This is a genomic window from Nitrospirota bacterium (genome assembly GCA_016207905.1).
Taxonomy (GTDB): domain Bacteria; phylum Nitrospirota; class Thermodesulfovibrionia; order Thermodesulfovibrionales; family JdFR-86; genus JACQZC01.
Window position 1 is genome coordinate 1 of record JACQZC010000045.1, and the last position, 57671, is coordinate 57671.

The window sequence follows — 57671 nt, forward strand, 5'->3', positions numbered from 1 at the left end:
AAAACCCGTAGAAGGATAGCTTAAGCTATCGCTCTGTAATATGGGAGGTGCATTTTCTTTTTCATGGTATCATTCTGATGCCGATGCTTCGGCAGAAGAATCTCGTATTCCCCTCTATTAAGAGGGGTAGGTGTGTGTTCCCCTTTTTTGTCATTCCGACTTGTTCGGAATCCTTCTCCTTGTTTCTGTCTTATTAACCCCTTGCAATAACCCATTAAAAAGAAATATTATTTAGGAGAATTGGAGGGATGAATTTTATGAAGGAGTGGACACACCCCGGAGGAAAGTTAAGAGAGCTTGGGGCAGACTCTTTGACTGATGCTGAGCTTTTAGCAATACTTATCTCTACAGGCACTAAGGGAAAATCAGCAGAAGACTTAGCTAATGAAATCCTTAAAAGATTTGGTTCATTTAAAGGAATGGCTAATCAGCCACTTGAAAAATTCCTTGAGATTAAAGGAATTGGAGATGTTAAAATCATCAGGGTTGCGTCTGCTTTTGAAATTGCAAAAAGGGTTGTTAAAGAGGTGCTAAGGGATTATAATAAGGAGTGATGAGGTTAGATGAAGAAGACTAAACTTATGGGGAAACCTATAAATATCCCTGATGTCTTACCAAAGAGACCTAAGGAATATACTGTGCAAGTCTTGCAATATAGCATGCTCGGAAATGGGATAAAAAGGTAAGGAAATCTTCTGCTAAAAGGGCAAATGAGCTTGATGGTAATACTTGGCTTCGGTATTCCATTAGTGTTTGGAATGATATTGTAAAAACAACTGAGGAGCTTAAGCTAAAGCATCCAGCAATGTTTCCAAAAGAATTGCCCAAAAGAATTATCAAATCATTTCTCACAAACGATAAGAAAAAAGTTTTAGACCCCCTTATGGGTATCGGCTCAACACTTGTGGCAGCAAAGGAATTGGGCAAGGAAGGCATTGGATTTGAGATATCCGAAGAATATGCAAAGATAGCAAAACAACGGTTAAAAGCTATGAGCCTGTTTAGCGGGGAGCACATTCCAGAAACAATTTATGTTGACGATGCAAGAAATTTAACTAAGTATTTAGAAAAAGAATCCATTGATATTTGTATAACATCTCCACCTTATTGGGATATCCTCTCGCAAAAAAGAACAGCAGACCAGAAAGCAATTAAAGACTATCATAGAAAGGATGGGAATTTAGGAGAGATACATGATTATAACGCTTTTTTAAAAGAGCTTGAACTTATTTTTGAAAAAGTTTTTACCGTCCTTAAGAAAGGTGCTTATTGCATAGTAGAGGTTATGGATATAAGGAAAAAGGATAAGTACTATCCGCTTCATATGGATATTGTGAAATTTATGCAGGAGATAGGTTTTATATTCGACGATGTGATAATTTGGGATAGAAGGAAAGAGTATAATAATCTGCGTCCATTAGGATACCCTTTCGTTTTTAGAATTAATAAGATACACGAATATGTAATGATATTTTTAAAACCCGCTAAATAAATGAGTAAACAACTAAAATGAGCCAAATTTTATCCTGTGTGGATTACATGGATAATGATGTAGCATACCTGCTCGGCATGATTATGGTTAGAGGCTCGTTCCATGTGGAAAGAGATGTAAAACGCCTGCTAATTCATTTTCCGTACCAGTTAATGGAAGTAAAGGGTCTGCCAGACAGCAAGCTTAAATTTAATCAAGAGACAGAGATACGCTTAAACCTTGATGATGTTAGAAAAAGGATTAACGAGTTGTTAGAGGTTAATGAAGGGGGATTACTAATAAATTTAAATTTAAAAAAACTCCGACAGCCTGTTGCACTGAGAAAATTCCCCGTGTCTGTATGAATTATTTTTCTTTCCTTCTTATAAAGAATTTCTCTATCTCAACTACAAAGAAAACAACCGATGAAAGGGCAAGCGTAATCGTCAGCTCGCTTAAGGTTAAAGGATAGGTCTTAAACACAGGGTTTAAAAACGGCACATATATAGTTGCCATCTGAAGGAAAAATGTCAGTATAACAGCACCAAAGAGGTATTTGTTTGAGAACAGTCCGAGCTTAAATAACGACTCTTTTTCGGACCTTATTGCCATAGCATTTCCAAGCTGTAGGAGACAGAGCACGGTAAAGACCATTGTCTGCCAGTGATAGCCTTCTCTGATTGCCCATGCCTGTGCAAAAAGCGCAATACCTGCCATCAGAAGTCCTACCCACAGAGCCTGAATGCCTAAGCCATGTGCAAATATGCTTTCCTTTGGATGTCTTGGAGGTCTTTTCATCACATCTTTCTCTACAGGCTCGGCAGAAAGGGCAAGTGCAGGCAGTCCGTCCGTTACAAGGTTTATCCAGAGTATCTGGATTGGCAAAAGTGGCATTGGAAGACCAATCAGGGGCGCAAGAAAAATTGTCCATATCTCGCCTGAGTTAGTTGTAAGAAGGTATCTTACGAATTTCCTTACATTGTCATAAATCTTTCTTCCTTCCCTTACTGCATTGACAATGGTTGCAAAGTTATCATCGAGAAGTATCATATGGCTTGCCTCTTTCGAGACATCAGTGCCTGTTACACCCATTGCGATTCCGATGTCTGCCCTTTTAAGTGCAGGTGCATCGTTGACCCCATCGCCTGTCATTGCGACAAACTGTCCTTTTGCCTGAAGTGCCTTGACTATCTTTAGTTTCTGCTCAGGCGCAACCCTTGCATAAACCTTAATATGCTCTACCTTCTCCTCGAGCTCCTCAAGCGAGAGCCTTTCAAGCAGTCTTCCTGTTATAACTGCCTTTGAGTCATCATCGAGGATTCCAAGCCTCTTAGCTATTGCCATTGCAGTGATTGGATGGTCCCCTGTAATCATCACAGGCTTTATGCCTGCTGTTTTGCATAATGTAACAGCCCTTTTTGCCTCCTCTCTCGGTGGATCCATCATGCCTACAAGTCCAAGCACAGTAAGCCCTGCCTCTATATTCTCATGGGACATATCCTTTGGAAGTGTCTTCCATCTCCTTTTTGCAATGCAAAGCACCCTTAGCCCATCGCCTGCCATTCGGTCATTTACCCTTCTTAGTTCTTCCCTGTTTATTGGCATCATGCCTTGTTCTGTTAGCACAGTGCTTGCCCTTTCAATCAATGTCTCAAAAGCACCCTTTGTAAAGGAGTAAACCGTGGTGCCATCTCCATGGAATGTGGTCATGCATTTTCTTTCAGAGTCAAATGGCAATTCAGCAAGTCTTGGGAATTCCTTTTCCAGTGTTTTCTTATCGAAGCCACTGTCTTTTGAGATAATATAAAGGGCAATCTCCGTTGGGTCGCCAATGACATTGCCATCTGCATCGACCCCTGCATCGTTACTTAATGCAAGGGCATTCATAAGCAACCCGGAGGAAGTTATATCTTCGATGCCTTCTCGGGTCATGATTAGCCTTCCTGAGGCATAAATCTCCTCCACAGTCATCTTATTCTGGGTGAGTGTGCCTGTTTTGTCAGAGCAGATATATGTCACAGAGCCAAGTGTCTCTACTGCAGGAAGTTTTCTTACGAGGGCATTCTGTTTGACTAATTTTTTTGCGCCCAATGCAAGGGATATGGTTATCACAGCAGGAAGTGCCTCTGGTATTGCGGCAACTGCCAGAGATATGGCAGTCAAAAGCATGAGCAAAGGAGGCTCTCCTCTCAGAAGACCTATTCCAAAGACAATGGCGCATATGGCTAAAACCGAGATGGCAAGTTTCTGTCCAAACACTGCAATCCTTTTCTGAAGAGGGGTTTTTACTTCTTCCTCCTCCTGAAGCATTCCTGCAATCCTGCCAAGCTCGGTATCCATTCCCGTGGCAACAACAACACCTACACCCCTTCCATAAGTAATTGCAGTGCCTCTGAATGCCATATTTTTTCTGTCCCCAAGAGGTAAAAACTCATCGTGAATAGGCTTTGTGTGCTTCTCTACAGGCACTGACTCTCCTGTAAGAGTGGCCTCCTCTACCTTCATATGATGTACCTCGATAAGTCTTATATCAGCAGGCACGATTTTCCCTGAATCCAAAACCACGATGTCCCCTGGCACGACCTGAGAGGCAGGGATGCTTTGTGGCATTCCTTCCCTTAGCACAGTTGCATAATGCCCTGCCATTTTTTTAAGTGCAGACATTGCCTTTTCAGCCCTGTACTCCTGAACAAACCCGATTACCGCATTGAGGACAACGATTACAACTATGGCTAAGGTGTCTGCAAGCTCGCCAATCAGCCCGGATATGACTGCGGCTGCAATCAGAACTGCAATCATGAAGTCCTTGAACTGCTCGAGGAACATGCCTAATGGAGTTTTTTTCTTTTTCTCCCTTAGCTCATTAGGGCCATATTCGCTGAGCCTTCTTCTGGCATCCTCTGAGGAAATGCCTGAAATGGAGGAGTTTAAACTCCGTAATATATCTTCTATGTCTTTCTGATACCAGTGCATTTTTAACCTGAATAAATAAGGCGTAAACGATATTATAAACTTTTATGAAAGGAAAAGTAATCACAGACTTTTCAACCGAATTGATTTGAGGTATTATAGTTTATGGCGGGCAATAATCCATACCCGCCTCCTGAATTTCCTGCTTCTATGAGGGAGTGCCACCAAGAAGCTCATTTGATACATATTCCTTATGCCTTGAGGTTTGTGGTATATTCAAACCGGGTTTTCGTATAGTCATAATTCTGGAGAGAAAATGGATAAGAGAATGTATGTGTTAATTTTAAATTGGGATTTTTCTCAAAAGCCAAGGCAAATCTTTGAACAATTAAGAAAATATATCGCAGGCGAATCGTGGAAAAGATACGAAAATAAAAAAGGGCTTATTCAAAAAATATGGTATTCAAATATTGAAACAGGACAATTCGGAGGTATTTATCTCTGGGAGACAAAGGAGGCAAGGGAAGAAGAAATACGGACAATGTATCGGGTGAAAGCAATGACAGGGATTGATCCAACTATTCATCAATTTGACGTAGAGGCTATACAGGAAGGACTTCATTCAATAGAGAAGTTAACTTCTATGGGATTAGCTTGGATAGAAAATAGAAACACATAACAAATCGCTCAAGAGGGACGTGGCAAAAGCCGGCGCGCCCCTTAGCTGACAAAAAATTCAATCCATTTTCTTTCGCCCCTCCCTCTCAACCCTCCTGATTGCATATTCCACACGGTTCTAAGTTTTTGGACGGGCAAATGTAACCCTTAATCTTATCACCGGGTTTAGAATGCATTACTTAATCCCATATTTTTGATGGGCAATACAATACTCTGACACTCCCGGCACAAAATCTTTAAGGTCAACGCTTTTTACAGTTCCCCTACACGGCGTGCCTCTTTTTGTTGTTGCAGGACAACGATAATCGCCGTCAACATATTTTTCCATCATGTTTTTCCACCCTTTATATCGTTGCAAAGAAACCCTGTGCATTTTTGCTCCGAACATATCAGGGTCTTTCAGATATTCAAGCACCTGATCGGTAGTTAAATCAAAAAATCCATCCACCAAATGAACGGTAAACATAATGCCCTTTCCCGATAATTCTTCAAGAATTCCCTTTTTTACCGTAAATTCGTCCTTCATTCCGGTTTTCCGTACCGGTCGGAGACGTCGAGCATCTCCCTATCAGAGACCTCGGGGAAAAACATAAGGCGTACCTTGAGCAGTTCTTCCTCCAATGCCTCTTTTAAGGACTCTTTGATTATTAACTTAAGCTCATTTTGACTCACCGTGGGCATACCCAAACCTCCTTATGCTTATTAGTATGTGTTGGTATTTTAGCATGGCTCAATAAAAAATAAACCTTTCCCATTTATGCCTTGAAGCATCTCTTCGCCCTCTATGAGTCTGTGAAGGGTCTGTCGCTCAGGAGAGTTTACACCCCTGAGGAAGTCAATCCATACGCTGGTATCCACAAGTATCATATCCTAATGCCACATTGCCTTTTCAGGAACATATTCAAAAACCTTTATTCTTTTCACTGAGTAGCTAAGCCCTGTTGCCTTGATTTCCCTTGAGGATTCATAAAGAAGCCTGAAATGCCTGAGCCCAATGCCACCCTTTAGAAAAAGCCTCGTAGAGATAAGCCTAAAGTATCTTTCCCCTAATCTCCATGAGCCAGTTTTTTCGTCAAGGTTTGCATAATCCCTATGTTTAATGCCCAGGATGCGTGCATATTTATTTAGGCTCGGAGCGAGGTTTGTGATTATCACATAGCGGACTTTGTTTCTACTTAAAACCCTCTGTGCCGATTCCTCGTCCTCGGAGAGCATGAATTCCACGGAGTCCAGAAGTCCATGGGTCTCGGCTCCAAAATTCGTTGCAACCGCAGGCCTTTTAGCTATGTTTTCAATCCAACTGCCTATACTCCATTCGGCAAGAACTCCGTATTCTGGCATTCGGTGTGGCTCGTAGTAGTAACTGGTTTCAGGCGTGTTTTTGCGTAGCCAGTCCATCACCTCTACAAACTCCTTCTGTATCTCCATAACCCTGAGAGGTCCCTTAGAATAACTAAAAGACCTTACGAGGAGAATAGAAACAACAATGAAAAATAAACCCATGAAGACATTTCTCAGAGCCCTTTTCTGCCCGCAGAGTATAGTCCTTTCCATTATCATGCCCGAAAGAAAAGCCACATTCACCGCAAGTAGGTTTTCGAATCTCAGATGAGACAGAGTCGAAAGGAAAAACACAAAGCTTGAGGTCATAAGAAATGCCATTTGAGGACGTTTCTCTCCTACTGTCAATAGCCTTCTTAGAAACCATATAATGCCCAATGGAACTGCCCAAAAAAACAGCGATAGATCCAGAGTAGGTATAATAAAGTTAAACCTTCCGTTAGGGAAAAGTATGGACTGATACTCTATGTTGTCCTCAAGCCAGATGTCGCCATGTGCCATCATTGCCCCTGACCTCAGTATCTCCGTAGAAAAGGCAGGAACTAAAACAGCCACAAGTGCAACTGGAATCAGAAACATAATGGACTCATAAATAAGGACTCTTTTTGAAAATCCAATTTTTCTCACACTGTAAGCAGAAAGAAAACCTGCACTTATGGTCAGGGATAAGATGGCATGAAAGTATGAGACCTCTCTGAAGCTTACATAACTACGAACTGCGAGAATGCCTCCCAAAGCCATCCCTAAAAAAACAATGCCCTTTATGCCAAATACAATTCCTCCCAGTCTGAGTGTCCTGCCATCTTTTGGGTCAACTACATGAAGCACTATAAGCATCATAAGCCCTATAACCCAGAACTGTGTTGCCCCCCGCCAGAGGAGAATGGACATAACCCCTGCACATCCTGCTAAAAAGGCATATAAAGGAGCTCTCCAATCCTTTACCCTAAACATCCTGATAAGAAGATAAAAATAGATTGCACCAATCAGAGGCTCGATAACATTGTTATCAGGCTGTCCAACCGTAGAATAGCAGAGATAGCCCGGCATTATGCCAAAAAACAAGGCACTAAAAATCGCTGCCCTTTTGTCCATAAACTCCCTTGCAAGTATGTATACCATAGCTATAGAAAGCATACCTATAATTGCAGGAAGGAAAACACCTACAAGCTCTACTGTCCTGGTGGATGGGCTTCCAAAGCCCACTAATTTTGCGATGAAGGCTATCATGAAGTCATAAAGTGGCGAAAGCAAATTAGGGCTTCCAACAGGATAACCTTGATAGTAATTGTGTAAAGGGATTTTCGGAAAATCATTCAGTATCAGGAAAACCCTTCTCATGTGGTCATAAGAGTCAGGACCATAAAAATAGACCCTATCAGGTGTTATGAACTCCCTGTAAGGTAGTAGACGAAGAACAAGTGGAACTGAAAAGACTATGAAATAGACAATATGCCTTGCTTTAAACCGCATCCCTTTTAATACCACATTGCCCTGTCAGGCACATGCCAGTGGATAAAGTCATACCATATGCCAATCGGAGCCTTTTCAACCCCTTTGAATCTTTTATGAAGCACAGGAAGGCTATCAGGGACAAAAAGGAATGTGTAGGGCTGTTCATCGGACAAAAGCTCATGAATTCTCCAGTAGATCCTTTTCCTTTTCTCTATGTCAAATGTCTGTCTGCCCTTAATAAGAAGCCTATCGAGCTCTTCGTTTTTATATGAGATAAAATTAAACTCCCCTTCCTTTGTCTTTGATGAATGCCATATGTCATAGAGGTCAGGGTCCCTCGAGAGTGCCCAGCCAAGGATTATAGCCTCAAATCTTTTTTTATCTATGAACTCATGAAGAAGTGCCTGCCACTCTAAGACTTTTATATTCATTTCAATGCCAACTGCCTTGAGGTTTTCCTTGATTATCTGGGCAGTCTTAAGCCTCACATCGTTTCCCTGATTTATAAGCACCGTGAATACAAATGGCTTTCCGTTTTTTTTGAGGACTCCATTATCTACCATTTGCCAGCCTGCCTCTTTAAGAAGTTTTTTTGCCTTATCGGGGTTATATTCAGGGTCTTTAACATTTGGGTTATATGCCCACGACTCAGAAGGAAATGGCCCTGTAGAGACTGTCCCAAAACCAAGGAGAACACCCTTAATAATGTCTTTTTTCTTTATTGCATGTGTTATTGCCCTTCTTACCCTTTTGTCAGAGAATCGCTCATCGAGAAGGTTATATCCAAGATATGTGTATCCGAATGAAGGGTAGAGGAACTTCTGGAAATACCTTTTGAAAAGCACAGTATCAGCCTGTAGTTTATATTGAGGCGGCGTAAGAGCCATGAAATCTATTCCTCCAAACTTAAGCTCAAGGAACATCGTTGCCGTGTCAGGTATAACACGGGCAATGTATTTATCTATCTTTGGCTTTCCCTCGAAATACTCATCAAATGAAGATAGCACAATCTTCTGACCAGTAACCCATTCCTTAAGCCTGTAAGGTCCTGTGCCTATGGGGTTTCTACTGAACTCCTCTGAAGTTATGTCTTTGCCCTCGAGGATGTGCTTTGGGATAATCCCCATTCCCCATGATTCTAAAGCAGGTGCATAGGGCTCCTCGTATATAACCTTAATGGTATATCTGTCAGACGCAGAGACGCTCTTAACGGGCCCATAGATACTGCTATAAGGGGTTGGCACCTCTGGGTTTATGACTGTGTTATATGTAAATAACACATCATCCGAGCTGAATTCAACCCCATCATGCCATTTAACTCCTTTTCTGAGGTGGAATATTATCTCAAGTCCTCCATCTTTGATTTCCCATGACTCTGCAAGGTCTCCTACGACCAATATGTCCTTGTCGTATTTTGTAAGACCATTAAAGAGAAGACCGCTTATATCGCCTGAGGCTGAATCGGATGCGAGAGGTGGAAGAAGGTTTTTTGCATCCGCAAGAAAGCCTATTGTGATAGAATTTGGAGCTTTGATTTCAGGCTCTCTGCTACAGCCTATTGAAATGATGAGTGTAGCAAGCACAAAGACCCTTATGACATTCATGGAGTAATTATAACAGACTTTTTTCATGTCAGTTTCACCCATCACCGTGAAATTGGAGAATTGTCAATGCAGTTTGTTAAAATCTAAGGCATGTTTCTACAGCAGGTAATAAACGGTCTGACATTAGGCGGGGTTTACGCCCTTATAGCTCTGGGCTATACGATGGTGTATGGCATACTTCAGCTTATTAATTTTGCCCATGGAGAAATCTACATGCTTGCCGCATATCTTGGCATCATTGTATTTGGTTTCTTTACATCAGCAGGGTTAACGGCTGTGAGTCTGCCTCTGAGCCTTATCCTTACATTTCTCATTGCCATAATACTGAGCTCGGCATACGGATTCACCGTAGAAAGGGTTGCATACAGACCATTAAGGGGCGCAGGAAGGCTGAGCCCTCTCATATCAGCCATAGGAGTCTCTATATTCCTTCAGAACTATGTGATGCTCACACAGGGTGCAACTGATAGGGTATTTCCTCAGGTCTTCTGGGCAGAGGGTTTTCAAATCCTCAAGGCAAGAATAACTTATCTTCAGACATCGATAATAATAGTATCCTGCATTATCATGATTACCCTTATGTGGTTTATACAGAGGACAAAAACTGGAAAGGCAATGAGGGCAGTTGCAGAAGACAGGACAATGGCATCTTTAGTGGGAATAAATGTTAATGCAGTAATAGCCATAACATTCATCATCGGCTCAGGACTTGCAGGAGTGGCAGGCGTGATGATTGCAATGTATTATGGACTGGTGAATTATTACATAGGTTATGTGGCAGGCATAAAGGCATTTACAGCCGCAGTCTTAGGCGGCATAGGCTCTATTCAAGGTGCAATGGCAGGAGGCATACTGCTTGGAATAGTGGAAAGCATGGGTGCTGCCTACATATCATCCGAATACAAAGATGCCTATGCCTTTATAATGCTCATAATCGTTCTCCTTATAAAACCTTCGGGGCTATTCGGAAAAACCGAAAGGGAAAAGGTATGAGAGCGTCAACCCATTTATCGATACTTATTATTGCACTCTGGGCATCTGTCCTTTTCCTTCCATTTAAAGGGCTTAAGGCATCTCTCATACTCTTTGTATCCGTCCTTATTGCAGGTCTCCTCTTGAAACCACTCAGAGAAGGCTTAAAAGGGCTTAAGTGGAAGATAAAACTGCCACCTATTCCCGTAAAATTTCTTATACCATTCATCATCGCAGGAGCTCTCGTCATCCCTCTTATATTCAGCGACTATGTGATAGATGTGGCAATACTTGCAGGGATATACATAATCCTTGCGCTTGGGCTTAATGTCGTTGTAGGCTTTGCAGGGCTTTTGAACTTGGGCTTTGCCGCATTTTATGCAATAGGAGCATACTCTTTTGCCCTAATAGGTGTGAAGTGGGGTATTGGTTTCTGGTCAGCCCTGCCTTTGTCATTGGCATTGACAACTGCATCTGGCTTTATTATGGGTGCGCCTGGACTTAGGCTAAGGGGTGATTACCTTGCCATAGTTACATTAGGCTTTGGAGAGATAACAAGGCTTGTTCTTAATAACTGGGATTCTTTTACAAATGGGCCAAATGGCATAGCAGGAATTCAAAGGCCTTATCTTATGGACATTCCCCTGACAGGGCTTGCGGGATATTATTATGTTGTCCTCATATCTGTTTTGTTTAGTGTTTTCATTATAAAAAGAGTTCATTCAAGTAGAATCGGCAGGGCATGGATTGCTATAAGAGAGGATGAAATAGCGGCAGGCTCTATGGGGATAAACACGACTGCCTATAAGCTTTATGCATTTGCCTTTGGAGCTTTCTGGGCAGGGCTTGCTGGAGCTCTGTTTTCGGCAAAGATGCAGTTCATCTCACCTGAAAGCTTTACATTTATGGAATCCGTATTCATACTCTGCATGGTCATATTAGGTGGGATGGGAAGCATTCCCGGTGTGATGCTCGGTGCAGTCATACTTGTCGTACTGCCGGAGCTTTTAAGGGAGATTCAAATCTACAGGATGCTTGCCCTCGGTGGAGGACTTGTGCTTTTAATGCTCTTCAGACCGCAGGGGATTCTTGGAGGCAAAGGTGTATCCACTTGAGCTAAGAGGACTGACTAAAAACTTTGGAGGCCTAAAAGCCCTCGAGGATGTTAGCTTTAAGGTCAGAGGCAATTCTATATTAAGCATCATAGGGCCAAATGGTGCAGGAAAGACAACCCTGTTTAACTGCCTCACAGGTCTCATTAAGCCAACCCGTGGAAATATATTCTTTAAAGGCATTGACATCACAGGCAAGCCTTCTCACAGAATCTTGAGCCTTGGCATTGCAAGGACATTCCAGAACATAAGGCTTTTCAAAGAGATGACTGTTATCGAAAATGTCATGGTCTCTGAGCATGCAAGAACAAAACAGGGCATTTTGGGCTCTATCATAAGGGACAGGACATTCAGAGGAGAAGAAAAAGCCATAAGGGAAAAGGCACTTGAGTATCTTGAACTGGTTGGCATAGAGGCTATGAAAGATGTCCCTGCTAAAAGCCTTCCTTATGGAGACCAGAGAAGATTGGAGGTTGCAAGGGCACTTGCCTCTGAGCCTGAAATTCTGCTTTTAGATGAGCCAACCGCAGGAATGAACCCTCAAGAGACAGAGGAAATGATGACCCTTATAAGAAAGCTGAAGGAACTCGGGCATACCATTGTCTTCATAGAGCATGACATGAGGGTTGTTATGGGAATATCCGAAACTATCGTTGTGCTTGACCATGGCTCACGGATTGCAGAAGGCACTCCTTCTCTTGTAAGAGAAGACCCTCTTGTGATAGAGGCATACTTAGGAAAAGAAGTTCATGCTTAGACTTAAGGATATCCATACATTTTATGGACCAATAGAGGCATTAAAGGGCATCAGCCTTGAGGTTGGAAAGGGGCAAATCGTCTGCCTCCTTGGAGGGAATGGCGCAGGGAAATCCACAGCCCTTATGACAATCTCAGGGGTTCTTAAGCCAAAGGCAGGCGAGATTTATTTTGACGAAGCCCCAATACATAAACTTCCTCCACATGAGATAGTGCAGATGGGAATAAGCCATGTGCCAGAAGGAAGGAGAATATTCCCCGGTCTTACTGTAAGGGAAAACCTTGAGATGGGTGCTTACTCTTTAAAGCCAAAGAAAAGCGAATTCACGAGGGTCTTTGAGCTCTTCCCTTTGCTTAAGGAAAGGCAGAAACAATATGGAGGCACCCTTTCAGGCGGTGAACAGCAGATGCTTGCCATAGGAAGGGCACTTATGTCAGGGCCAAGGCTTCTTCTGATGGATGAGCCGAGCCTTGGTCTTTCCCCTATACTTGTAACCCTGATATTTAAGACGATAAAGGAGATAAACAGTCAGGGGGTTACAGTTCTCCTTGTTGAGCAGAATGCAATGTCTGCTCTAAGACTCTCTGAAAAAGGCTATGTGCTGGAAGGTGGAAAGGTCGCACTCACAGGCAGAGGCGAGGAGCTAATTGAAAACGAAGAGGTAAAAAAGGCTTATTTGGGTAATAGATGAGGAGAAAGGAGTCTATATGTGCGAGTTGAATGCATATGTTTACGAAGAAGGCATTGAAAAGCTTTTCTTGGACAATGTGGAAACAGTCAGGCTCGAAGGGGAAAATGTCCTCCTAAGAAACCTCTTTGGCGAGGAAAAGGTCTTTGATGGAGTGCTTGAGGAGCTATCCCTTTCAAGACATAAGATTATCTTAAGAAAAAAATAGTGTCTGAATGGCGGATTATCGATTCAGGAGATGGAGATGCCTTCTATAACATGGCATTGGATGAGGCAATCTCTGCCTCTGTAAGGAAAGGTAATGCACCTCCTACACTCAGGTTTTATGGCTGGGCGAAACCTTCTTTAAGCATAGGATGTTTTCAGGGCACAAAAGACATCGACTCGGATTACTGCAAAGAAAAAGACATCCCAATCGTAAGAAGACCAACAGGAGGAAGGGCAATACTTCATGACAAGGAGCTTACATACAGCTTTTCTTCAAGGTCAGTCGGAGTGTTTTCAGATGGACTCAGGGATACATATAAGAAAATAAGCTCTGCATTGTCAATTGCCATGGAAAGGCTTGGAATCCAATCGGAGATGCAAGATTCTTTCTCAGGCTCCTATGCGAGAAGTCCTCTTTGTTTTCAATCAAGCTCATACGGAGAGCTATCCTTTAATGGAAGAAAGCTCATTGGCTCTGCCCAGAGAAGATGGAACGATGGTTTTCTTCAGCAAGGCTCTATCCCATATAGAATAGATTATGCCAAGATAAAGCGTATATTCCCTAACACTACACTGCACAGAAGACAAGAAATACCTCTCATCCAGTTATACAAGCCCGACAATGTAACTACCCTTAAGGATGCCATAAGGGAATCCTTTGAGATGCTCTTCGATGTAAAATTTATAAGGTCTAATCCTATTCAGAAAGAGGAGGTATCTGCTCAGGAACTTCTTTCGGAGAAGTATCTTGTCCATGAATGGAACTATCAGAGATAGAGAAATAAAATACGCATACAACTCCTAAAACCACAAGGTTCAGATAATCCTGTAGCAGAGATAGAAAAACCCGATAAGGCAGTGTCAGGATAGTGCTGACATTGGGTATAAACTTCAATGACATGCCTATGAGGAAAAACAAAAGGTTTATTAATATATAGCCTGAAAACATTATTGCATAAAACCCAAATGCAGAGGGTCGTTCCTTGAAAAACCTCCATGATGCCTTGAAAGACTGAATTGGCATTAGGGAGTTAATCGCAATCATGGCAGAGCCCTGAAAAGTCATAGCCACCGAAGCAAGTACAAGAGCTAAGCCTAAAATTCCTGTCAGGACTGCAAAAAACACCCTTAAAAAATATCCTACATCGGTTTCATAAAACTTAAAGATAGATAAAATGGCAGTTATACCGCCTCCTATTATTCCCATTACAAATAGCCCAGCTATGAAGAGCGCACTAATTATTGCTGTATAGCCCAGAAGTGGAAAGAATAGCCTTCTTCCTTGCTTGAGAAACTCGGAAAGTTTAAACTCCGTCTGAGGTGTTTTCAATGCCCTAAACATTATGCCGATAGAGCCACCAAAAACATATATCCATACCGAAAATGCAAAGAGTAGATAAATAACTATTGCAATCAGTATTGCAAGACCAATGCCGAGATACCTCCTGATAAGCTCAACCGGGTTTTCGAGAGTTCTCAGAAACTCCCTGAGCCCTGTAAGGTCTGAAATATCAAGTCCTAATGCAGAGATAGCCGCAAAGATTGGTATTCCGACAATGACAAAAAATACTATACAGTTAACCACTGACATTACGACCCGAATGACAATGAGTTGCCAGTTTCTGTGAATCAGCCTGATGCCTTCTCTTATGTATCCTTTATAGGTCATGGAGAGCATTCGTATTTTAGCAGTTTTCATCTGCCTTTGCTATCTTTGACCATGCTGAAATTTTGGGTGTAGGGGCAAAGCCCCTATAACTTAAATTTTGGGCAAGTGGCTGGGATAAAACAGGATATGTTATATTGAAATAGGAGGTATCTGAGGGCTTGAAAAGCAATATACTTCTCGTGGTATCTGCAATCTTGATTATATCCATAATCATCACCCTTAACATCTTCTTTCAAGACAATTATCAGGCCGAGATGGCAGGACAGTTCAACAAGCAACAGACCTTGCTTGCAGAGACCATTGCCAAAAACATTGCCGACACCATAAATCGGCTTAAAGACCAGACCTCTGCTATTGCCCTGCTCATAGGAGACAGACATATTTCCGATGATTCTATAGGAAAAACAATATCTGTAATTAAAGAAGACCTCGGAACCGAATTTAGGGTTTTTGATGAATTGCTCATCTTAAGATACAGTAGCGCCTCTACTTCGGTTTCTCCTTCTGAGTATCAGGCATTGAAGGACTCAAAGAGGAAAACCATAGGGGTCATGCTTATAGAGGACATTAAAGAAGGAAAACTTAAATTCGTTTCGTCGATAAATCGAGGTGGTAGATGGTCAGGTGCGCTCATGCTCGATGTTGACATAGACTCTATCAATAAAAAATTCGTGACTCCAATAACATCTGGCTCAAAGGGTTATGCATGGATGATGGACAGTAGTGGCACCCTTCTTTATCATCCGACACAGCCTGAGATGCAGGGCAAAAACCTCTACAAGGCAGATGCATCGTGTTTTGAATGTCATAAGTCATTTGAGGCTGAAAAAAGGATTCTCGAAAGCAGTGCCTCTGGTGTTCAGAGCTATATAGCGCCCTTTGGAGAGGACAAGATTCTTGCGTTTTCAAGAGTAAACATCTCCCCTGAGTCCTTCTGGATAGCATGCGTCTCCATACCTTATTCAGAGGTTACGCAAAGCATAAGGCATAGCATGAGACTTCATTCTATATTGATACTCGCCATATTCGGTGCAACTGCAATAGGCGCATCTGCAATCGTAGTGATTAATAGAAAAAGAATCAAGGCAGAGGAAAGGGCAAGGCAGGAGGTAGAGCTCGAGAGATATGCAAAGGAGCTCGAAGAGACCCTGAACAAAAAGACGATAGAACTTATAAGGGAAAGGGAAAAGGTTGCACATGCCGAAAAGTTAGCCTCCATAGGCAGACTTACAGCAGGCATTGCCCATGAAATCGGAAACCCCCTAACATCTGTGTTCTCGTTCCTTCAAATCCTTAGGGAAAAAGAAACCGAGGATTTCAAAAAGGAAAGCCTCGACACAGTCCTTTTCCACATAAACAGGATTGCAGATATAGTAAGACAGCTTTCAGGCTTAACGAAATCACCCATCTCAGAATTCAAAGAAGTATCTCTAAACGAGCTTATCACTTCCTCTTTGCATCTTATGCAGTATGACAAAAGGGCAAAGAGCATCACTACCATAAAAGAGCTTTCCCCCTCTCTGCCAGCCATCGTTACAGATGCAAACCAGCTCTCTCAGGTCTTTGTAAACCTCATTCTGAATGCAGTGGATGCAATGCCTCGAGGTGGAACGCTTACAATAAGAAGCAGGTCGGAAAACGACAATATTATAGTGGAGTTTCAAGACACAGGCACAGGCATATTAGAGGAAAACCTCGAGAAGGTCTTTGACCCATTCTTTACGACAAAGGACAAAGGAACAGGTCTTGGTCTTTCGATAAGCTATGGTATCATAAAAAGGCTCGGTGGAGACATATCAGTGGAAAGCCACATGGGAAAAGGCACAAGGTTTATCATAACCATACCGGAGAGGGCATATGGAGAAAACTAAAATCCTCATCGTAGATGACGAAAAAGACATCCTGAGGGCACTTGAGTTTCTTCTTTCAGGAGAAGGATACTCTGTAACAAAGGCACTAAGCGGCGAGGAGGCAGTTGAGCAGATTAAGAAAACAGACTTTGACATCGTGCTTACTGACCTGAAGATGGAAAAGATGGATGGCATACAGGTCCTTGAGGAGGCTAAAAGGATAAACCCGGAGACTACCGTCATACTGATGACTGCATATGCCTCCGTAGAGTCGGCAGTGGATGCAATGAAAAAGGGTGCATCGGAATACATAGTAAAGCCATTTATAAACGAGGAGATTCGGCTCACCATAAAAAGGCAGCTAGAGCAGATGACACTAAAGAGAGAAAACATAGCCCTGAGACAGGAATTGAGCCAGAGAAGAGGAAGGTGCAGGGAGTTTATCTTCAGCAGTGAGTCCATGCAAAAGGTATTTGACCTCCTCGAAAAAGTCATACCTACAAAGAGCAATGTCTTACTCCTCGGTGAGTCAGGCACAGGCAAAGGCCTTATTGCAGAAATCATTCACTGCTCGAGCCAAAGAGGAGATAAGCCTTTTATAACTATCAACTGCTCTGCCATTCCAGAGAACCTTCTTGAGTCAGAGCTTTTCGGCTACAAAAAAGGAGCATTCACAGGTGCGGTCTCGGACAAGAAAGGTCTTATACAAATGGCAGACGAAGGCACCCTGTTTTTAGACGAGATAGGGGATATGCCCCTTTCTCTTCAGGCAAAACTTCTAAAAGTGCTTGACTCAGGCGAGGCCACACCACTTGGGGACACAAAGCCAAGACACTCTGACATAAGGCTTATCTCTGCAACAAACCATGATATAGAAAAACTGGCTAAGGAAGGTAGATTCAGGGAAGACCTATTCTACAGAATCAATGTCGTTGAGATAAAACTGCCTCCTCTTAGAGAAAGGAAAGAAGACATTCCGCTTCTTGCGGATATGTTCGTCAAAAGATTCGCATCGGAAAACCATAAAAACATAAAGGCAATAGAGGAGACCGTTTTAGATGTCCTGTTAGATTACCCATGGCATGGAAATGTGAGGGAGCTTGCAAATGTCATTGAAAGGGCAGTGGTCATAACAAAGGCAAACACTATTGGCATACAAGACCTGCCTGAAAAACTGACATACAAGACAAAGGAAGAGTCCTCTTTACTTCGGGAAAAAATAAATGAGTACGAAAAACAGGTAATCCTCCATGCCTACGAGACAAACAGACACAACAAGGAGGCAACTGCCTCTTCCTTAGGGATTGACCTTGCAACACTTTATAGAAAGATGAAGAAGCTAAGCATAGAGTAATAATTGGTTAGGAAACCATGGCAAGCACACTCATCATTGCCACCGACCATATGATATCCAAAGGAAGATGAATCTCTATCGTGGAATCGAAAAGCAGTGTGGACCTTGAAGGAAATTCATCGTCTTTTATCCAGAGAAGCAGTGTAACAGGCACATTGGGAAGTGGGAGAAGCTCTATGGAGGCATCAGCCATGTTTATCGCCCTTCCGCCTAATTCCATGCCTCTTTCGATAAATGCCTGCTTTTTGGTTTCATAATTTTTAGTTAGAGTTTCAAGCGGGATATGGTGAGTGCCCCTAAAAAAGTGCTGTCCTCCTTTTAGATTCTCGGGCTTTACGAGCCTCCCTGAAACAGGGATATCTTTTGAATTTATGAGATACCATAGAAAGGAATGGCTTATGAAATATCCAAGCCCATTAAGAAGTCTCTCTCCATGCCCCTCAATCGGTCTTATCTCCTCCTTCTTAGGGTTTATGGAAAACTCCATGCCAAATGATTTTAGTATGTAAAAAGACCCTGTCTTATTGTAAGAGGCACCTGCCCTTTTGCAGACATCATCGGGATTAAGCTCAGAAAGCATTCTCCATGCCTTTTCATGTCCTGTCATGGCTTATGATAACACAGGTTCTTAGAGGGGAGGAGGGAGGGGCCTCCGGGGGAAGAGGCCCCGTTTTGGGGGGAGAAACCTATAATTCCATTTGCCGATGCGTTTTTCTAAGGAAGGTCGGCACATCGAGAGGCTCTTCAAATGGCATCGAATCAACTGGCATCTCTATGGGGAAATCAGTTAGTGTTTTAGCCAGAACCCTATCTGAGCCCTTGAGATTGATATTAGGGACAGTCCATTTCCTTGCCTCTAACTCAGGCTTCTTTTTCTCGCCCTCTGAGTCAAAGCCAGCTGCAATAATAGTGACCCTTATCTCATCTCGAATGTCCGGGTCAATGACTGCACCGAATATGATATTTGCCTCCTTGTCTGCTGAGTCATATATGATGGAAGCGGCCTCCTCTGCGTCACCGAGTGTAAGGTCAAGCCCTCCAGTTACATTTATGAGGATTCTCTTAGCTCCCTCGATGGATGAGCTTTCGAGCAGGGGGTTTGAAATGGCTTTCTTTGAGGCTTCCCGTGCCCTGCCCTCGCCCTTTCCTATGCCCATGCCCATAACAGACCTGCCTCCTTTATCCATAATCGTCTTTACATCCGCAAAATCCACATTTATGAGTCCAGTGACGACTATCAGGTCTGCTATGCCCTGAACTGCATATTTGAGGACATTGTTTGCTATGGAGAAAGATTCAAGAAGGGGTGTGCCCATTTCCACAACAAGCCTTATCCTATCGTTTGGGATAACGATGAGGGTATCCACATTCTTTGCAAGCTCCTTAATACCTTCTTCTGCATTGAGCATCCTCTGTCTGCCTTCGTAGAAAAACGGCTTAGTGACAACTCCTACTACGAGGGCACCAAGCTCTCTCGCAATGCCTGCTACAACAGGAGATGCTCCTGTGCCTGTGCCGCCACCCATGCCTGCTGTAACGAAGACCATGTCTGCGCCCTCGAGTGCCTCGGCAATCTGAAGTCTGTCTTCGATTGCAGACTGCCTGCCGATTTCTGGCTTTGAGCCTGCACCCAGCCCTCTCGTCACAGAAACACCTATCTGCACCTTCTGTGTGGCAAGAGATGTCTCAAGCACCTGTGCATCGGTATTGATTGCTATCAAATCCACTGCGCTTATATTGGAGGCAATCATGTTATTGACGACATTACCTCCTCCGCCTCCAACACCCACAACCTTGATATTTGCCTTTTTGCCTCTAACATCCTCTAACTCAAACATAAACACCTCCTCCTTAAAAAATTTTACTTGTCAACACCTTTAAAGATTCTTTTATTCCAAACATATCCCAGCCCCTCCAGATGCCTGATACCCTGTGGATCAGGCTCTCATGGATAGATGTCTTTGACTCCATGTCGATGCCATAAAGCATAAGTCCAATGGCAGTGGAATACATAGGAGAGGCAACACCCGCAGAATTGGCAGAGGGCATATTTACATCTGGCGCCGCAGAGCCCCTTACAGCAAGCCCTACGATTGCCTCTGCAACCCTGTCTATACCCGGAAGAAGGGAGGTCCCGCCTGTCAACACCGAGGAGTAAAGCATATGCTCTTTAGCCTGATGCCTGCCAGTGTCATCTGAATTTAGCGCCTCTCCTATTTCGGTCTTTATTAACGAAAACAGCTCTTCGCATCTGGGCTTTATAATCTCAGCTATATATTTTCTTGGGAGGTTTTTCCTTTGCTCTCCATTCATCCCAAATATCTCCATCTCATCTCTAAAAAGCTCTACCAATGCAGTGCCATATGTCTTTTTCAGCCTTTCTGCTTCTTTCTGCGAGACCCTCAAGCCAATGGCAATATCATTCGTAATGTGGTTTCCTCCGATAGGTATAACCGATGTATGCCTCAGCCTTTTGTCTTTGTAAATCGCAATGTCCGTTGTTCCACCGCCCATGTCTATAAGGGCAACCCCTGATTGCATCTCCTCTTCTTTAAGGACAGCCATTGAAGATGCGATTGGCTCAAGCACGATATCCACAGGTCTTATGCCTGCTTTCTCACAGCACTTCATGAGGTTTTCGATTATCGGCAGGGATGTCGTAACTATGCTAACCTTTGCCTCGAGCCTCACCCCTGACATCGAAACCGGCTGAACGATTCCCTCCTGACCATCTATGATGAAATCCGAAGGCAGGATATGAAGGACCTCTCTGTCCAAAGGCACATACACAGAAGCCGCAGAATCGATAACCTTCTGCACATCCTGCCTTGTCACTTCATTACCCTTTATGCCAACTGCACCGTAACTTTCGATACACTTTATATGACTGCCTGCAATCCCCACATATGCAGTCCTGATACTCAAACCCGAAGAGGACTCTGCCTCACTGACTGCCTTCTTTATAGAGTCCACCGTGGCATTGATATCCACCACAACACCCTTTCGGATGCCTCCTGATGGAGAAAGCCCCAGTCCGATTATCTCTGTTTGTCCGGATAAGACCCTACCTGCCACTACGCAGACCTTTGTTGTGCCTATGTCAAGACCAACTATGTATTTGCCTTTCACTCGATAACCTCTTTCAAAGGCTTAACCACAACCCTGTTTGCAAACCTAAGGTCTATGTAGGCAACGGTTTCCCATCTTTTCTTAATCTCGGATTCAAGCTCAAGAAACCTCGTCAGTTTTTCGTCATACTGACCATCGCCTATCCTGACGACTGTGCCGTCAAGCTCCATCACAAGGTTGTCCTTCATAGAGTCAACACCTGTTATCTTTAACTGTTTGCCGGACATGCCGATATCTGCAACTGCCTTTATAAGGGACACTGCCTCAGAAAATGTAGATGGGTTAATGCTACCTGTGTGAGAGATGACAGGCAGAAACTGGGCAGACTCTCCCTTAAGCTTATCGAGCTTTCTCCCTTCCTCATCTATAATGAAAACCTTATCTCCTGTCTCAAGAAGTGCAAATGGCTCTGCCTCTATGATTTTTATAATCAGCCTGTGGGGATATTGTTTCCTTATCTTTACCGACTTTATCCATGGAGACCTCAAGAGTCTCCCTGCAAGCACATTGCACTCTATATGCATAAGGTCCTCATTGCCCCTGAGACCCATAAGCCCCTTCATCTCTTCTTCGGAAAGATGTTTATTGCCGTAAAAGACAACCTCTTTAATTGGGAAAAACGACTGCCTATATAAAAGAAATGTGCCTACTATCAGGATGCACGATGCAGTAAGGAGACAGGATAACCTCAGTCTCAATCTCCTTCTCTGGCTGTTACGCCTTATGCTCATCCTCATGTTACTGGAGCGTCTCATCTTTTCACCTTTGATTTCTCTATAGCAGACCTCAGAATCTCCTCAACGAGCATGGGAAACGAAAGACCCCTATGGCTTGCAATCTTTGGGAGAAGACTTGTCTCTGTCATTCCGGGGATTGTGTTTACCTCAAGGACATAGGGCTTCCCAGCTCTGTCAAGCCTGAGGTCAACCCTCGTTGCGCCTTCTGAGCCCAATGCCTGATGTGCAGAAAGTGCAGTGTCCTTTGCCTTCTCGTATGAGGCATCGTCGATCTCAGGCGGGATGATATACTCTGTCATGCCTTCTGTGTATTTTGCCTCATAGCTATAAAACTCAACTAATGGTCTTACCTCAACTCCGCCAAGAACAATGTTATTCAGGATGCCTATATGAATCTCTTTTCCATCTATATATTCTTCTGCTATAGCCACACCATTAAACGAAAGTGCTGTTTCAACTGCCTCCCTGAGCTTAGTCTCATCCCTGACAATGCTAACTCCAACACTCGAACCTTCTTTCTGAGGTTTTACGACGATTGGCAGAGGTATCTCCGGGATTTTAAATGAGGTCAGTTTCTCGAATTTAGGAACTGCGAGTCCTTCCGAGATAAACATCACCTTCGATGAAAGTTTGTCCATTGCTAACGAAGAGGCTAAGACACCTGAGCCTGTATAGGGGATTTCCATAACCTCAAGGAGTCCCTGAATACAGCCATCCTCTCCAAAGCCTCCATGAAGGGCAAGAAAGGCAATCTCGATTTTTTCTCTTCCGAGAACTTTACAGATATCCCTTCCAACATCTATGGCAGATACATCATAGCCCAGATTCCTCAGGGCATTAAAGATGGCTTTGCCGCTTCTAAGAGACACCTCTCTTTCTGCCGAGATGCCTCCCATAAGAACGCCTATTCGTTTTTTAGTCAGCAGTTTCCCCTCCAATGATTTTTATCTCCGGTTTAAGGATTACACCGAATTTTTTCTTTACCTTTGATGAGACCATCTCCATGAGCCTGAGAAAATCCTCTGCATTACCGTTTCCTTTATTGATGAAGAAATTTGCATGTTTTTCGCTCACCTCGATATCTCCAGCCCTCATGCCTTTACATCCAGCCGAATCTATAAGTTTTCCAGCAGAGACACCTCGTGGATTCTTAAACACGCATCCTGCAGACCGTTTACCAATGGGTTGAATACTTTTTCTTTCTTTAAGAAAACCGTCTATCCTCTTTGAGACATCCATAGGGTCATCAGGGAGTAACCTTAGCGTAGCCCTTGTAATAAAAAAACCATGAGGCAGTTTTACGCTTCTATATCCAAATACTACATCCCTTACATCATAAAGGCTGATATTTCCTAAGGCATCCATCATCGAGATATCGATAATGACATCCTTTATCTCATAGCCGAATGCACCTGAATTGCCTGCAATTGCACCACCGAGTGTGCCTGGAATGCCCGAAAGCCCCTCGATGCCTTTGAGTCCTGTTTTCCTCGATAAAGCTACAATCTCCTGAAGCAAAAGCCCTGAATCAGCGATTATCGTAAATCTTTCGTCCTCAACCCTTAGTTCATTAAACATGCATAACGAGACGACTATGCCACGGATACCTTTGTCTTTTACAAGCACATTCGTGCCTTTCCCTATTGGAGTAATGGGTGTATCCGCATCCCTTGCAAGTCGTAGCACATGCCTGAGCGAGACGATATTTTCTGGAAATGCTAAGACATCGGCAGGACCTCCGATTCTTAAAGATGTATGTCTTTTCATTGGCTCACCAAACAAAACCCTGCCCTTAAACACATCCCTTGAAAATATCTCTTTCACTAAAGTCTCTTCCTTCTTTAAGACATTCATCTTTCCATTAGCCTCTTAAGTATCTCCTCGCCTACTTTGTAGACATCGCCTGCCCCGAGGGTTAAAAGTGTCTCTCCTAACTTAAGATGTCCTGATATATGTTCAATCATTTCCTGTCTGTCAGAGATAAATATGACGCCTTTGTGCCTTTTTTTAATCTTCTTAGAAAGTGCCTCTGATGTTATGCCCTTTATGGGTTTTTCTCCTGCAGGATAGATATCCATAAGGAAAAGTGTGTCTGCATCGTCAAAGGATTTCAGAAACTCCTCAAACAGGCTTTTTGTCCTTGTATATCTATGAGGCTGGAATATAACGGAAAGGCTTCCTTTTTTAATGGACTGTCTAAGTGCCCTTAGGGTTGCCTTTATCTCAGAGGGGTGATGCCCGTAGTCGTCATAGAGCTTAATGCCTTTAGTTTCACCTTTGAATTCAAGTCTTCTCTCGATGCCCTTAAAACCTTCTAAAGCCTCTTTTATCTTTTTAATATCTATCTGAAGCTCTAATGCCACTCCTATAGCGGCAAGGCTGTTAAGGGCATTGTGAGTGCCTGCAAGCGGAACCTGAAACCTTCCAAGATTTTTGCCCCTTAGGTGGACATTAAAGCTCACAGCCATCCCATGTATTTTTAAGGCATCTGCCCTAAGCCCTGCATCATCCGAAAAGCCGTATGTAAGTGTGCGCCTGCTCACGGATGGAATAAGCTCCCTTATATACTCGTTGTCTATGCATAAGATGGAAATGCCATAAAACGGAACCTTATCCATAAAAGAAAGGAATGCCGATTTAAGACGGTCCATTGTCTTAAAAAACTCCATATGCTCTCTGTCTATGTTTGTGACCACCGAGATAGTGGGGCTTAGCTTAAGAAACGAGCCGTCGGATTCATCAGCCTCAGCAACTATGAAGTTACCCCTGCCCAATCTTGCATTAGTTCCTAATGCATTGAGTTTTCCGCCGATAACCACAGTCGGGTCAAGCCCTGCATGGGCAAGGATGGTCGATATAAGGGATGTGGTTGTTGTCTTTCCATGTGCTCCTGCAACTAATACGGAATATTTAAGTCTTCCAATCTCAGCGAGCATCTCAGCTCTCGGTATTACGGGTATTGCCCTTTTGTTTGCCTCGATGACCTCGACATTTTCCTTTGACACAGCAGATGAGATGACAACCACATGAGCAGTCTTTATGTTTTCTTCCCTGTGCCCGATATAAATCTTTGCACCAAGTTTTCTCAGCCTCTTTGTGTTGTCGGAGTCTTTTAAATCCGAGCCAGTTACCTCATAGCCTAAGTTCAGAAGCACCTCTGCTATGCCGCTCATGCCGATTCCGCCTATTCCTATGAAATGTATCACTCTGTAGCGCTCAAACATATTCAGGACTTCTTCTTCAGGTTTATAAGGCTTAAGGCGATGTTAACGACCTTCTCTCCTGAATCCGGCATCCCCATGGCAAGGCTCTGTTTTTTCATCCCAGCCCTCAGGTCCTCGGACATATATATCTCCTTTATGTTTTGGGCAAGGACTTCGCCCCTTAACTCAACCTCCAATATCAGTCTTGAAGCCCCTGCCTCGGCGAGTTTCCTTGCATTGAACTCCTGATGTCCCCGAGCATAAGGATAGGGAATTAATATGGCAGGCTTTCCTAATGCCGTAATCTCTGCAAGCGTCGTTGCACCTGCCCTCGATATAACAAGGTCAGCAACCGAGTATGCCTCTGCCATCTGATATATGAAAGGCGTAACCATTGCAAATATGCCGCTTTTCCTGTACGCATTTCTTATACTTTCATAATCGGCATCTCCTGTCTGATGCAAAAACTGCACATTGCCCTTTATGTCAAAAAGGTAATTAAGACAGTTGACGACTGCATTGTTTATGCTTCTTGAGCCTGAGCTTCCGCCTGAGACGAATACCGTAAACATATCCTCCTTTAAAGAGAAAATCTCATATGCGGATTTCCTGTCTAAGTGAGGAGAAAGCATCTTACGCCTGATTGGGTTTCCAGTAAGACGGGTCTTTGAGATTGGAAAAAATGTAATGCTTTCGTGATAGGTGACTGCTATGGCATCCACAAACCTTCCAAGCACCCTATTAGCCATGCCTGGCACAAGGTTCTGCTCCATGATAAGGGTTGGAATGCCCAAAAGGCATGCCATTCCTACAGGCACAAAAGAGGCATATCCGCCTGTACCTATCACTATATCGGGCTTGATAGCCTTAAGAAGATCCCTCGAATAAAAAACCGCACTACACATCTTTATCAAGGACTTTATCTTTTTAACAGGCGATTTCCCCACAAAGCCCTCGGCAGGTATAAACCTGACTGGATAGCCCTCCTTGGGTATCAGCCTTGACTCTATGCCATGCTCTGTGCCTATGAAAATCACCTCTGCCTTTTCATTTCTATGTTTAAACTCCTCTGCCACTGCTATGCCGGGCAATACATGTCCGCCTGTGCCTCCGCCTGCAATCACGATTTTCACTGCACATTCCCATAGACTTTTCTTCTTGCCCGCTTAAGCTTCATAATGTCCTCTATCCCATCGAGCCTGTTGACCATTGCCTTTTCATGTCCTGCCTTCGAGACATTAAGCAGTATGCCTATTCCTGTCATGTTTACAAGCAAAGATGAGCCTCCATAACTTATAAATGGAAGGGGCAAGCCCTTTGTCGGTGCAAGCCCGGTCACTACAAAAAAGTTCATGAGTGCCTGAACCGCTATCATTATCGTCAGACCAAACGAAAGATAATATATAAACGGCTGGGTGCTGTTTTTATCCGCAATCAACACACCCCTTATAAAGAGAAATGCAAAGAGAAAAACGACGAATGCGGCAATTATGAACCCTAATTCCTCGCCCACTATAGAAAAAATGAAATCCGTATGCACCTCGGGCAAAAAGGAAAGTTTCTGTCTTCCGTTTCCAAGACCAACTCCTGTAAGACCTCCACTTCCAAGGGCAATAAAAGACTGAACGAGCTGAAATCCACTTCCCTGTGCATCCTGCCATGGGTTAAGAAAGGCAGTTATCCTTTTCAGCCTGTAAGGCTCCATGAGAAGCTTTAATACTACAGGCACTGCCATTGCAAGCAAAGCCAAAAGGTATCTCAGCCTGATGCCTGAGATGAAAAGCATAGAGACAGTCAGGATGCCGAGAGTAACGGTTGCCCCGAAATCAGGCTGTAAAAGGAACATTACCTGAAATACTGCCATTACCGAAAGAGGCACTGCAATAGAGTAAAACCTTTCTGCCTTGAACCCCGAAGAAGACATATAACTTGCAATGAAGATTACCATCGAGAGCTTAGCAAGCTCCGAGGGCTGAAAGGTCATTACTCCAAGCCTTATCCATCTGGTTGCCCTGCCTGCAGTAACACCAATGCCCGGGACAAAAACAAGGATTAAAAGAACGAAAGAAAGAACGAGAAGGGGTATGGAGAGCTTCATAAGAAGCCTTGGCTTTACCCTATATGCAAAGACCATCATAACGAGGCTCACTGCCATTGTAAGGAGATACCTCAGAAAATAGTAAAACGGTGTAAGGTTCTTTTTCTCAGGCGTTATAACGGATGTCGAGCTATACACCATAAGTGCACCAAAACCCATAAGGGCAAAGACAATAATAAGAAGCCATCTATCGAATGTCCTAAATGGTGCTATAGTCTCCACACTGCCTCCTTGAACCTCTCCCCTCTGTCCTCGAAATCCCTGAACATGTCAAAGCTTGTGCAGGCAGGCGAAAGAAGAACTACATCACCCCTGTCAGCAATCTCTTTTGAGAGCTTGACCGCAGAGCTCATGTCATTTTCAAGCATGCATGGAACAATGTCTCCTAATGCAGACCTTATCTTTTCTTTAGCCTCTCCTATGAGAACTAAAGCCTTCACCCTTTCCCTTACGAGGTCTCTCAGGGTTGTGAAATCCCCTGCCTTATCCCTTCCGCCTGCAATAAGGACGATGGGGTTCGAGAAACTCTCGAGGGATTTAAGCACAGCACCTACATTCGTGCCTTTTGAGTCATTTACGAATGTCACGCCATTTAGCTCTCTTACGAATTCAAGCCTGTGTGGAAGTCCTCGGAATTCCCTGAGTGCCTGCCTGATTGCATCGGCGTGACAGCCTGCAAGGAGAGCCATGGCAGAGCCTGCCATGGCATTCTCCAGGTTATGAACCCCTTTAATGGCGATGTCATCCAAAGACATAAGAAAACCTTTTCCAATGGGCATATCGTAGTAAATCCCGTTGCCTTTTAAGTAAACACCCTTTACTTCATGAAGCCTCGAGAAGAAAAAAACCTTTGACCTTATATCTCCTTTGAGTGCCTTCAGTGTCTCAGGGTCATCGTGCTCTCCTGTTATTGCATTTCCAATATTTCCGCCAAGGATTGTGTTTTTGCCTGCCTTTTGGAGCATAAGGTTAAGAAGCGAAGTGGTAGTGGATTTTCCATTAGTGCCTGTGACCGCATAAAACGGAATCCTCTCTCCTACAACCCGATATGCAAGCTCAAGCTCGCCTATTGTCTTTATGCCCTTTGCCCTTGCCTTCCCAAGAGGCTCTATACCCATTGGCACACCAGGGCTTACTACAATCAGGTCTATGTCATGCATATCCTCAGGATGACCACCGAGCATCTGCTTGGCAGAAGGCGAAAGCATTTTTATAAATTCCATAAGCTCTTCTTTGGATTTCTTGTCGGTAACAGTTACATCTGCACCGAGACTCAAAAGCAGGTTAGTCGCACAAACACCGCTTTTTTGAAGTCCAAAGACAAGCACCTTTTTGCCCTTCATGGTAACTCCTACATCCACCTCCATATCATCCTCACCTCACCTTTAGTGTTGCAAGACTTAAAAGGGCAAGCATAATGCCTGCTATCCAAAACCTTACTATTACCTTTGGCTCGGGCCATCCTTTAAGCTCAAAGTGGTGATGTATCGGAGCCATCTTGAAGAGCCTTTTGCCTGTTAGCTTAAAGGATGCTACCTGAAGCAAAACCGAGATGGTCTCTGCAACGAATATCCCGCCCACAAGGGCAAGCACTATCTCATGTTTTGTAATGACTGCCAGTGTGCCTAATGCACCTCCAAGCCCTAAAGAGCCTACATCGCCCATGAATATGTCAGCAGGGTATGAGTTATACCAGAGGAATCCCAATGCCGCTCCAAACATCGCACCGCAAAACACCGTTAGCTCTCCTGTGGCAGGCAGATAAAGCACCTGTAGGTAGTCTGCAAGCCCTCTATGTCCTGATATATAAACGAGCACACTGGTTGCAAGGGTTGCAATTCCCACAAGACCTATGGCAAGCCCGTCTATGCCGTCTGTAAGGTTCACTGCATTGGATGCACCAACCATAACGAACATTGCAAACGGTATGTAAAACACCCCTAAGTCGAAAAGCCATCTCTTAAAGAAAGGCACACTTAAAACAGCAGGGAACGGGTCATCGGGGTTTATATATAAGAAGATGGTTATAGCCAGAGAAAGCACTATCTGAAAGCCAAACTTATAGCATGGCCTTAACCCCTTTGGGTTTTTCTTTGCTACCTTTAGGTAATCGTCTGCAAACCCGATTGCACCGAATCCTATAAGGCTCATGAGCATCATAAGGACATAGATGTTTTCGAGATTCCCCCATAAAAGCATAGAGGTCATTATAGAGGCGATTATGACTATTCCGCCCATCGTGGGCGTGCCTGCCTTGCCCATATGAATACTTGGTCCATCGTCCCTTATCTGCTGGGTAATCTGAAGTCTCCTTAATGCCCTTACAAGCAAAGGGCAAAGGACATATGTAAGGAAAGTCGCTGTAAGGATTGCCAGTGCAGTCCTGAATGTTATGTACCTGAATACATTAAATGGAGAGTATATCTCATGAAGACTATAAAGGAGTTTATAAAGCATCTTCTATCACCCTTTCCATCTTCATTCCTCTTGAGCCTTTAACGAGAACTATGTCTTCATCCCTCATCTCGTTAAGGAGAAGGCTTTTAGCTGACTCGGAATCTTCTGCCTTTACCGAGACTCCAGAGAAACTATCCGCAGAAAGACTCATAAGAGGACCAACTGCTATTAACAAATCCACAGGCAGTCCAGACATCCATGAGCCTAATTTTCTATGGGCAGTCTCTCCATAAGGACCTAACTCAAGCATATCTCCAAGAACAGCAATCGCCCTGCCACTCCTACCCTCTTTAAGCCTTATCATCTCCTTTATTGCCTCTTCCATGGATGCAGGGTTTGCATTATATACATCGCTAAGCAGGGTTACATTAGCCATCCTCTTTATCTCAAACCTCATTGGTACTCCCTTAAAGTCCTGAAGCCCACTCTTTATATCCTCAGTGCCGATGCCAAAGATATAGCCTATAGATGAGCCTGCAAGTGCATTGTAGATATTGAAGAGCCCTCCAACCTTGAGATTCACCATAACCGAGTCTTTACCTATGTGAAGAAGAAACTTCGAGCCCCTGTCAGAGACCTCTATATCGTCTGCATATACATCCAATTCTTTGCCATGTATGCCATATCTTATGATTCTACCCTTATAGCCATTTATTCCTTCAAGGAGGAAACTGTCATCTGCATTCACCGAAACAGTGTGAACCGTCTCGAGCAGTTCACACTTTGTCTTTCTCAGTGTGTGAATATCTCCAAAGCCCTCAAGGTGTGCATGCCCTATGTTTGTGACAACCCCATAGCCGGGCGAGGCTATAGCACAAAGCTCTTTTATGTCACCCGGTGCACTTGCACCCATCTCGAGGACAACTGCATCGTGCTCAGGCTCGATGCTCGAAAGGCTAAGCGGAAGCCCAATCTGGTTATTAAGGTTTCCTGAGTTTTTAAGGACCCTGAATTTTGAGCCGAGTATTCCTGCGACAAGCTCCTTTGTGGTTGTCTTTCCATTCGTTCCAGTTATAGCAATAACAGGTATGTCCTTTTTGATTCTTAGAAAATGGGCTATGTCCTGAAGAGCCCTCAAGGTATTTCCTACGCATATCAGGGTCTTTTTCCTCTTAAAACCATTTGGAGGCTCAGAAGGCGGAATGCTTACCAGAGCACCATCTCCTTTTTTTAATGCCTCATGGAGAAAGTCATGCCCATCGAAATTATAGCCCTTCAGTGCTATGAAGAGCTCTCCATCTTTGATTGTCCTCGAATCAATGGATATGGCAGGGAACTCTTCCATTTCGCCATAAATGCGTTTGCCTCTGGTTGCCTCTAATATATCCTTAAGTATAAGTGTTGCCATCATTTCATCTTTTCCCTTATTGCCTTTTCTGCCTCCTGCCTGTCTGAAAATGGTAGCCTCTTACCTTTTGTTTCCTGATAATCCTCATGCCCTTTGCCTGCAATGATAACCGAGTCTTCTGTGCCTGCCTCCATGACTGCCTGCCGAATTGCAGAGCTTCTATCAGGAACGATGTGGTAGTTTTCTTTTGTAATCCCTGAGAGTATGTCTTTTATAATCTCCATTGGCTCTTCTGCCCTTGGGTTGTCGGATGTTATATAGACTATGTCGCTTAGCTCAGTGGCAGAGCTTCCCATAAGAGGCCTTTTGCCCCTGTCCCTTTGTCCTCCACAGCCAAACACTGTTATGACCCTTCCCCTCTGCTTCGGGGTTACATCACGGGCAGTAAGGATAAGCATCCTTAGTGCATCTTCTGTGTGGGCATAATCTACCACGCAAAGGAAATCCTGTCCCAAAGAGACTTTTTCGAACCTTCCCTTTACATTTCCCGTTTCTTTTATAGCAGTCTTTATCACATCCCATTTAATGCCCATGGATAGGGACACGGCAGTCGAGGAAAGGATGTTATACACATTCGGAATGCCAACCATTGGAGAGTTAACCCTGAAATTGCTTTCACCATGCCTTATGACAAAGGAAATGCCATCAACCGAGTTTTCGATATCCACTGCCTTCAATTCAGCAGCCTTTTGGATGCCATATGTTATTACCTTTGCCTTTGTATGCCTTATAAGCTCCTTTCCATATGGGTCATCGATATTTATTACTGCAGTTCCGTTTTTATCGAGAAGCTCTACGAAAAGTCTTTTCTTTGCCTCAAAGTACTCCTTCATTGTCCCATGGAAGTCCAGATGGTCTCTTGTGAGATTCGTAAACACAGCAACACTGAATCTCGTATAATCCACCCTTTTTAAAGATAGGGCATGCGAGGAGACCTCTGAGACCGTATGACTTAATCCAGCCTTAAGCATCTCAAAGAGGAGCGACTGAAACTCCAATGCCTCTGGTGTGGTATGGGGCGCAGGGAAAGACCTATCGCCTATGACATAATTTATTGTGCCGATAAGTCCTGTCTTTTTACCGCTCTTCTCAAGTATGGATTTAATAAGATACGAGGTAGTCGTCTTTCCATTAGTGCCTGTAATGCCTATAACAGAAAGCCTTTCTGAGGGCCTTTCGTAAAAATTATTAGAGACAAAGGCAAGTGAAGACCTTGTGTCAGGAACTTGGATAAATGGGATTGCAGACTGTTTGTTCTCGCAAATGACTGTAGATGCACCTCTTTTAATGGCATCCGGGATAAAGTCATGTCCATCGAGGTTAAGCCCTTTCAAAGCAACAAAGAGGTCTCCGGGCATGACCTTTCTTGAGTCATAGTTAATCTGCCTGATGTCTATATCGGTGTCTGCACTGATGTTAAGTGTTTCCATATCCTCGATAAGCCTTTTCAATGTCATTTCCTTATACCCTTTACGCCAACTATAAGGGTGTTTTCCTCATCTGTGTTATCAAACGGAACATTCAGATACGAAAGAGCCTTCTCAGAGATAGCCTTAAACACAGGTGCGGCAACAGTGCCTCCATAGTAGGCTCCCTTTGGCTCGAATACAACGACTATGAGTGCAATCTTGGGGTTGTCCGCAGGAACAAAGCCTACAAACGAGCTTGCATATTTTTCCCTCGAATATTTCTTCAGCTCGGTATTTAGCATCTGGGTTGTGCCTGTCTTGCCTGCAACACGGTTACCCTCTACGGTTGCAGTTACTGCAGTGCCTTCCTCTGTCACAGAGATAAGGATTTCTTTTAAAATGCTTGCAGTCTTTCTGGATATTGCCCTCTTTTCATTTTTAGATTTAGCCGAATTAAATGTATAGATAACATATCCTTCGGGGGTCCTTATCTCTGATACCACATGAGGGGTAACGAGTATGCCTCCATTGGCAATTGCCGAATAAGCCCTGAGAATCTGAATAGGCGTAGCAGAAACACCGTAGCCTATGGATACAGTGGCAGTGGAGGCATCGTCTGTGCCCTGTGTCATCCATCCTTGAGCTTCCCCAGGAAGGTCAATGCCTGTTTTTTCTCCAAAACCAAATCGTCTTGCATATTTAAGAAGTCTCTCATTGCCAAGCTTAAGACCAATCATCACAGAGCCTACATTGGAGGATTCCTGAATGACCTCCTTGAATGTAAGCACACTGTTTCTATGGACATCGCTTATAAGCCATTTGCCTACCTTTATGGAGCCATTTGAGCAGTCAAATGTAGTATTCATGGTTACAATGCCTTCATCTAATCCTGCAACTGCGGTTATGAGCTTAAATGTCGAGCCCGGCTCATAGAGGTCTGTTATTGCCCTGTTTCGCCTTTCAGAGGTGGTTGCCATCTGAGGATTGTTTGGGTCATAAGTGGGCCTGCTTGCCATGGCAAATATCTCTCCTGTGTAGGGGTCCATCATTATTGCAACTGCGTGTGAGGCGCTCCATTTCTTCACTGCAAGGTCAATCTCTTCTTCCATTATATGCTGAAGCACCTCGTCTATGGTGACAACTATGCTATTGCCCCTCACATAAGGCGGTGTGCCCTCTGAGAGTTGCCAGCCATCGGCATCCCTTAAGACCGAAATCTTGCCACCTGGCTTTTTCAATTCCTCGTCGTATTTGACCTCTATTCCCTCAAGTGCCTGATTGTCTATTCCAACCGAGCCAATGACATGGCTCAAGAGCCTGCCCCTCGGATAAAACCTCTTAAGCTCTGACATAAAGCCAATTCCCTCTATCTTGAGTGCCTTTATATTTTCTACAATCTCAGGGTCAAGTTTTCTTTTAATCCAGAGAAAACTTCTGTTGGATGCATTTGCCTTAAGCAAATCCTCATACCGTGCAGATGTAAGAACGGAAACCCTGTGTGCCTGCTCTGTAGAGAAGCATACTGCTTTGGGGTTACAGTAAAGAGAGTCTGTCTCTATGTTGACTGCAAGCTCCCTTCCACGCCTGTCGTATATGGTTCCTCTTGCTACCTCTATGTCTTTTTTCAGGGTCTGCTGTTGCCTTGCCTTCTTAGAAAGCCTTCCATGATTAATAAGCATAATGTCAGAAAGCCGTAGGACAACCAGAAAAAAGCCAAATACTATTGCTGTACTAAGGATTACCGCCCTTTTGTTCATCTAACACTTCATCCCCCCTATGTGATGCATCAGTAGTTCCCCATGTCTGCCTTTTTACATGAATAACCTTTTTCCTGTCAGGATAACCGAGCCCTGCTACTTCTATTCCCCTTACCTGTAGCACTTCCATCGAAAGGGCAGATGCCCTTTTTGCAATAAGTGTCTTAATCTCTTTCAAGGCAGACGCCCTTTCTGCTTCAAGCACTCCTATCTGATATTCGATTTGTGTGATGCTTGAACGAAGCCAGACCAATCCAAAGATGCCTGTTAAGATGAAGATAACAAGAAGGGATTTAATTAGATATGATAACATGCTTTTTTGGGCAGTGTAAATCATACCCTTTCACCTGCCCTCAGCTTTGCACTCCTTGCCGATGGATTTGCCCTTTGCTCTGTCTCATCAGGCGTAACAGGCTTTTTAGTAAGCACGCTGAGTGTCCCCTGCTCTTTGGCTGTCCTCATAAAGTTCTTAACGAGTCTGTCTTCGAGTGAGTGATAGGATATAGCAACAAGCCTTCCTTGCCTTTTAAGTATCTTAAGGCTGGCATGAAGTCCATCTTGAATCTCATTTAGTTCATTGTTGACTGCAATCCTAAGTGCCTGAAATGTCCTTGTTGCAGGATGAATCCTTCCCCTTCCATGGAAAACCTCCTCTATAATCTTAGAAAGCTCCATTGTGCTCCTAATCGGTCTTTTAAGTAGAATCCTTCTTGCTATCCTCGAGGAGAACCTTTCTTCGCCATACTCTCTAAGGATTCTCTCGATGTCCCTCTCAGGATAGGAATTCACTATATCCTCTGCCTTAAGGGATTGTGCCCTATCCATCCTCATGTCGAGGGGCTCATCCTTAAGAAAACTGAATCCCCTTCCTGAGCCTTTAATCTGAAGCATGGAGAGCCCGAAATCAAAGAGTATGCCATCTGCCAAAATGTCTCCCAAAACATCCTCAAGCTCTGAAAACCTTGCCTTTCTGAGACTGCATCTTTTGTCCATGAGCCTTTGGGATGCCACTTTTAGTGCCTCCTCGTCTCTGTCGGTTGCAATGACTCTGCCATGTGTGCCAATGTGCTTAAGAATCTCGCTTGAATGTCCTCCTCCTCCAACTGTTGCATCCACATACACACCACCCTCATAGATGTTAAGAAAATCAATCACCTGCCTGAGCATAACAGGCAGATGAACCGTTAATTTATCTTTAGAGCCCAAAATCGCTTAAGGTTGCTTCAAGGGCTTTTCTGTCAATCAGGGATGGGTCCGTGACTCCTTCCCATAACTTCTTATCCCATATCTCTATTTTTTCGATCTGTCCGACTATGACAACTTCACTGTTTACCTCTGCATCCTGTCTGTGTGCAGAAGGTATTAAAACCCTTCCCTGCTTGTCCATCTCTATCTCGACTGCCGATGCAATAACCCTTCTCATAAAAAACCTTACATGTTCGTTCATCTTAGGAAGTGCCCTTACCTTTTCCTCGAGCCTGCTCCATTCCTCAAGCGGATATATATGAAGACACTTCTCAGATGGAGAATTCGTGATATAAAGCCTTGGAGAGTAGTTGGCTGAAATTATCTCCCTAAAAGAAGAAGGCACTATGAGCCTTCCCTTTGAATCTAGAGTATAATAATACTTTCCTGAAAAAGCAGGCATCTCTTTATTTCACTCCACTTTCTACCACTTTTTACCACATAATATTATGCATCCTTGGGCTTCTTGTCAAGAGAAAAATGGGGAAATCCTTATATCCCTATATTTTGTGATTAATAATTCAAATGACTACTATCTGTAGTGTTGCCTCTTAGAAGGTATATTCCTCGCTAAGAGCGATTAATCGCATAGGACATTTCTACTTTGGCAAGAATAGGACATTTCTACTTTGGCTTGAGATTAACACAAAAAAGGATTTCCCTTGACAATCTTCTATCTACTTAATATAATTAAGAAAATTCCCATGACAAAAGCAGACATCGTAGAGATTATATTTGATAAGGTAGGGCTCTCGAAAAAAGAGGCACAGGATATTTTAGAGGTAATATTCGAGACGATAAAAAATGCTGTTACAGAGGGAGAATCAGTCAAGGTATCTAAGTTCGGAACATTCAATGTAAGGAAGAAGCAGTCAAGGAGGGGCAGGAATCCTCAGACAGGCGAGGAACTGGAAATAACCCCAAGAAGGGTGCTTACATTTAAGGCAAGTAACCAGCTAAAGGAGATTATAGGAAAATAATATGCAGAAGCCTCATGCTAAAACCATCGCACCGAACAATCCTCTGCCTGATAAGCTGTTTTATAAGATAGGCGAGGTATCGAGGATTACGGCGGTTGAGCCTTATGTGCTTAGATACTGGGAGTCCGAGTTTCCTTTTTTGAGACCAAGGAAAAGCAAATCAGGTCAAAGGGTATATATAAAGAAAGACCTCGAGACAATCCTCGAGATAAAGAAACTTCTTTATTCCGAAAGGTATACAATCGAGGGTGTAAGGAAAAGATTTAGAGATTTAACCCCTGAACTCACGGCTCTGCCCCAGGTGACTTCATTGGCTTCGGTAGTGTTAGAAGGCTCAGTGAGTGCCTCTTTAGATGCCATCGAACAGATAAAGCAGAAGCTCAGAAACATCATCAGTCATCTCGTTTAGCTCGGGGCGTAGCGCAGCCTGGTAGCGCACTCGCTTGGGGTGCGAGTGGTCGGCAGTTCAAATCTGCTCGCCCCGATGAGCTAACTAACCGGATGAGTCAGATGTAGTCAAAAAGAACCATTGTCTTTCGGTCTACTTAGGAGGCAATTTTGCAGGCTCTACAGGTGCTGTCTTTTCCTTGACAGCAGGTGACTCTTTTATGATGGTTTCTTTTCTCACGGATGCAATTGCCAAAAACAAGGATGTCAGCATGAAAACAACTGCAACGATTGTGGTCAGCTTACTGAGGAATGTAGCCGCTCCTCTTCCTCCAAAAAGCGTCTGGCTTGAGCCTCCAAATGCAGCGCCAAGCTCTGCGCCCTTTCCACCTTGTATCAGCACTACGAATATCAGAAAGAAACTTACAAGGACATGTATTATCAAAAGCAGGGTTACCATTTATCCTCCTTTAACTATTTTAGCAAAACTCTCTGCCTTTAGGCTTGCACCGCCAACCAGTGCTCCATCGACATCAGGGCATGACATAAGTGCATTTATATTCTCAGGAGTCACGCTTCCTCCATAAAGTATTCTCAACTTATCTGCCACAGAGCCATACATATCCTTTATCTCGGACCTTATATATTTATGAGCCTCCTCTGCCTGCTCTTCAGTTGCTGTAACCCCGGTTCCTATAGCCCATACAGGCTCATAGGCAATAACTATGTCTTTAATCTCACTTATGCCCTTAAGCCCTCCATGAACCTGTGACCTGAGAACATCAAATGTCCTGCCTGCATTTCTTTCACTTAGGCTTTCTCCTATGCAGAAAATAACTCCAAGACCTTCTTTTAACGAAGCCTTTATCTTCTTATTGACCGTCTCATCGGTTTCATTAAAATACTGTCTTCTTTCCGAATGCCCGATTATCACAAACCTGCACCCTACATCCCTGAGCATAAGAGGTGAGACCTCGCCTGTGTATGCACCTTTTTCCTCATAAAAGACATCCTGAGCCGAAAGCATCACGACTGTGCCCTTTAGCCTTTCGGAAACCCTCTCAAGGGCTGTAAAAGGAGGGGCTATTACAATATCCCTGTTGCCGACTTTCTCGATTGACCGAAGGAATTCGTTTAAGAACTCCATGGCATCAGGGAGAGTCTTATTCATTTTCCAGTTAGCCGCAATAAAAGGTCTTCGCATTTGAGTTTTAATTATACCCGAAAATGAAGCCAGAGGGCAAATCGAAAATATAATGGGTAGAGCTTATGTCCTACCAAGCCGAGCCAACTACTATATAAATAAATTTATGACGCTATTTGATAAAGTTCTAAAACTTAGCGAATTAGTGAGATAGAACAACTGTTGTTCTATTTTTAGCATCCATCTCTTTCTTTAACCCGTAAAGCAAAAACATTAGACCCTGAAAGGATGGAGGAAATACTTGAGAGAGGATATGGGATTAAAAGAAGATAATAGAATGAATTTACACAAAATGATTGGCACTACCTTCTTCCCCTTTTCTAAGGGGGATTACTGGATTTTATGATATACTTACACAATGACTCCTGAAACCATATACCTTGACAACAATGCAACTACATGCATCTCTTTAGAGGTTATCTCGGAGATGATGCCTTATATCAAGACCCTTTATGGAAATCCATCGAGCATGCACACATTTGGCTCCTCTATAAGGGAAAAGATTGAGGAGGCAAGGGAAAGGGTTGCCTATTTAATAGGCGCAGAGCCAGAAGAGATAGTCTTTACGAGCTGTGGCACTGAAAGCGACAACACAGCACTTATGAGCGCAGTGGATGCATATCCTCATAAAAAACATATAATCACCACCTCTGTAGAGCATCCTGCTGTTCTTAACTTCGTAAGCCATCTCCAGAAGACAAAAGGCTTCAGAGTGACTTACTTACCTGTTGACGGTAAGGGAAATCTGGACATGGATGAGTTCCTTAATGCCATTTCCGAAGAAACCTCGATAGTCTCTGTGATGTATGCAAACAACGAGACAGGTGTGATCTTCCCTCTCAAGGAGATAGCCGGAATAATAAGGGAGAAGTCCATGGAATATGGAAGAAAAATCCTCTTTCACACAGATGCTGTTCAGGCAGTAGGAAAGATTCCTATAAATGTAAAAGAGCTGTCTTCTCTGGACATGCTATCCATCTCCGGGCATAAGCTTCATGCACCAAAAGGTATAGGCGCACTTTATGTAAGAAAGGGCATGCGGTTTCATCCATATATAATCGGAGGACATCAGGAAAATGGAATGAGGGCAGGGACCGAAAACACTGCCTCTATAATCGGTCTTGGAAAGGCATGCGAGCTTGCAAGCGAAAGGCTTCCAGATGATGACTCCTATATCGGAAGGCTCAGGGACAAGCTTGAGTCGAGCCTTCTTGAAAGGTGCTCGCCAGCGAGGATAAATGGAGATAAGGAGAGGCGTCTGGCAAACACGACGAATATAAGCTTTGATTATGTCTCAGGCGAGGCAATACTCGTTAAGCTCAACGAGCATGGTATATGCGTGTCAACTGGCTCTGCATGCGCATCGGGCTCTGGAGAGCCAAGCCATGTGCTTAAGGCAATGTCTGTGCCTCCAGAGGCAATACACGGCTCTATAAGGTTTTCCCTCGGAAGATATAATAAAGAGGCAGAGATCGATAAGGTGGTTAAAATCCTGCCTGCAATCGTAAATGAGCTGAGGGAGATTTCGCCTCTTAGCAAATGCTGAAAGGTATCCCCGTAGCAAGCTACAGGGAATAGTCCAGTTTAAAAATAGTTTACATTTATACATGATTTCCTGTATCTTTTTATTATGATTGACCTTCACACGCATAGCATCCTTAGCGATGGAGAGCTTCTTCCATTTGAGCTTGTGGTTAGGGCAATGAATGCGGGCTATAAGGCAATTGCCATCACAGACCATGTAGATGCCTCCAATATCGATTTTTCGGTTCCAAGATTGGTTAAGGCGGTTATGAAACTAAAAGGGCTTTTCCCAATAGAGGTTATAGCAGGCGCCGAGATAACTCATGTGCCTCCACAGTTGATTAGAGAGCTTGTGAAGGAGGCGAGGGAGCTTGGTGCAGAGCTTGTAGTGGTTCACGGAGAGACCATTGTAGAGCCAGTTATACCCGGCACGAACAGGGCCGCCATAGAGGCAGGTGCTGACATAATCGCACACCCAGGGCTTATCCTTACAGAGGACATCCTATTTGCAAAGGAAAAAAAAGTCGTTCTCGAGATTACGGCAAGAAAAGGACATTGCCTTTCAAATGGGTATGTTGCAAAAGAGGCAAATAGATTCGGAGCACCTCTCGTCATAAACACGGATGCACATAGCCCCTCTGACCTCATCTCAAAGGAGACGGCAAGAAAAATCCTTCTTTCCTCTGGCATCGAAGACAACCGCATAGAGTCTGTCTTTGAGACCTCCTCTGCCCTTGTCCAAAAGGCATTAAGGAGAGGCAATGCCTAAGGCTATTAAGAAAAAGATAGAGCCTATAAAGAAAAAAGAGGACATACAAACGGTTCTCACAAAGGCAAGGGCATTTTTTACCATGGAGAAAAAATACAGGCTGATTGCCTTTTCGGTTGTTTCTCTTATAGTCCTTGTCCTTGTAGGTTTCCTCTATCTAAGGAATAAGGAGAGAAATGCAGAGGAGCTTTTCTACGAAGGGTATAAGCTTTACTATGGGCTTTATCAGAGACAACCTCAGTCTCAGGTAGAAAGACTCTCAAAGGCATTAGATAGCTTTAAGTCTGCTTATAAGGCAAAAGGCTCTGCCCTATCCCTTTATTACATAGCAAACTGCTATTACGGCCTCCAAAAATATGACGATGCCATTTCATCCCTAAGGGAGCTGAACCAGAGATTCCCTGATGACGAAAGGTTTGTGCCACTGACTTATTATAAGATGTCAATGGCAAGCTTAAAGAAAGGCAATAAGGAAGAGGCATTGAAATATTTAGAGATACTCTATAACTACAAAGGCATTGCCTATGACGACATTGCACTCATGGAGTCAGCAAATATCCTCGATGAGATGGGCAAGACTAAAGAGGCAAAGGAAAAATACGAGCAGGTCATCAAGGATTTCTCATGGTCTCCTTTATCCGAGCAAGCAAAGGCAAGGCTGAAAAAGGGTTAGTGCATTACCTGCCTGATGGCATATAGATTATCCGTCCAATCCTCAAACGGGAGCTTTTCTTAATGCCGCGGTTAAGATAAAGGATTGTGTTTATGGACACGCCTGTCTTTTTAGAGATTCCCGAAAGCGTGTCGCCCCTTTTTATTTTATAGATAGCAACCAGACACCTTTTGGATTTTTGCACATCCATGCAGTCTTTAAGAAATGCCTCTTTCGTTCCAACAGGGATTCTTAAGGTATATTCCTTTGCATCAGGAGGCGTGCAGTCTCTTACGAGTTCTGGATTAAGCTCATCCAACTCATCCAGAGATGTGTTTGTGCATCTTGCAACATCCAAAAGCTCCAAGGCGCCTCTGACAGTGACCTCCTCATAAATAAAAGGCTCCTCGTAGCTTACATCTTCGAACCCATATTCTTCGGGGTTTTCCGCAATGGTTTTTGCCGCAATAAACTTTGGCACATAGTGTTTTGTCTCGGGCTTTATGTATTTTGTTGGAAGGAGCATCCAGTAATCGTCCGCATTTGTTCTTCTGAGCGCTCTTTGGATTTTTCCCTCGCCTGCATTGTATGCGGCCATGGCAAGACTCCATGAGCCGAACCTTTCGTAGAGGTCGCTCAGGTAGTCTGCGGCTGCCTCTGTAGATTTCACAGGGTCTCTTCTTTCGTCCACCCACCAGTTTATCTTAAGCCCATAGAGTCTTGCAGTGGACTCTATGAACTGCCATGGCCCAACTGCCTTCATTCTGGATTTTGCACGCAGGTTAAAACCACTCTCTACAAGTGGAAGAAAGGCAAGTTCCTCAGGCATGTCTTTTCCCTTGAGAATCTCGCGCATCAAACCTATATATCTGCCTGACCTCTGAAGATATAAATGAAATCTCTGTTTTATGGTCTCTGAAAAATGTGTTAGCTCCCTCTGCACTACCTCAAGCTCAAGTGCGTTTAGACCATAAGAGACGAGATTTAAAGGGTCAACGATGTCTGCCTGGACCTGCTCTGTGGTCTCAACGGACTCAGCTACGACCTCAACAGAGATCTGCTCCTCTGAAAAAGAAACCGAGTAAGAGGAAATTATATAAATGGCTAAGATGAAGATTATAAAAAAAAGCCTTCTTTGAAAGTTCAAATTCAACCTCCCTAACCTAAAGTTTTTTCATTATTTGTGCCATCTCTATTGCAGTGAGTGCAGAATCCCAGCCCTTATTTCCGCTTTTTGTGCCTGCCCTTTCAACTGCCTGCTCTATGGTGTCAGATGTTATGATTCCAAATGCAATTGGCACACCAGTCTCTATCGAGGCAGAGGCAATGCCCTTTGAGACCTCCGAGGCAATGTATTCAAAATGAGGTGTGGCACCCCTTATCACAGTGCCAAGACAGATGATGGAGTTATAACTGCCTTTTTCAGCCATCTTCTTTGCTATAAGCGGTATCTCAAACGACCCTGGCACCTTGACAACATCTATGTCTTCTTCCTTTGCACCATGCCTCAAAAGGGCATCTACTGCTCCATCGAGGAGTTTAGAAGTGATGAACTCATTGAACCTGCTTACAACTATTCCAAACCTAAGGCCCTTTGCAATCAGCTCACCCTGTAGTGTCTTCATAAGACCTCCATGTTTTAATAGCACTTAAATTTTATACGATTTCATTTTAAAAAACAAGAAAAATCTGAGATTGTTTTATCAGCCTATCTTTTCCTATCCCTTCCTCTCAAAGAACCTTGCACCTAAAAGCACAAATGCGGTGGATAAAAAGGCTATGACCGAAATATCGGCAATAAGAGGGAAATCAGGTCCCATAGGGCCTGTCTCAAGAGGGCTCACTATATGCTTCAGTGCATCTATGCCATAGGTAAGAGGGTTGACCATTGCCACAAGCCTTAAAACCTCTGGCAGAAGCTTTATAGGATACATTGCTCCTGAAAGGAAAAACATAGGCATTACTATGAAGTTCATTATAACGCTAAAACTCTCATAGGACTCATAAAAAGTAGCAAGCACGATTCCAAATGCCGAGATGCAAAAAGAAACCATCACACATATAAGAGCCACCTCTACGACCTCGAATATCCCAAGCCTTAAGCCGATAAGGGGGAAAAATAAAAGTATGATTAATGCCTGAATGGATGAGACAATCGTTCCAGATAATGCCTTGCCCAAGACTATCGAGAGTCTTGAGATTGGTGCTACTAAAATCTCCTTCATGAAACCAAATTCCTTGTCCCATATGATTGATATGGAGGAGAATATAGAGGCAAAAAGCATTGTCATGCCCAGGATTCCAGGAAACATGAACTGGGTGTAAGAGACACCCTCGACTGGTCTTACAAGCCTGCTTAAGCCTGCTCCAACGAGGAAAAGCCACACAAGGGGTCTTGCCAATGTCGAGATGAGCCTGCTTCTTTCCCTTATGAATTTCTTGAATTCCCTTGCAACTATCACATAGACTGCATTAAATTTCATATCTCAGTGCCTTCTCCTATATGCCCTTACCTCTTCCTTTATAGTGCTTGCCTCTGTTACCTCCTCCTCCCTTATTGCCCTTCCTGTGAGCTTAAGGAAAACATCATTCAGCGTTGGCCTTTCGAGCCTGACCGAAATAACCATATCCGAAAGCCCCCTTATAAGCTCAGGGATGCAGGAATCTCCTCTAAGCGTTGTGATATAAAGCTCTCCGCCTTTTATCGCTGCATCGAGGTCAAATAGCCTTTTAATCTCTTCCTTAGCCTTCTCGTTATCGGTTGTCCTTAGATATATAACATCTCCTGAGACCATTTTTTTTAGCTCATCAGGCGAGCCACTTGCAATGATTTTCCCGTTGTCGATTATTGCGATTCTCCGACAGACCTCTGCCTCCTCCATGTAATGGGTTGTCATGAATACAGTAACATTATGTTTCATTGGAAGCTCAACTATATACTCCCAGAGATTAGCCCTGCTTTGAGGGTCTAAGCCCAGTGTTGGCTCATCGAGGAATAAGACCTTTGGCTTGTGTATAAGGCTTCTGGCAACCTCGAGCCTTCTTTTCATACCACCTGAGTATTTCTTAACGAGGTCGTCTTTTCTATCGTAAAGCCCGACAAAACTTAATGCATCGTAAACCCTTCCTTTAATCTCGGTTTTTTTTACATCATAAAGATACGCATGAAAAGAAAGGTTCTCATAAGCAGTGAGGTCTTTATCCAGCGTTGTGTCCTGAAACACGATGCCTATGGATTTTCTAACCTCTGCAGGCTCTTTCATACAGTCATGACCATTTATGGATGCCCTGCCCAAGGTAGGCGAAAGGAGTGTGCAAAGGACATTTATAGTAGTTGTTTTACCTGCTCCATTTGGTCCAAGAAAACCAAATATTGTGCCCTCTTCTACATCAAAGGATATATCGTTTACCGCAGTGATATTTCCGAATTTTTTGGTAAGCCTTTCTACGCTGATGATTGCCATTAGCTCCTATTTATCGGGGGTTATAGAGACTTTATTGTCCGGGCTTGCAACTGGCTGTCCATAATAAAAACTATACCTGCGGAGGACTTTAACCTTTGGAATCACTGCCCTATTAAGTTCATAGGCATCAGGCAAAAGTAGGTTTATTGCTGCCTCCTTTATCCTTATCCTTCCATTTTTTGAAAGCAGGTATCTGCCCCATTTATTATTTAGATTTTCAGGGGACACCTGAGTTATCTCAGCTACATAATATACATTATCATAGTCAAAAGACATTATTAAGTCTCCATAGAACTGGTCAAGACACTTGCCAACATATCCGCCTCCAAGAAGAACCGTCTTTATCTCAAGCTCCTTGAGAAATTCCATAAGCATTCCCATATCATCCTTTGATATACGACCCGCCTCATACGACACGGATTCCAGATAAATCACCGATTCCGACATGTTCGTTATCTCGTTTATATACCTTGAATATTCATCCCTGCCCTCTACATATCCGTAAGAGAGATGCTCCCTATATCCGCCGGGTATGATTAAAAGGATTAGCCTTTTCTCTGTTGAGAAAAGCTCAAGAAAATCCCTGAGCATCCTTTCCTGCTCCTTGAGTATTTCGAGGCTCATGTCATAGATGGTAAACCTGTCATAAAACCTTTCGACGATGTTTTTCTCTGGATATGACTTTTTATCCCAGAAAGAGGAGAGTTTCATATCCGTGTGAAAAAATGTATAGAAGGCAGGATGAACGATAATATAAATTCCACTGCCATTAAGGAATCTCTTATAAGATTTATACTCTTCCTTTGGTATGTCATTGAGCCTTTTTATCTTGAGAGAGTCATATGCCTCCTTAAGCCATTCAGGGGACTTCTCGATGGTCTTATTCCTTCTGTTAATCTCTGCTACTACCTGGCTGACCCTCAGGACCTCCTTTTTATTTTTTACAAACTTTGGGTTCAGGGAAATCCACAGGTCATCCATACGCTTTTGAGCGCACCCCAATGACAAAGCCATAGCGGCTGTCAAACACATATTTATAAATCTCGGATTTAAAATTTTAAATCTCACCTATTACCTCGAATAACTTCAGTCTGTAAGAATCCTGAGAATCTCCCTGTATCGCTCTCTTGTCTTTTCGATTATATGTTCTGGAAGAGGAGGACCTGGAGGCATCTGGTTCCAGTCGAGGGTAAGAAGATAATCCCTTATAATCTGCTTGTCAAAACTGTCCTGCCCCCTGCCTATCCGATAATCCTTCATCGACCAAAACCTCGATGAATCAGGCGTAAGAAGCTCGTCAATAAGTATGACTTTTCCATCGATGGTGCCAAACTCCATTTTTGTGTCGGCAATTATTATACCTTTTTGTTCTGCTATATCGCATGCCCTTTTATATACCCTGCGGCTTATGTCCATCAGGGTTTCTGCTATGTCAGTGCCAACGATTTCCTTTGTTTTCTCAAATGATATATTTATATCATGCCCCTCCTCTGCCTTTGTGCTTGGAGTAAAAAGAGACATTGGAAGCCTCGAGGACTCAAGAAGCCCTTGAGGAAGTTTTATTCCGCATAGAGTTCCATCGGACTTATAGGACCTCCAGCCCGAACCCGAAAGATAGCCCCTTACAATGCACTCGATAGGTATGACCTTTGCCTTTTTGACGAGGAGGCTTCTGCCTTCGAGCATATGCCTGTATTTATGAAGCTCCTCTGGAAACTCGGAAATCTCGGTAGAGACAATATGGTTTTGGGCAATGTCTTCCATCTGTCTAAACCAGAAGACCGATATTGCGGTAAGAACCCTTCCTTTGTCAGGGATTCCATTTGGCAAAACCACATCGAATGCAGAGACCCTGTCTGTGACAACAAGGAGGAGGTTTTCTCCGAGGTCGTAGATGTCCCTTACCTTTCCTCTCCGTGGCTCACCGATGTCAGGCATCTCTGTCTTAAGGATGACTTCAGACATAATGTTCTATTATAACAAAAGGCAATAAGCAATCAGGCTTAAAATGTATGTCCTATGCTGAAATGAATCTCGGAAGTGCTCTCTCCTGGCTCTCTATCAATCTTATATCCATAGTCTAATCTTAGTGGTCCAACAGGCGTAATGTATCTCAAGCCAATGCCTGTTGTGTATTTGAGCTTGTCTAACTGCACATCATCCAGTTCGGGCCACACGTTTCCTGCGTCGAGGAAACCCACGAAGCTCCAGCCTCTTCCAACATACGCCCTGAGTTCGAGGTTTCCTAATGTAAAGGCACTGCCTCCTGTTGGAGTGCCAACTGTGCTTTTTGGTCCCAGGTCATCCTGAGCGTATCCCCTTACAGTGCTTCTTCCACCTAAAAAGAATCTTTCTATGAGAGGAAGCTCCTTTGTCCTTCCAAAGCCCTTTGCAGTTCCACCCTTTAGAGACACTGCCGATACAAGCCATTTTGTCAGCCTCTTATAGGTGCTTACATGCACAATCAGCTTTACAAAGTCGGTCTCGGAAAACAGAAACTCCGAAGATGCTATCTTCAGGGACACGCCTGCAAACATGCCTCTTCTTGGGTCAAAGGCATTGTCCCTTGTGTCGTAAACCACACCTGGCATTATACTGCTTATAGATAAAGTGCCTGTGTCTTCTTTTGTGAGGATTACATCAGGCAGGACATCGAATGTCTTGGCTATGGAAAACTCATAGAATATATCAGCCTTTGCCCATCTGCCAATTCTCTTTTCGGTGCCTACGCTTACTGCATGCCTTTTGATTCTGTATCGGGTCTGTCCTGTATCTATATTTTTTTCCTTTTTTTGTTCCGTGAGAAACAATGCCCTCAGGGGAATTCGCCTGCCTAAAAACCATGGCTCATAATAATTCAGTATATGTCTGCTTTCGAGTGTGCTGAGTTCGGCCCTCAAGCTGACCTGTCTGTTCATTCCAAAAAGGTTCCTGTAGCTTATATCCACAAACCCTCTGTACCTTTCGTATTCTCCGTATCCCAGACCAAACTCCACTGCGCCTGCCTTGCCTTCTTGGACCTTTATGGCAATATCAGCCTTGTCTCCATATCTGTCCTGCACCTCTATCTTGGCATCGGTAAAGATTCCAAGCCTGTAAAGTCTCTGCCTCGATGTTCCAAACTGAGAGAAATTAAGGGGCATGCCCTCGCTATAATCCAGCTCCCTTCTTATCACCACTGTTTTGCTCCTACGGTTACCTTGAATTATGGTTTTCCCAATGAATACCTTACTGCCCTCTTCTATAGAGAATACGACCTCTGCGGTATTTTCAACAATGTTTCTTTGTATCTCGACCTTTGCATCGACAAAGCCTTCTTTGCCGTAGAGGTCTATAATCCTGAGCCTTGCATCTGCTATGTCAATCTCATTGTAAGGATCCCCCTCGCTTATAGGAATGACATCTTCAAGCTCAGCCTCCGAGAAATGTTTCACACCCATCAGTCTGACAGAAGAAACCGTGACCCTGCTACCTTCGGTTATTTTTATATTAATGCTTGCAGAAGAATCCCTGATATCTACCTCAGGCTCTGCGACTTCTACATTTAGATACCCCAATGCCATATAGAACTCCTTGATTACAGCAATATCTGTTTCGAGGGCATTGGGGTTGAATAATCCTTTTTCTTTTAAGGTCATAATCTCTTTTAGCCTCTCTTTCGCGATGCTTACTGCCTCAAATCTTATCGAGCCAACCTTAACCTTTCTGCCCTCGAAAATGAAAAGATTAAGGCTTATCTCATCGTCATATCTGCTTATAACCGGTGCAACTTTTGCAAAAGGATAGCCATTTTCGTGGTAAAGCGAAAGTGTCTTTGAGACAGCCTCTTCTACAAGCTCATCCCTGAAATCTCCTGTCTCGAAAAACGGAAGGACAGCCTGAATCGCCCTCGCCTTTACTTTCTCGTTGCCCTGAATATTAACCATGAGCCTTTTGCCTCTGAGGATTGTTAGATGAAGCGTGGTATCTTCAAAGGAATACTCAACCACAGGGTCAAGATAGCCTGATTTCCTGAGACGCAGACTCAGTGCTTCGATATCGGTCTTTAGCTTAAATTGGTCATATACATCGCCTTCTTTCAGCTCCATTAAAGACCGCATTTTTTTTTGTTCTTTTTCATTTTTTGGCATGTCTGAGATAACGATTTTTTTAATCCTAATCGGGGTTCCTTCTTTTATGCTGAGGACAAGATTAATGCTGTTTGGCTTAGCCCTTTTAATCTCCAGCAAAACCTCTACATTGGGAAACCCGGAAAATGCATATAGAGCCTTAAGTCTTTTTTGGGCTTCCTCGACCATGTCGTATCTCATGGGCATTTCTTCTTTCAGGAGAAAGTGCTTCTTTATAAATTTATCCTTGAGATATGAATTCCCCCTGACCTTTATACCCTCTATAAAATCCCTCTCTTTTACCTTTACCCTTAAAACGCCCTCCGAAGAAAGCTCGATTAAGATGTCCTCGAATATTCCCTTAAGGAACGCCCTTTTGATACCTCTTTCTAACCTTTCGGGGTCAATGACCTCTCCTTCTTTAAGGTCTAAAAGATAGACAATCTCCTCTTTCTCTATAGAGTAAATTCCCTCTACCTCTATTTGTCTTATTGGAGTTTGCGTTTCCGCAAGAAGGTTCTTTGCAGACAGTAATAGGGCAGAGACTGAAAGCAGTAAAGAGAGGGCTATCTTTGTCATTTGAACTGAAACCTGAATTTTATATCTCCTCCGACACTGCCCCTTTCATCCCTCAGCCCTACTAAAGAGACATTGCCTGCAAGGAAATACTCTAATTTGAGCACCTGCTCTTGAGCACCAACTGCAGTGGAGTAAGTGGCAAAGAGCCGCTCTCCTAAAAGTTTTTTTGTAACAGTAACCCTCGGCACAATAGAGCCTGATGATTTGGATATGTAGGGGTCTATCGTAGCCCTGTCTATGCCTGTGATGTCCTTTAACCTCTCCTCTATCACATCCTGATATTTGCCTGTAAGGAAAGATGCAGCTTCGGCTGCACCAATACTGCCTTCGAGTCCCTTCAGGTTTTCTCCAAAGTCTCCGACTGTCAACAGGCTTAAGATTTCAATCTCTCCAAGCGGTGGGTCAGAATAAAGGGACATGTGAAAGCGGTCTACCTGTCCTTCGAGGCTTAATCGGATATGGTATCCCTTTGAGAATGTCTCGGCTATTATTCCGAAAAATGGTCCTGCCCTCAGGTGCTCTGCATAATCGGCAGTTGCAGTGAGTATCTGAAATTCACTATTTCTGAAATAAACCCTTCCATCTTTAGCCTCTATCCTTCCAAATAAAAGCGGACTGCCCACTGTGCCTTTTAAAACCATATCTACTTTAAGGGATGCCCTTGCTATGTTGTTGTCAACTGTAATATTGTCCGAGCCAGAAACCCTTACGCTCAGATTCATTCTGTCAAGGTAAGGGCTTGGTTTGCCTGCCTGTTTTGTTTTTTTAGATGATATAAGCCAGCTTTTCCACTCAAAGCTCTCTCTGTACCTTGCCCTGTTTATCGTCAACTCTCCTGTAATGTCCTGTGATTGTGCCGTGCCTTTTAAAACGAGATTTCCTCCTAAGTTCACCGAAAAGTCCTTTGAGATGGAGGCAGTAATATCTTTTATCTCTGTGTCCAGATAAAGCCTTTCTATCTCAAAACCGCTTAGACTAATCATACCTTTAAGTCCAATCTCTCCTCCGCCAAACCTTGCGTGTGCCCTCTGAAAAACAATCCTTCTACCTTCTACTGTAAGATAAGCATTTATTGCAGTAAGATGTTGTGGAATGCCTTTCAAGGCAACCGTTCCGTCAGAGACAGAAAGACTGCCATTTATCACTGGATTTTCCCAGTCTCCTTCAAGCGTAAGCATAAAGTCGGAAGTGCCTCTCAGTATCGAAATCCTATTTGAAACACCCTTCAGGATCGAAAGTGGAGATTTGCCTTCAATGGAGATGTCATAGTTTCTGCCAACCTCAACTGCCCCGGCTATACTAAAAGAGGCATCTCCACTTCTCATTACGGTCTTTAAGAGAGAGACCTTTCTGTCAAAGACCTTGAGCCTTACCTCAGAGTCATTGATAATCTCTTGACCAAACATAGCCACATTCAGATACGAGAGCCCTGCATCTGCCTCGATATGGTTCTTTGTGCCTTTAAGATAAACAGAGCCCTTCATGGTTAATGCAGAATCCGCAGGCACATCCCTTAGAAATGAAAAAAGCAGAAAATCATATCTTCCGCTTCCTATATCTACCTCTGCGCTCCATGGCAGTTCCTCTGCAAGGGTTGCATTTGCCTTGATGCCGAGCATTCCATCGAGCACTTTAGCATCTAAAAAGACATCCCTTCCTTTTAGCTCTGCCTTTAGGATGCCGTCTCCTATAGCTTTCCCCTTAAAAATTCCTTCTGAAAGCCATCCCTTAAGAGACACCTGAGGGTTATCGAAGGACCCCCTGCCCTCCATGAGAAAGTTTAATGCATAGTTGACAATGATTGGCTTTCGGAGTAAATCCTTCAGATGAAGTCGGGTTGAAGATGCGGTGAAGCTAAAATCCTTGTTCCTCGAAAACCTACCCTTCAGGGATAAGGAGGACTCAGCCTGCCTGAATATTGCATTATCCACATTGAAGTCATTTAAGTCATAGCAATAACGAAATGACGCAGTGGAAATCGGAATATCGTATAGCTCTACATCTTTTAGTTGGGCAGAGCCTGAAATCAGGGGTGCTGTGCCCTTTATAGTTAAATCGGAGCTAAGACTGCCCTTTGAAGGTATATCTGTCTTTAAGACCTTTATTAGTCCTCCGAGGTCAGCCTTTTGGACTGAGACCGAAAGGTCATAGTCTGGCTCTTTTAAGTCAAACACCTTTAGGGCAGAAGGAAACATTACCTTGCCCTTTGCCGAAATCTCTCCTCCTTCGCCCAGACCAATTAATTGTCTTATCTCAAGGAGGCTTTTCCTATAAGAAAATGAGCTTACGACATTGCCTATCGCATAGTCATCCAATCTTGCCCCTGACGATATAACATCCATCTCTACGAGAGGGTCATCGAATGTTCCAGTCACCTTGCCTCCTATCTCGGCTTGACCTGTGAGTCTCTTAAAATAAGGAGACATAAGGTCAAATACATCCGAGGTTATGCCTGTGCCTGACATCTCGATAGTCTTTGAGTTTAAATTTAGTGTGCCACTGATAAGGGCATCCGACTCAGCAGTCTTGATGCTTATCTCGGAAAGGCTGAGCACTCGGTCTGTCATCTGAAAACTTCCATCCGCATACTTTATTCTGCCCAGAGGATGATTAAGGGTCTCAACCGAGACAAATGAAAACCTGCCTTTTGGATTAAAGGCATAACCCGAAGAATAAAGCTCGCCTGTCACCTTTCCAGATGGAAGCCTTAATCTGGAAACCTTGATTAATTCAATCAAAGGAGGGCTATCAACATCCCTGACCCTAACCATGACAGAGTAGGGCTTTCCTTTCGGGATGCTCATGGATGCCTCAAGTGTGCCTTTGCCATTATAAAGTCTTGCTATTCCGTTTTTAAACTTCATGCTCCCGTCTTCGTAAGAGACACTGCACTTAAGGTCATCCACCTTAACGCCAAAAAGCGTGCCTTTTTTCAATCTTGCATCTGCATTGCCTTTAATGTCATTTATATTGCCTGTGAGGTTTCCCCTAAAGCTTATTAAGCCGTCAAGAGGCTTTTTTGGTTTTTTTGCCCTTAAAAGCTCCATTAGAGTCTCAAGATAAAAATCCCCTTTCAGAGCCATATCTACAAACGGCATGGTGATGTCCTTTTGAAGTTTTATAGTGCCATTTGCGTATATCCTTCCCTCGCCTCTTCTTTTTAGTCCGAATATCTTTTTGATTGAATCCACAAGGACATTTAGCGTTACAGAGAAACTGCCTGTTTCGTCCGTATAAAAACCCGTGCTATTCATCAAAGAGCCATAAGAGGTTATCTTAAGTGCCTTGAGGTCAACGCCATCCTTTCTGAGGATGGCGTTTCCATTAGCCTCGGCTTTTATCTCAGGCCAGTTCTTAAATGTCCCTGAAAGCTCCGAGGCAGAAAAGCTCACATCAGGTGCCTCCCTTATATTTATATCTGCATTTACTCCCTTTCCTGAGGCAGTGAGCAGGTTTGCCTCATCATAAAAAGAAAACCCCGAGTCTTTAATCTCAACTGTCTTTACCCTGACCTTGACTATTCTTTTTCTGTTTGCATAGCTCTTAAGGTTTTTCAATACATCTTCTGCATCTGCCCTTGTTGTGGATACCTGAGCAGTGCCAATATAAAGCCTGCTTATCTCGAATTCGCCCCTTAGGATTCCAGAAAGCCCTATGTATGATTTTATAGTGTCTGCACTAAAAAGCCTTTTGCCCTGCTCGTTAAACATCTTTATATCCGTTACGCCGATAAAAAAAGGGAATATGTTTATATACATCTTCTGAGCAATCACCTGATTGCCTGTTGCGGTTTGAAGCTGTCGCTGGATGACCTTCTTAAGGAAATTAGAAGTATAAGGGCCCCTTAGGGCAAATGTAACCGTTCCTGCAAGGAAGAGTAAAAGCAGGATGCATATCGACTTCTTAAGTCCTAACCTTTTAAATATGCCCACCCATAGCCTCCACCATAATAGTATACATATATGAGTAAGCTAAGGGTATAAATGTCAATTATTTCTTATTCCTGAGCTTTGCCCCAAACCCCAGTTGCTTTAGGTGAAGCGCATCTGCGATGTCCTTCATGCCCAAGAAAAGTAACCAAAAGAATCGCACCCATGAAAATTTCGGTCTCTGACCACTGAAATTTTCTAAAGGGGGCTATCAAGCCAATTTAGAAATGTTGCCTTTTCTTCCTTACGGCTGTTCAATTAGCTTGAGGATGGATTCCTTAACCTTTGCAAAAATTTCGTGCTTTACCCTACCAAATGTCTTCAGGACTATTAACTTATTCAGGGCATATATCTTGTCAGCCCTTATCATGCTTGTGACCTTTAAGTTGCCTTCCTCTAAATCATCTGCAGTCAATATGACGGTAAAATCTCGAGGCTCAACATTTGAAGTAAGGGCAACTACTACAATATCTTCGTTAGCTTCATTGTATTTATCTGAGGAGATTATAACAGCAGGTCGTTTTTTCTGAGATGTCAGATTTGTAAACGGTATAGGGATAAGGACTATATCCCTTTGTTTAAGCATTGTTCCAGATAGCGTCGTCTATTGGATTGTCCCAGAATTTAAGGCTGCTTTCTGCTGCCTGCATCATCTCAAAGGATTCCTCATCAGGCAGTATGATAACCTCAACCTTTGCTCCTTCAGGAAATGGTAGCTTTGGTAAATCTATCGTGCCGTTTTCCTTAATAACAGAATGATATTTATATGCCTTCATCCTTGCCTCCTCTGTCTCTATTTTACCTTAATCCTTCTTTAAAATCACCGGGCATGCTAAAAAAAGTTAGTGCCCTCAAAAATGTACTTGTCCCTATTGTTCTCTACTATTGTTCTATTGTTCGGCTTCCATCTGCAACAAAAGAAAAATTAGAAGTGATGCTGGCATAAAAAGTTAGGGGGGAGGGAAGAACAAGTGAGCCGTTTTTTTCTTTTTTTTACCATTTCGTCCCTATTTACCATTTATTTTTACCTAACCTGTAATCTTGGGCCTTTCTTTTGCATCTATTTTGTCTTTGCGTTTACTGGTTAATTTCTTTATTGATTCTTCGGCTGGCAAATCTTCTGGCATTGTTCCACCGAGTTTTTTAATAGTGGCACGGACTTCCGCGCCTACTTTCTGATGTGTATTAATAGCACCCCTTTCATTATTTATGCTATCTCGGATAAGCTTTTCTTCGGTCTGTGTGATTCTAAACTCATTTGCAGCCAATTCGGTTCTTCCTGCACAATCAAGCAGGTCTTCCTTAGAAGGTATATTCTTTTTCTGCTTTATTTCAGCTAACCCCATTTCATAGAGACCTCTATAACCAGCACTATGAAATAAAGCGTATTTTTGAACACCAGCGTTTTGAGCGGTGCTTGTTAAACTAAGATTTGCATTTTTGACTCGTTCTCTAAGCTGAAGACGCCGTTCATCTGCTGTAAGTTTGTCATATTTTTCCTGTCGCCGAGTTTGGATAGCAAAATAGGTTTGTGCTATGCCTATTTCCGGCTTACTACTATCACCATTCATTGCAATTAGATAGCAAGCATATCTCGTGAGAAAATAGTCTCCTTTTTTTCGTTGAGCGCCACTCCCTATTAAGACCATTTTCATGGTATCAAGAAAATGGTCATTAGGGTCAATTCCTGTGCTTTCACATGCCATACGGGCTTTTTGGATTACCTTCTGAAAATTTTCCCATGAGGAGTATCCAAGAATTTGTTGAATATCACGCCCCATCCAGTATTCCCCACCGTTTTTTGTAGACTTCCTTGCATTGTCTAACTGCCTGATTATCTTATCTAAATCTTCTTCCATAACAAACCTCCAAAATTAAAGTATGGGGTAATATAGCATGCTTCAATAATTAAATGCAACATATTTTTTACTTGACACCATATTTTCCTGTATGGTATCATTTTCTAAAAAAAGAGAGGGGAATATGGGTATAAGAGCAAAGTTTGAGGAAAAGATTAAACGGAAAGAACAGGAAATACAAGAGTATGAGGGTAAAATTAGGGAAGCTAAAGCCTATCTTCAAGCTCTGCAAGATTCATTAAAACTCCTACCAAGAGAGGGGAAAAATGTTTCTATTGAAAGCATACTACGACCCGGAAGTAATATTGCCAAAACATATGAATTTCTCAAGAAAATAGGTAAGCCTCTGCATATTACTGAGATTCTAAAGGGAATTGGGAAAAGCACATCTAAGAAAGATAGAATAGCTCTTAGTGGTTCTTTGGGTTGGTATGTAAGAAGAAAAGAAATTTTTACTCGTCCTGCCCCTAATACTTTTGGATTAATAGAAAGCGGAGAAGAACCTCCCGAAGACTTTGGATTAGATAAAAAAGAAGAAAAAGAAAGTAATGTTGATATAGAACCTTTCTGAGATAAATATTATAGGAAGAAAAAATTCTTGAATAAAAAGTATGTTATTTTCTGTAGCTTCTCCGCAGATTAAAACTCCAGCACTTCACTCACAGGTTTTACACCCTGAGCCTGCTTATAGGGAGATATACTAAACTGGATGGGTATATTAACTCGCTTGGCATCTAAGATGTCCTTTATCGTATAAATCTGTATCTTGGGATAATTCTTTTTTGTTAAATTTGATTTATAAAACCCTTCTGTTGTAGCCTCTCTTATCATTGGTGTAGTAGGGTCTTCCAAAGTCAGAAGTATCCCTAAAACCGCAGATTCTCTTTTTATCACCTGGCCTAACTCTCTTATATCCTTGACAGAGACCTTTCCACTTTTAACAGATACTATAGCCTTCTTGACTTCCTTCTTATCATCCATGAAAAAGATATAACCATCTATGCCTGTATCAGCACCTTTTTTCTTATCACCATATGGTCTTGCACTAATCAATGACAAAGCCCACCACTGAAACTGATAACGGTTCTGAGAGGCAAGCTCCATTGCTCCTGAGAGGTCTTCAGGCTCACCAATGACTTTGTAGTCTTTTTTAGGTTTTAATCCGAACATATCTTTTAATCGCCACTTTATAAGGTTTATTGCAAGATGGGTTATATCAATGCCGAGCCATTTGCGGTTAAGTTTTTGTGCAACTGCATTGGCAGTTCCACAGCCACAGAATGGGTCAAGAACAATATCACCCTTATTTGAGGAAGCCTTGATGATTTTTTCTAAAAGTGCTTCTGGTTTTTGAGTCGGATAACCGAGACGCTCTTTAGCCATTGCATTTATTGTCGGTATTTTCCAAACATCGGAAGGATGTCTATGCTGTCCAGTTGACCTTGTAGCGGTGAGACTCCCAGTAGCAATTCTTCTTAAAACTTCATCACTTCTCTTTTCCATAACTTCTTTTGGTCTAAAGATATATTTATCACTTTTTGAATATCTAAATATAATGTCGTGCTTTCGGGAAAAGTCCTTTTTAGGGATGCCTCCCGTTTCATACCACCATATAACTTCATTTCTAAAATTCTTTTTCCCGAATATTGTATCCATTAATATTTTTAAATAATGGCTTGCAGTGGGGTCGCAATGTAGATAAATTGAGCCAGTATTTTTAAGAACCCTTTTTAGCTCTAAAAGGCGTATGCACATCATTGTGAGATATGCCATTACATCATTAGGCTTTATGAACTGTCTGAATGCCTTCATCATTTCAACCACACTGGTAGGTGCGGTGTCAACTATCTCCTGAAATGTCCTTTCTGTTTCCTCTGTCCAGTGCCATGTATCTTCAAAGGCTGTAATTTGAGCTTTTGATGGCTCACCTGCTGGCTCTGCAAAAAGGATGTTGTAATATGTCTTTGAATTAAAAGGAGGGTCTAAGTAAATCAGGTCAATGGAATTGTCAGGGATATGGGTTCTCAGGACATTAAGGTTGTCGCCATAGTAAAGGGTATTTTCCATCCCAAATCAATTATATAAAATTTTGAAATTTTTTTGTAAGTTACTTTGTATGAGTAAAGGGGGAAAGAGGGGGATTTAGAGAAAGGGGACTAATGTCAAAATGAGATTCTGAAATAAATTCAGAATGACAGGCTGAGATTGCTTCGGCAAGCCTCGCAATGACAAGGAAGAGGATGGATTCTGGACAAGCCAGAATGACGCGATGTGGAAATGGACATAGTGAAACATTTCATATGAAATACTTCAGGTGAAACATTTCAAGTGAAACATTTCATATTGACTGCTTCATCCCCTTTTGATTTAAGCTATGACAGGGCGACATATGAATAAAAAAATCTCAAAAGAAAAAAGGCTGAGTGCAAGGCTGATGCTTTTAGAGGGAAGGTCCTATAGAGAAATTGCCTCTGAACTTCAGGTAAGCGTTGGAAGCATCCATAACATCGTAAAAGAAACGCCTGAAAATTTAAGCCCTCTTATAAGTGAGATTAAAAAAAGAACTGCCATAAAATACTGGCTCCTTTCAGACCACATCCTAAGCAGAATAAGTGAGCTGAACCTGACATATGCCACACTTAAAGACAAGGTCATTGCCTCTGCAATACTCATGGACAAGGCAAGGCTTATAGAGGGTGAGAAAGTAAAGGATGACAACAGAGTTGATTTGAACAATTTGAACATGATTGAACGCTCTAACGAT

The 57671-nt window shown here is 43.1% G+C and carries 57 protein-coding genes and 1 tRNA gene (1 of these 58 running past the window's edge); 20 read left to right on the forward strand and 38 right to left on the reverse strand.

Features of this window, described 5'->3' with window-relative positions:
- The first annotated feature begins 257 nt into the window (after positions 1–257).
- The 3 genes from HY805_05205 (at position 258) to HY805_05215 (ending at position 1836) form a co-directional block, all read left to right on the forward strand.
- Positions 258–554, forward strand: a complete 297-nt coding sequence (locus HY805_05205; protein ID MBI4823609.1) for a hypothetical protein — start codon at positions 258–260, stop codon at positions 552–554.
- Between the two features lie 191 nt (positions 555–745).
- Positions 746–1492, forward strand: a complete 747-nt coding sequence (locus HY805_05210) for a site-specific DNA-methyltransferase (GenBank protein MBI4823610.1) — start codon at positions 746–748, stop codon at positions 1490–1492.
- Positions 1493–1530: 38 nt separating this feature from the next.
- Positions 1531–1836 carry a hypothetical protein gene (locus HY805_05215; GenBank protein MBI4823611.1) on the forward strand — a complete coding sequence of 102 codons (306 nt, stop codon included), beginning with the start codon at positions 1531–1533 and terminating at the stop codon, positions 1834–1836.
- A 1-nt stretch (position 1837) separates the two neighbouring features.
- Here the strand turns inward: HY805_05215 and HY805_05220 are convergent, their stop codons facing one another.
- A complete protein-coding gene (locus tag HY805_05220; GenBank protein MBI4823612.1) occupies positions 1838–4444 on the reverse strand; it encodes a calcium-translocating P-type ATPase, PMCA-type in 2607 nt (868 codons plus the stop codon).
- A gap of 253 nt (positions 4445–4697) precedes the next feature.
- Between HY805_05220 and HY805_05225 the strand changes: the two genes are divergently transcribed.
- Positions 4698–5060, forward strand: a complete 363-nt coding sequence (locus HY805_05225; GenBank protein MBI4823613.1) for a YdhR family protein — start codon at positions 4698–4700, stop codon at positions 5058–5060.
- Between the two features lie 174 nt (positions 5061–5234).
- Here the strand turns inward: HY805_05225 and HY805_05230 are convergent, their stop codons facing one another.
- The 5 genes from HY805_05230 to HY805_05250 are packed head-to-tail and all read right to left on the reverse strand — an operon-like array spanning position 5235 to position 9459.
- Complete coding sequence (locus HY805_05230; protein ID MBI4823614.1) at positions 5235–5585, reverse strand: hypothetical protein; 351 nt, start codon at positions 5583–5585, stop codon at positions 5235–5237.
- A complete protein-coding gene (locus tag HY805_05235) occupies positions 5582–5740 on the reverse strand; it encodes a hypothetical protein (protein MBI4823615.1) in 159 nt (52 codons plus the stop codon). Before HY805_05235 ends, HY805_05230 begins: the two co-directional genes overlap by 4 nt.
- Positions 5741–5779: 39 nt before the next feature.
- Positions 5780–5926: a hypothetical protein gene (locus tag HY805_05240; protein MBI4823616.1), complete on the reverse strand. Its 147-nt coding sequence runs from the start codon at positions 5924–5926 to the stop codon at positions 5780–5782.
- Positions 5927–5929: 3 nt separating this feature from the next.
- Entirely contained in the window at positions 5930–7873 is a 1944-nt protein-coding gene (locus HY805_05245) for a glycosyltransferase family 39 protein (protein MBI4823617.1), read from the reverse strand.
- 5 nt (positions 7874–7878) lie between these two features.
- A complete protein-coding gene (locus HY805_05250; protein MBI4823618.1) occupies positions 7879–9459 on the reverse strand; it encodes a peptide-binding protein in 1581 nt (526 codons plus the stop codon).
- Positions 9460–9549: 90 nt separating this feature from the next.
- On the opposite strand from HY805_05250, the gene HY805_05255 reads away from it, so the two are divergent.
- From HY805_05255 to HY805_05280, 6 genes are read left to right on the forward strand one after another with little or no spacing between them, the layout of a single operon-like run.
- Positions 9550–10452, forward strand: coding sequence for a branched-chain amino acid ABC transporter permease (locus tag HY805_05255; GenBank protein ID MBI4823619.1), 903 nt, complete (start codon positions 9550–9552; stop codon positions 10450–10452).
- Entirely contained in the window at positions 10449–11546 is a 1098-nt protein-coding gene (locus tag HY805_05260; protein MBI4823620.1) for a branched-chain amino acid ABC transporter permease, read from the forward strand. Before HY805_05255 ends, HY805_05260 begins: the two co-directional genes overlap by 4 nt.
- The gene (locus HY805_05265) at positions 11533–12300 is read left to right on the forward strand and encodes an ABC transporter ATP-binding protein (protein ID MBI4823621.1); all 768 of its coding nucleotides are present in this window, start codon (positions 11533–11535) and stop codon (positions 12298–12300) included. The genes HY805_05260 and HY805_05265 overlap by 14 nt, the downstream gene beginning before the upstream one ends.
- Entirely contained in the window at positions 12293–12991 is a 699-nt protein-coding gene (locus tag HY805_05270; GenBank protein MBI4823622.1) for an ABC transporter ATP-binding protein, read from the forward strand. The genes HY805_05265 and HY805_05270 overlap by 8 nt, the downstream gene beginning before the upstream one ends.
- A gap of 16 nt (positions 12992–13007) precedes the next feature.
- Positions 13008–13196 carry a CooT family nickel-binding protein gene (locus HY805_05275; GenBank protein ID MBI4823623.1) on the forward strand — a complete coding sequence of 63 codons (189 nt, stop codon included), beginning with the start codon at positions 13008–13010 and terminating at the stop codon, positions 13194–13196.
- Positions 13196–13972 carry a lipoate--protein ligase family protein gene (locus HY805_05280; protein ID MBI4823624.1) on the forward strand — a complete coding sequence of 259 codons (777 nt, stop codon included), beginning with the start codon at positions 13196–13198 and terminating at the stop codon, positions 13970–13972. Before HY805_05275 ends, HY805_05280 begins: the two co-directional genes overlap by 1 nt.
- Here the strand turns inward: HY805_05280 and HY805_05285 are convergent.
- Positions 13893–14894, reverse strand: a complete 1002-nt coding sequence (locus tag HY805_05285) for a hypothetical protein (GenBank protein ID MBI4823625.1) — start codon at positions 14892–14894, stop codon at positions 13893–13895. The genes HY805_05280 and HY805_05285 overlap by 80 nt on opposite strands.
- Positions 14895–15022: 128 nt before the next feature.
- Here HY805_05285 and HY805_05290 point away from each other — a divergent pair, with 128 nt between their 5' ends.
- The gene (locus tag HY805_05290) at positions 15023–16735 is read left to right on the forward strand and encodes a hypothetical protein (GenBank protein ID MBI4823626.1); all 1713 of its coding nucleotides are present in this window, start codon (positions 15023–15025) and stop codon (positions 16733–16735) included.
- Positions 16722–18068 (forward strand): sigma-54-dependent Fis family transcriptional regulator, encoded by a 1347-nt coding sequence (locus HY805_05295; protein MBI4823627.1) that lies wholly within the window; start codon positions 16722–16724, stop codon positions 18066–18068. The genes HY805_05290 and HY805_05295 overlap by 14 nt, the downstream gene beginning before the upstream one ends.
- A gap of 7 nt (positions 18069–18075) precedes the next feature.
- Here HY805_05295 and HY805_05300 read toward each other — a convergent pair whose 3' ends face one another.
- The 17 genes from HY805_05300 to mraZ all read right to left on the reverse strand — a co-directional run bounded on the left by HY805_05300 (position 18076) and on the right by mraZ (position 35854).
- A complete protein-coding gene (locus HY805_05300; GenBank protein MBI4823628.1) occupies positions 18076–18675 on the reverse strand; it encodes a DUF3786 domain-containing protein in 600 nt (199 codons plus the stop codon).
- A 79-nt stretch (positions 18676–18754) separates the two neighbouring features.
- Positions 18755–19906 carry a cell division protein FtsZ gene (gene ftsZ, locus HY805_05305; protein ID MBI4823629.1) on the reverse strand — a complete coding sequence of 384 codons (1152 nt, stop codon included), beginning with the start codon at positions 19904–19906 and terminating at the stop codon, positions 18755–18757.
- Between the two features lie 13 nt (positions 19907–19919).
- On the reverse strand, positions 19920–21197 hold the full coding sequence (gene ftsA, locus HY805_05310; GenBank protein MBI4823630.1) for a cell division protein FtsA: 1278 nt from the start codon (positions 21195–21197) through the stop codon (positions 19920–19922).
- Positions 21194–21952 carry an FtsQ-type POTRA domain-containing protein gene (locus tag HY805_05315; protein ID MBI4823631.1) on the reverse strand — a complete coding sequence of 253 codons (759 nt, stop codon included), beginning with the start codon at positions 21950–21952 and terminating at the stop codon, positions 21194–21196. The genes ftsA and HY805_05315 overlap by 4 nt, the downstream gene beginning before the upstream one ends.
- Positions 21949–22872: a D-alanine--D-alanine ligase gene (locus HY805_05320; GenBank protein ID MBI4823632.1), complete on the reverse strand. Its 924-nt coding sequence runs from the start codon at positions 22870–22872 to the stop codon at positions 21949–21951. The genes HY805_05315 and HY805_05320 overlap by 4 nt, the downstream gene beginning before the upstream one ends.
- Positions 22850–23788, reverse strand: coding sequence for a UDP-N-acetylmuramate dehydrogenase (murB, locus tag HY805_05325; GenBank protein ID MBI4823633.1), 939 nt, complete (start codon positions 23786–23788; stop codon positions 22850–22852). The genes HY805_05320 and murB overlap by 23 nt, the downstream gene beginning before the upstream one ends.
- Complete coding sequence (locus HY805_05330; protein ID MBI4823634.1) at positions 23785–25158, reverse strand: UDP-N-acetylmuramate--L-alanine ligase; 1374 nt, start codon at positions 25156–25158, stop codon at positions 23785–23787. Before HY805_05330 ends, murB begins: the two co-directional genes overlap by 4 nt.
- Positions 25159–25160: 2 nt before the next feature.
- Positions 25161–26270 carry an undecaprenyldiphospho-muramoylpentapeptide beta-N-acetylglucosaminyltransferase gene (gene murG / locus HY805_05335; GenBank protein ID MBI4823635.1) on the reverse strand — a complete coding sequence of 370 codons (1110 nt, stop codon included), beginning with the start codon at positions 26268–26270 and terminating at the stop codon, positions 25161–25163.
- Positions 26267–27457: a putative lipid II flippase FtsW gene (gene ftsW / locus HY805_05340; protein MBI4823636.1), complete on the reverse strand. Its 1191-nt coding sequence runs from the start codon at positions 27455–27457 to the stop codon at positions 26267–26269. Before ftsW ends, murG begins: the two co-directional genes overlap by 4 nt.
- Entirely contained in the window at positions 27445–28602 is a 1158-nt protein-coding gene (locus HY805_05345; protein ID MBI4823637.1) for a hypothetical protein, read from the reverse strand. Before HY805_05345 ends, ftsW begins: the two co-directional genes overlap by 13 nt.
- Before the next feature lie 7 nt (positions 28603–28609).
- Positions 28610–29692, reverse strand: coding sequence for a phospho-N-acetylmuramoyl-pentapeptide-transferase (locus tag HY805_05350; GenBank protein ID MBI4823638.1), 1083 nt, complete (start codon positions 29690–29692; stop codon positions 28610–28612).
- On the reverse strand, positions 29682–31043 hold the full coding sequence (locus HY805_05355) for a UDP-N-acetylmuramoyl-tripeptide--D-alanyl-D-alanine ligase (protein ID MBI4823639.1): 1362 nt from the start codon (positions 31041–31043) through the stop codon (positions 29682–29684). Before HY805_05355 ends, HY805_05350 begins: the two co-directional genes overlap by 11 nt.
- Entirely contained in the window at positions 31040–32497 is a 1458-nt protein-coding gene (locus HY805_05360) for a UDP-N-acetylmuramoyl-L-alanyl-D-glutamate--2,6-diaminopimelate ligase (protein MBI4823640.1), read from the reverse strand. Before HY805_05360 ends, HY805_05355 begins: the two co-directional genes overlap by 4 nt.
- Entirely contained in the window at positions 32494–34206 is a 1713-nt protein-coding gene (locus tag HY805_05365; protein MBI4823641.1) for a penicillin-binding protein 2, read from the reverse strand. Before HY805_05365 ends, HY805_05360 begins: the two co-directional genes overlap by 4 nt.
- Positions 34181–34543, reverse strand: a complete 363-nt coding sequence (locus HY805_05370; protein MBI4823642.1) for a hypothetical protein — start codon at positions 34541–34543, stop codon at positions 34181–34183. The genes HY805_05365 and HY805_05370 overlap by 26 nt, the downstream gene beginning before the upstream one ends.
- On the reverse strand, positions 34540–35373 hold the full coding sequence (gene rsmH, locus HY805_05375) for a 16S rRNA (cytosine(1402)-N(4))-methyltransferase RsmH (GenBank protein ID MBI4823643.1): 834 nt from the start codon (positions 35371–35373) through the stop codon (positions 34540–34542). The genes HY805_05370 and rsmH overlap by 4 nt, the downstream gene beginning before the upstream one ends.
- A gap of 28 nt (positions 35374–35401) precedes the next feature.
- Positions 35402–35854: a division/cell wall cluster transcriptional repressor MraZ gene (gene mraZ, locus HY805_05380; protein ID MBI4823644.1), complete on the reverse strand. Its 453-nt coding sequence runs from the start codon at positions 35852–35854 to the stop codon at positions 35402–35404.
- 301 nt (positions 35855–36155) lie between these two features.
- Between mraZ and HY805_05385 the strand changes: the two genes are divergently transcribed.
- The 3 genes from HY805_05385 to HY805_05395 all read left to right on the forward strand — a co-directional run bounded on the left by HY805_05385 (position 36156) and on the right by HY805_05395 (position 36916).
- Positions 36156–36431 carry an integration host factor subunit alpha gene (locus tag HY805_05385; GenBank protein ID MBI4823645.1) on the forward strand — a complete coding sequence of 92 codons (276 nt, stop codon included), beginning with the start codon at positions 36156–36158 and terminating at the stop codon, positions 36429–36431.
- A 1-nt stretch (position 36432) separates the two neighbouring features.
- Positions 36433–36840 carry a MerR family transcriptional regulator gene (locus HY805_05390; protein MBI4823646.1) on the forward strand — a complete coding sequence of 136 codons (408 nt, stop codon included), beginning with the start codon at positions 36433–36435 and terminating at the stop codon, positions 36838–36840.
- A 2-nt stretch (positions 36841–36842) separates the two neighbouring features.
- A tRNA-Pro gene (locus HY805_05395) sits at positions 36843–36916 on the forward strand.
- 56 nt (positions 36917–36972) lie between these two features.
- Here the strand turns inward: HY805_05395 and secG are convergent.
- Positions 36973–37278, reverse strand: coding sequence for a preprotein translocase subunit SecG (gene secG / locus HY805_05400; GenBank protein ID MBI4823647.1), 306 nt, complete (start codon positions 37276–37278; stop codon positions 36973–36975).
- Positions 37279–38022: a triose-phosphate isomerase gene (locus tag HY805_05405; protein MBI4823648.1), complete on the reverse strand. Its 744-nt coding sequence runs from the start codon at positions 38020–38022 to the stop codon at positions 37279–37281. It abuts the gene before it with no gap.
- Positions 38023–38380: 358 nt separating this feature from the next.
- Between HY805_05405 and nifS the strand changes: the two genes are divergently transcribed.
- From nifS to HY805_05420, 3 genes are all read left to right on the forward strand, one after another.
- Positions 38381–39568: a cysteine desulfurase NifS gene (gene nifS / locus HY805_05410; GenBank protein MBI4823649.1), complete on the forward strand. Its 1188-nt coding sequence runs from the start codon at positions 38381–38383 to the stop codon at positions 39566–39568.
- Between the two features lie 84 nt (positions 39569–39652).
- Positions 39653–40315 (forward strand): histidinol phosphate phosphatase domain-containing protein, encoded by a 663-nt coding sequence (locus HY805_05415; protein MBI4823650.1) that lies wholly within the window; start codon positions 39653–39655, stop codon positions 40313–40315.
- Positions 40308–40988, forward strand: a complete 681-nt coding sequence (locus tag HY805_05420; protein ID MBI4823651.1) for a tetratricopeptide repeat protein — start codon at positions 40308–40310, stop codon at positions 40986–40988. The genes HY805_05415 and HY805_05420 overlap by 8 nt, the downstream gene beginning before the upstream one ends.
- Before the next feature lie 4 nt (positions 40989–40992).
- Here HY805_05420 and HY805_05425 read toward each other — a convergent pair whose 3' ends face one another.
- The 11 genes from HY805_05425 to dinD form a co-directional block, all read right to left on the reverse strand.
- The gene (locus HY805_05425) at positions 40993–42114 is read right to left on the reverse strand and encodes a transglycosylase SLT domain-containing protein (GenBank protein ID MBI4823652.1); all 1122 of its coding nucleotides are present in this window, start codon (positions 42112–42114) and stop codon (positions 40993–40995) included.
- A 16-nt stretch (positions 42115–42130) separates the two neighbouring features.
- The gene (locus tag HY805_05430; protein ID MBI4823653.1) at positions 42131–42592 is read right to left on the reverse strand and encodes a 6,7-dimethyl-8-ribityllumazine synthase; all 462 of its coding nucleotides are present in this window, start codon (positions 42590–42592) and stop codon (positions 42131–42133) included.
- 93 nt (positions 42593–42685) lie between these two features.
- Positions 42686–43450, reverse strand: coding sequence for an ABC transporter permease (locus HY805_05435; GenBank protein MBI4823654.1), 765 nt, complete (start codon positions 43448–43450; stop codon positions 42686–42688).
- A gap of 3 nt (positions 43451–43453) precedes the next feature.
- Positions 43454–44431, reverse strand: coding sequence for an ABC transporter ATP-binding protein (locus tag HY805_05440; GenBank protein MBI4823655.1), 978 nt, complete (start codon positions 44429–44431; stop codon positions 43454–43456).
- A gap of 6 nt (positions 44432–44437) precedes the next feature.
- Positions 44438–45499, reverse strand: coding sequence for a hypothetical protein (locus HY805_05445; protein MBI4823656.1), 1062 nt, complete (start codon positions 45497–45499; stop codon positions 44438–44440).
- 18 nt (positions 45500–45517) lie between these two features.
- Complete coding sequence (locus tag HY805_05450; protein MBI4823657.1) at positions 45518–46396, reverse strand: phosphoribosylaminoimidazolesuccinocarboxamide synthase; 879 nt, start codon at positions 46394–46396, stop codon at positions 45518–45520.
- Between the two features lie 38 nt (positions 46397–46434).
- Positions 46435–49119 carry an outer membrane protein assembly factor BamA gene (gene bamA / locus HY805_05455; protein ID MBI4823658.1) on the reverse strand — a complete coding sequence of 895 codons (2685 nt, stop codon included), beginning with the start codon at positions 49117–49119 and terminating at the stop codon, positions 46435–46437.
- Positions 49116–53051, reverse strand: coding sequence for a translocation/assembly module TamB domain-containing protein (locus HY805_05460; GenBank protein ID MBI4823659.1), 3936 nt, complete (start codon positions 53049–53051; stop codon positions 49116–49118). The genes bamA and HY805_05460 overlap by 4 nt, the downstream gene beginning before the upstream one ends.
- A 241-nt stretch (positions 53052–53292) precedes the next feature.
- Entirely contained in the window at positions 53293–53634 is a 342-nt protein-coding gene (locus HY805_05465) for a type II toxin-antitoxin system PemK/MazF family toxin (protein MBI4823660.1), read from the reverse strand.
- Positions 53627–53824, reverse strand: coding sequence for a hypothetical protein (locus HY805_05470; protein MBI4823661.1), 198 nt, complete (start codon positions 53822–53824; stop codon positions 53627–53629). Before HY805_05470 ends, HY805_05465 begins: the two co-directional genes overlap by 8 nt.
- Before the next feature lie 252 nt (positions 53825–54076).
- The gene (dinD, locus tag HY805_05475) at positions 54077–54907 is read right to left on the reverse strand and encodes a DNA damage-inducible protein D (protein MBI4823662.1); all 831 of its coding nucleotides are present in this window, start codon (positions 54905–54907) and stop codon (positions 54077–54079) included.
- Between the two features lie 124 nt (positions 54908–55031).
- Here dinD and HY805_05480 point away from each other — a divergent pair, with 124 nt between their 5' ends.
- Positions 55032–55478 carry a hypothetical protein gene (locus HY805_05480; GenBank protein MBI4823663.1) on the forward strand — a complete coding sequence of 149 codons (447 nt, stop codon included), beginning with the start codon at positions 55032–55034 and terminating at the stop codon, positions 55476–55478.
- Positions 55479–55546: 68 nt separating this feature from the next.
- On the opposite strand, the gene HY805_05485 is transcribed toward HY805_05480, so the two are convergent.
- Positions 55547–56974: a restriction endonuclease gene (locus tag HY805_05485; protein ID MBI4823664.1), complete on the reverse strand. Its 1428-nt coding sequence runs from the start codon at positions 56972–56974 to the stop codon at positions 55547–55549.
- Between the two features lie 322 nt (positions 56975–57296).
- Here HY805_05485 and HY805_05490 point away from each other — a divergent pair, with 322 nt between their 5' ends.
- On the forward strand, positions 57297–57671 hold the 5' portion of the coding sequence (locus HY805_05490; GenBank protein ID MBI4823665.1) for a helix-turn-helix domain-containing protein. The gene runs 27 nt beyond the window's last position; 375 of the gene's 402 nt are visible here — the first part of the coding sequence; the start codon lies at positions 57297–57299; its stop codon lies beyond the right edge, outside the window.

What these genes read in the sequence shown, in the direction of transcription:
- HY805_05235 (MBI4823615.1), bottom strand. Translation starts at nt 5,740, where the DNA reads ATGCCCACGGTGAGTCAAAATGAGCTTAAGTTAATAATCAAAGAGTCC.
- HY805_05420 (MBI4823651.1), top strand. Translation starts at nt 40,308, where the DNA reads ATGCCTAAGGCTATTAAGAAAAAGATAGAGCCTATAAAGAAAAAAGAG.
- HY805_05365 (MBI4823641.1), bottom strand. Translation starts at nt 34,206, where the DNA reads ATGAACAAAAGGGCGGTAATCCTTAGTACAGCAATAGTATTTGGCTTT.
- nifS (MBI4823649.1), top strand. Translation starts at nt 38,381, where the DNA reads ATGACTCCTGAAACCATATACCTTGACAACAATGCAACTACATGCATC.
- HY805_05440 (MBI4823655.1), bottom strand. Translation starts at nt 44,431, where the DNA reads ATGGCAATCATCAGCGTAGAAAGGCTTACCAAAAAATTCGGAAATATC.
- HY805_05250 (MBI4823618.1), bottom strand. Translation starts at nt 9,459, where the DNA reads ATGAATGTCATAAGGGTCTTTGTGCTTGCTACACTCATCATTTCAATA.
- HY805_05300 (MBI4823628.1), bottom strand. Translation starts at nt 18,675, where the DNA reads ATGACAGGACATGAAAAGGCATGGAGAATGCTTTCTGAGCTTAATCCC.
- HY805_05415 (MBI4823650.1), top strand. Translation starts at nt 39,653, where the DNA reads ATGATTGACCTTCACACGCATAGCATCCTTAGCGATGGAGAGCTTCTT.
- dinD (MBI4823662.1), bottom strand. Translation starts at nt 54,907, where the DNA reads ATGGAAGAAGATTTAGATAAGATAATCAGGCAGTTAGACAATGCAAGG.
- ftsZ (MBI4823629.1), bottom strand. Translation starts at nt 19,906, where the DNA reads ATGTTTGAGTTAGAGGATGTTAGAGGCAAAAAGGCAAATATCAAGGTT.
- HY805_05480 (MBI4823663.1), top strand. Translation starts at nt 55,032, where the DNA reads ATGGGTATAAGAGCAAAGTTTGAGGAAAAGATTAAACGGAAAGAACAG.
- secG (MBI4823647.1), bottom strand. Translation starts at nt 37,278, where the DNA reads ATGGTAACCCTGCTTTTGATAATACATGTCCTTGTAAGTTTCTTTCTG.
- mraZ (MBI4823644.1), bottom strand. Translation starts at nt 35,854, where the DNA reads ATGCCTGCTTTTTCAGGAAAGTATTATTATACTCTAGATTCAAAGGGA.
- HY805_05450 (MBI4823657.1), bottom strand. Translation starts at nt 46,396, where the DNA reads ATGTCTGAAGTCATCCTTAAGACAGAGATGCCTGACATCGGTGAGCCA.
- HY805_05435 (MBI4823654.1), bottom strand. Translation starts at nt 43,450, where the DNA reads ATGAAATTTAATGCAGTCTATGTGATAGTTGCAAGGGAATTCAAGAAA.
- HY805_05430 (MBI4823653.1), bottom strand. Translation starts at nt 42,592, where the DNA reads ATGAAGACACTACAGGGTGAGCTGATTGCAAAGGGCCTTAGGTTTGGA.
- HY805_05405 (MBI4823648.1), bottom strand. Translation starts at nt 38,022, where the DNA reads ATGCGAAGACCTTTTATTGCGGCTAACTGGAAAATGAATAAGACTCTC.
- murB (MBI4823633.1), bottom strand. Translation starts at nt 23,788, where the DNA reads ATGAATGTCTTAAAGAAGGAAGAGACTTTAGTGAAAGAGATATTTTCA.
- HY805_05345 (MBI4823637.1), bottom strand. Translation starts at nt 28,602, where the DNA reads ATGGAGGTGGATGTAGGAGTTACCATGAAGGGCAAAAAGGTGCTTGTC.
- HY805_05285 (MBI4823625.1), bottom strand. Translation starts at nt 14,894, where the DNA reads ATGAAAACTGCTAAAATACGAATGCTCTCCATGACCTATAAAGGATAC.
- bamA (MBI4823658.1), bottom strand. Translation starts at nt 49,119, where the DNA reads ATGACAAAGATAGCCCTCTCTTTACTGCTTTCAGTCTCTGCCCTATTA.
- HY805_05295 (MBI4823627.1), top strand. Translation starts at nt 16,722, where the DNA reads ATGGAGAAAACTAAAATCCTCATCGTAGATGACGAAAAAGACATCCTG.
- HY805_05205 (MBI4823609.1), top strand. Translation starts at nt 258, where the DNA reads ATGAAGGAGTGGACACACCCCGGAGGAAAGTTAAGAGAGCTTGGGGCA.
- HY805_05385 (MBI4823645.1), top strand. Translation starts at nt 36,156, where the DNA reads ATGACAAAAGCAGACATCGTAGAGATTATATTTGATAAGGTAGGGCTC.
- HY805_05275 (MBI4823623.1), top strand. Translation starts at nt 13,008, where the DNA reads ATGTGCGAGTTGAATGCATATGTTTACGAAGAAGGCATTGAAAAGCTT.
- HY805_05245 (MBI4823617.1), bottom strand. Translation starts at nt 7,873, where the DNA reads ATGCGGTTTAAAGCAAGGCATATTGTCTATTTCATAGTCTTTTCAGTT.
- HY805_05390 (MBI4823646.1), top strand. Translation starts at nt 36,433, where the DNA reads ATGCAGAAGCCTCATGCTAAAACCATCGCACCGAACAATCCTCTGCCT.
- HY805_05350 (MBI4823638.1), bottom strand. Translation starts at nt 29,692, where the DNA reads ATGCTTTATAAACTCCTTTATAGTCTTCATGAGATATACTCTCCATTT.
- HY805_05465 (MBI4823660.1), bottom strand. Translation starts at nt 53,634, where the DNA reads ATGCTTAAACAAAGGGATATAGTCCTTATCCCTATACCGTTTACAAAT.
- HY805_05260 (MBI4823620.1), top strand. Translation starts at nt 10,449, where the DNA reads ATGAGAGCGTCAACCCATTTATCGATACTTATTATTGCACTCTGGGCA.
- HY805_05370 (MBI4823642.1), bottom strand. Translation starts at nt 34,543, where the DNA reads ATGATTTACACTGCCCAAAAAAGCATGTTATCATATCTAATTAAATCC.
- HY805_05225 (MBI4823613.1), top strand. Translation starts at nt 4,698, where the DNA reads ATGGATAAGAGAATGTATGTGTTAATTTTAAATTGGGATTTTTCTCAA.
- HY805_05315 (MBI4823631.1), bottom strand. Translation starts at nt 21,952, where the DNA reads ATGAGACGCTCCAGTAACATGAGGATGAGCATAAGGCGTAACAGCCAG.
- HY805_05485 (MBI4823664.1), bottom strand. Translation starts at nt 56,974, where the DNA reads ATGGAAAATACCCTTTACTATGGCGACAACCTTAATGTCCTGAGAACC.
- HY805_05470 (MBI4823661.1), bottom strand. Translation starts at nt 53,824, where the DNA reads ATGAAGGCATATAAATATCATTCTGTTATTAAGGAAAACGGCACGATA.
- HY805_05355 (MBI4823639.1), bottom strand. Translation starts at nt 31,043, where the DNA reads ATGATGGCAACACTTATACTTAAGGATATATTAGAGGCAACCAGAGGC.
- HY805_05360 (MBI4823640.1), bottom strand. Translation starts at nt 32,497, where the DNA reads ATGACATTGAAAAGGCTTATCGAGGATATGGAAACACTTAACATCAGT.
- rsmH (MBI4823643.1), bottom strand. Translation starts at nt 35,373, where the DNA reads ATGCTCAGGCAGGTGATTGATTTTCTTAACATCTATGAGGGTGGTGTG.
- HY805_05330 (MBI4823634.1), bottom strand. Translation starts at nt 25,158, where the DNA reads ATGTTTGAGCGCTACAGAGTGATACATTTCATAGGAATAGGCGGAATC.
- HY805_05220 (MBI4823612.1), bottom strand. Translation starts at nt 4,444, where the DNA reads ATGCACTGGTATCAGAAAGACATAGAAGATATATTACGGAGTTTAAAC.
- HY805_05255 (MBI4823619.1), top strand. Translation starts at nt 9,550, where the DNA reads ATGTTTCTACAGCAGGTAATAAACGGTCTGACATTAGGCGGGGTTTAC.
- HY805_05270 (MBI4823622.1), top strand. Translation starts at nt 12,293, where the DNA reads ATGCTTAGACTTAAGGATATCCATACATTTTATGGACCAATAGAGGCA.
- HY805_05230 (MBI4823614.1), bottom strand. Translation starts at nt 5,585, where the DNA reads ATGAAGGACGAATTTACGGTAAAAAAGGGAATTCTTGAAGAATTATCG.
- HY805_05240 (MBI4823616.1), bottom strand. Translation starts at nt 5,926, where the DNA reads ATGATACTTGTGGATACCAGCGTATGGATTGACTTCCTCAGGGGTGTA.